We start from the raw sequence: 57,671 nt of genomic DNA, 5'->3' as shown, positions 1-57,671 counted from the left end.
TGGTCAGGGAGACCTGGTTCTCGTGGCTCGCGTTGTACGCGTCGACCAGCAGGGTGGCCTGCTTCTCCATCGGGGCGCGCGTCCACAGCGTGAGCTGCGTGCCGTCGTCGACCCCCTCGGGTGAGTCGCTCGCGGCGGTGTCGCCGCCCGACCCGCTGTCGGTGTCGTCGGCGGGCGAGCACGCCGCCAGGCTCGTGGCCAGCATGCCGACCGTGAGGAGGGCCGCCAACGGGCGGACTGCGCGGATCGACTTCCGTGTGGTGCTCATTCGAGCCTCCAAGCTCTCTTCGTTGAGGGTGGTGCGGGGGTGTTCGGGTGCTGCTCTGCACGTCCAGGGGTCCTGCGCACGGCGACGAAACCGTTTCGGAAGCACGTCACGGACATCTGGCGACCGCGACGGCCCTGCCTCCACGACGAGATCTATCCGCATGTTGAGGCCGATAGGAGCAGGTTAGCGCTCACATAGCCTCTTGCGAAAGTCGCCGAAAAGGTTTTCTGAGACTATTGCGGAGTGGGGGAGCCGTCAACCCGCTGAGGGGGTTACAGTTTCGTCACGACCTCCGGACCCACCAGGGGCCCGGAACATCTCGAGGGAGCAGGACGATGGTGCGCGAGGACGAAGGGGGATCCCCGCCGGTCGACCGGGCCAAGCGCTCGGTCACGCTGACCGACGTCGCCCGGCTCGCGGGCGTCTCGGTGGCCACGGCCTCCAAGGCGCTCAACGGGCGTGACCAGGTCAAGGCCGAGACCAGGACGCGGGTCATGGAGGCGGCCGAGCGCTTGTCGTTCCAGCCCAACGCGCTCGCCCGTGGGCTGCTCGCGGGGCGGACCGGCACGGTCGGCCTGCTCACGAGCGACCTCGAGGGACGCTTCGTCATCCCCATCCTCATGGGTGCCGAGGACGCGTTCGGGGCCGGCCGCGTCTCGGTCTTCCTGTGCGACGCACGAGGCGACTCGATCCGCGAGCAGTACCACCTCCAGGCGCTGCTCTCACGCCGCGTCGACGGTCTGATCGTCGTCGGGCGCCAGACGGACCCGCGTCAGTCGCTGGGCCAGCGGCTCCCCGTGCCCGTGGTCTACGCCTACGCGCCGTCCCAGGACGACGCGGACCTCTCGATCGTCCCCGACAACGTCGCGGGCGGGCGGGTCGCCGTCGAGCACCTCATCGCGTGCGGGCGTCGGCGCATCGCGCACGTCTCGGGAGACCCCACGTACGCGGCAGCCCAGGACCGCGCCGCCGGCACGGCCGCGGCACTCTCGGCAGCGGGGCTCGAGCTCGCGGGGGACGGCGTGCTGTTCGGGGAGTGGTCGGAGAGATGGGGCCGGAGCGCCACCGCCATGCTCCTGGCCAAGGACCCGTCGATCGACGCGATCTTCGCCGCGAGCGACCAGATCGCCCGGGGCGTGCTGGAGACTCTCCGTGAGCTCGGCCGGGACGTTCCGGGCGACGTCTCGGTCATCGGGTTCGACAACTGGGAGCAGTTCGCGCTCGGTGCGCGCCCCGAGCTCACGAGCGTCGACAACAACCTCGAGGTCCTGGGGCGCTACGCCGCGCAACGCCTGTTCGCCGCGATCGACGGCCAGCGGGCGTCCGGGGTCGAGAAGCTCCCGTGCCGCCTGGTCCCGCGTGGGTCGACCTCACCGCTCGGGGCCCTCGGGGCCCTCGGGGCCTAGGCGCGACCCGCCGTCACCCGACGGGGGTCACGACCAGGCTGTCGGTCACCGCGCGGGCCTGCGCGGCGCCGTCGGCGTCCTGCGTCGCGAACGACTCCGTGACGAACACGAACGCGGTCCCCGTCGAGGTCGCGACCTCGACGATCGTCTCGACCTGGGAGACCTCGACGCCGTCTACCGTGCGGGTGCCCCCGAACCGGTGGGCGGGGAGCCCGGCGAGCTCGATCGGGCCCGGCTGCGTCGGGTCGACGGTCCAGTCCGCGGTCTCTGCCAGGTAGTCGGCAGCCGCGGCGGTCTGCTCGGCGAGCGTCGACCCGCCGGGAGGCTCGGTCGTGACGACCACGTTGGCCGTGAAGCCCGGGTCGCCGAACGGCTTCTCCGTGCGGACGACGAGGGGCGCGTCCTGCCCCGCACGGTCCCAGCCCGCGGGGACGGTCAGCGTGACCGAGACGCCGTCGTCGGTGATCTCGGCGGACTGCGAGGTCGCTGCGGGCGGCGGCGCCTCCTGCGTGGCGCCGCCGCAGCCCGCGAGCAGGGGCACGAGCAGCGCGCAGGCGGCGACGAGGGAGAGCGGGCGGTGCGAGCGTGCCACAGGTGTCCTTTCGGGCCGGGACGGGCTCCGACGGGAGCCGACCCTCCCAGCCTGCCACGTCCAGGTCGTGGCTCGGCCTGCTCGCACGGCTCCCACATGCGAATATGCGACATTGAAGGCATGGTGGACAACAGCGGGCGACGTTCGTGCGCACCACCGAGGACGGTCACGAAGGAGTTCGACGATGAGCCGCATGTCCATCGAGGAGCGCCGCGCTCAGATCGTCGACGCGGCGATGTCGATCGCCATCCGTGAAGGGGTGGAGGCCGTCACGGTGCGCGGGGTCGCAGCCGAGGCCGGGATCTCGCTCGGGACGGTCCACTACTGCTTCGAGGACAAGGACGCGATGCTCCGGGCCATGGGCCACAGCGTCGCGCTCGTGGCCTCGGACCCGGTCCGCATGGCCCTGGACCCCACGCAGGACCTCTACACGATCGCGCACGCGGCCGCCGACGGGTTGTGGCAGGGCCTCACCCCGCGCCGCCACATGCGGCTGCTGACGTTCGAGTTCGCGACCGCGGGCTCGCGCAACCGTGCGCTGCGCCCGGTCGCGCGGGCGCACCTCGAGCAGACGTGGGCCATGACGCAGGGCATCCTGGACCAGCTCTCGGAGATCGCGGGCATCACGTACTCGATGGACACGCCGTTCCTCGCGCGCATCGTCGCGGGGTACATCGACGGGATCGAGATCGCGTGGCTCGTCCAGCAGGACGACGAGGCCACGATCCGCAGCTTCCACGCGCTCGCGGACTACGTCCTGTCGCTCGTGGTGCACCCGGACGGTGCGGTGCCGAGCACGGAGGAGCCCGCCGAGGCCTCGTAGCGGGGCTTGCAGCAGCCCTGGTGGCTGCGTCCGGCTCCGCACGACGGCCCGACGGCGCCGCTCGCCCCGGGCGGCCCACGTCCCGTGCGCGACGCGCGCCGTCAGCGCGGCCCGAACACCTGGTCCGTGTACGGGTTCGCGAACACGCCGCCCGGGTCGGCCTGGGCGCGGACCCGGCGGAAGTCCTCGAAGCGTGGGTAGCGCTCCGCGAGGTCCTCGGCGCCCAGCGTGTGGAGCTTGCCCCAGTGCGGTCGCCCTCCCACGCCCGCGACGATCTTCTCGACGCCCTCGAAGTAGCGCTCGTGCGGGAGGCGGAGGTACTGGTGGACCGCGACGTAGGCGCTCTCGCGGCCGTGGGCCGTGGACAGCCACACGTCGTCCGCGGCGGCGAACCGGACCTCGACCGGGAACGGGACGTTCTCGCCCGAGGCCCTGACCCAGGCGTCGATCTCCTCGAGCACGTTCACGAGCTCGGCGCGCGGCACCGCGTACTCCATCTCGCGGAAGCGCACGCGGCGCGGCGAGACGAACACCTCGTGCGAGGGCGCGACGTACGTGCGGGGGGCGAGAGCACGTGCCGAGAGCGCGTTGATGCGAGGCGTGGCGCGCGGCACGGCCGTCGCGAGCCGGTTGATGACCTCGAAAGCCCCGTTGGACAGCAGCTCCTCGTCGACCCAGGCGCGCGCCCGGGTCACGGCGCCCGGCCGCTCCCCGCGCGCCGTGCGCAAGGAGGCCGAGGCCTCGTCGTCGGGCCCCAGGCGGTCGTTGCGCTTGGTGAGCGCGCGGCGCGTGTGCGGGAACCAGTAGAACTCGAAGTGGTCGTGCGCGTTCTCGAGCCCTTCGGCGTCCGAGCCGCCCCCGCGACCGCCCGAGGCCGTGCTCAGCTCCTCGAGGACCCGGTCGAGCGGCCAGGGCTCCTCCTGGGCCCGCAGGTGGAACGCCGGGACGACGTCGAGCGTCACGGCCGCGAGCACGCCCGTCGAGCCGAGGCCCAGGCGGCTCGCCTCGAACAGGTCGGGGTCCTGCTCGGGCGTGGCCTCGCTGACCGAACCGTCGGCCCCGACCACGCGCACCCCGCGCACCTGGGTCGCGAGACCGCCGAGCGAGGCGCCCGTGCCGTGCGTGCCGGTCGAGATCGCGCCCGCGATCGACTGGCGGTCGATGTCGCCGAGGTTGCGCATCGCGAGCCCCGCCGACGCCAGGACCTCGTTGAGCCGATGCAGCCGGATGCCCGCCCCCACGGTCACGCGCGCGCCGGTCTCGGTGCGGGTCACGTCCTCGACCGTCTGCAGGTGGTCGAGGCTCAGCAGGAGCCCGTCGGTGACTGCGGCTCCCGTGAACGAGTGGCCGGCGCCGACGGCCCGGACGTGCAGGCCGTCGTCCGCGGCTCTGCGCACTGTCTGCGCGAGCTCGTCGGTGTCGCGCGGGGCAGCGCGGCGCAGGGGATCAGCGGTCTGGTTTCGCGCCCAGTTCGTCCATGAACCGGGAGCCTGCTGGCTCGTCACACCCGGCACTATCTCACGAGGGGTAGGTTTCCTACCATGACGTCGACGCCCGTGCAGAGCAGCACGCAGGACCCGCCCGCCCGGTCCCACGCCGAAGGTGCGACCGGTAGGTCCCGATCGTCCGGTTCGTCGGAGGAGGCGCGGACGCTGGGCGACCGGCTGTCCGCCGCGACCGAGCGCGTCCCGGGCCCGGTCGCGGTCGTCGACCTCGACGTGTTCGACGCCAACGCCCGCGAGCTCCTGGCCCGTGCCGGGGGAGTGCCCGTGCGCCTCGCGTCCAAGTCCGTGCGCGTGCGCTCGCTCGTCGAGCGAGCAGGCCGGCTCGGCTTCGCGGGGATCATGGCGTACTCGCTGGCCGAGGCGCTCTGGCTCGTCGAGCAGGGCGCTCGCGACGTGCTCGTCGCGTACCCGACGGTCGACCGCCGGGCGCTCGCGGAGCTCGCGGCGGACCCGGCCGCGCGCCGGGAGATCACGCTCATGGTCGACGACGTCGCGCAGGTCGCGCTCGTGGCGACCGCCCTCTCGGGGCACCGGGGAGCGGACGCTGCGGAGAGCAGGTCCGAGGGCGCAGCCGAGGCAGGCACCCCGCCCGTCCTGCTGTGCCTCGACATCGACGCCTCGCTGCGGCTGGGGGTCGGACCCTTCACGGTCCACCTCGGGACCCGCCGCTCACCCGTCCACACCCCCGCGGAGGCCGCTGCGCTCGCGCACGCGATCGGGACGGTGCCCGGGCTGCGCGTGCGCGGCCTGATGTTCTACGAGGCGCAGGTCGCGGGGCTGCCCGACACGAGCCCCGCGGTGCGGCTCGTCAAGAAGGCCTCGGTCGCCGACCTGTCCACGCGCCGGGGCGAGGTCATCGCGGCCGTGCGCGACGCCGTCGGGCACGAGCTCGAGCTCGTGAACTCCGGGGGGACCGGCTCGCTCGAGACGTCCGCCGCCGACCCCGTCGTGACCGAGGTGACGTCCGGCTCGGGCCTGTTCGTGCCCGGCCTGTTCGACGGGTACCGCTCGTTCGTGCCGCACCCCTCGGCGTACTTCGGGCTCGACGTCGTGCGCGTCCCTGCGCCCGGCTACGCGACCGCGTTCGCGGGCGGGTACGTGGCCTCGGGGCCGGCAGGGGCCGCGCGCGTGCCCCGGGTCGTCGAGCCCGGGTGGCGGCTCACGTCGTCCGAGGGCGTCGGCGAGGTCCAGACGCCCCTGCACGTCGCCCGAGGCCGCCGCGACGCGCGCGAGCTCGCGGTGGGCGACCGCGTCTGGTTCCGCCACGCCAAGGCGGGCGAGCTCATGGAGCGCTTCGACCGCGTGCAGCTCGTGCGCGGCGACCAGGTCGTCGAGGAGGTCCCCACCTACCGCGGCGAGGGCAAGAACTTCGGGTAGCGCCGCCGTCGGGCCGGTGGGCGTCCCACCTGCTGAGAAGGTGGGGACCTGCGGGAATACGCGCGGTCCCCGCGCGATTGAGCACGGCATGACGAGCCTTCCCGACGCCGCCAAGGCGCTCCTCGACGCCCCCGAGTTCGCCACCGTCGCCACGCTCGAGGCCGACGGCAGCCCGCAGACCTCGGTCGTGTGGGTCGCGCGCGACGGCGAGGACATCGTGTTCTCGACGATCCACGGCCGTCGCAAGACCGACAACCTGCGCCGCGACCCCCGTCTGAGCGTGCTCGTCTACCCGCGTGACGCCCCGTACCGGTACCTCGAGGTGCGCGGCGAGGCCGCGATCGAGGAGGACCCCTCGGCCTCGCTCATCCACGCTCTCGCGCAGAAGTACACGGGAGCCGAGCGCTACACGGGCGACGACGGCACCGACAACCGCCGCGTGGTCGTGCGCGTGACCCCGACCAAGGTCCACTGGCGCGACTGACGGAAGCCGCGCCGCCGTCGCGCGAGGGCCGGGCGCTGGGTCCTCGGCTCGGCGGACGGGCCTGCGCGACCCGCTCGCGCGGGTGAAGACGCGCACGGATGCGCCGCCCCCGCCGGGGCGGGTTCTGCCGGGAGGGGTGCACCCCGGTAACCTTGCGGGCGTGAGCCTTCGACTGTTCGACACCGCGACGCGGGACGTGCGCGACTTCATCCCCCAGAACCAGGGTGAGGTCGGCATCTACCTGTGTGGGGCGACGGTCCAGTCGGCGCCGCACATCGGCCACATGCGCTCGGCCGTCGCGTTCGACGTCCTGGTGCGCTGGCTGCGTCGCACGGGCTCGCGCGTGACCCTCATCCGCAACGTCACGGACATCGACGACAAGATCCTCGCCAAGTCCGTGGACGCGGGCGAGCCCTGGTGGGCGTGGGCCGCGATCAACGAGCGCGCCTTCACCGCGGCCTACGACGCGCTGGGTGTGACACCTCCGACCTACGAGCCCCGCGCCACGGGGCACGTGCCGGACATGGTCGAGCTCATGCAGCGCCTCGTCGACTCGGGGCACGCCTACACGACCGGACCCGGCGACGTGTGGTTCGACGTCCGCTCGTGGGCGGACTACGGCTCGCTCACGAACCAGCGCCTCGAGGACCTCGCCCCCGCCCCGGCGGACCCGGCCGAGGACTCCCTCAAGCGCGACCCGCGCGACTTCGCGCTCTGGAAGGCCCCCAAGCCCGGCGAACCCGCCACGGCCTCGTGGGACACCCCGTTCGGGCGCGGACGGCCCGGCTGGCACCTCGAGTGCTCGGCCATGGCCCACCGGTACCTGGGGAGCACGTTCGACATCCACGGCGGCGGCCTGGACCTGCGGTTCCCGCACCACGAGAACGAGCAGGCGCAGTCCCGCGCGGCCGGCGACGGGTTCGCCCAGTACTGGCTGCACTCGGCCTGGGTCACCCAGGGCGGCGCCAAGATGAGCAAGTCGCTCGGCAACGGGCTGCTCGTGCGCGAGGTGCTCGCCACGACCAGCCCGGCCGTGCTGCGCTACGCGCTCGCCGCGGTCCAGTACCGCTCGATGCTCGAGTGGACGCAGGACACCGTGACCGAGGCAGAGGCCACGTGGGAGCGGCTCAGCGGGTTCGTCCAGCGAGCGAGCGAGCGCGTGGGCGAGGTCGACGTCGCGGACGTGCGCGAGGCCGAGCTCCCGACCGCGTTCGTGACGGCCATGGACGACGACCTCAACGTGCCGGCCGCGCTCGCCGTGGTCCACGAGCACCTGCGGGCGGGCAACTCTGCGCTCGCCGACCGGTCGCCGGCCGCCGACACGGTCGCCCGTCACCACCTCGTCTCGCTCCGCGCGATGCTCGACGTGCTGGGGCTGGACCCCGCGGGCGAGCAGTGGGCCGACGCCGGGGACACCCGGTACCGCCACGCGCTCGACGCGGTCGTGACCGCCGAGCTCGACGCCCGCGCCCAGGCACGGGCGGCACGCGACTTCGCCACCTCCGACGCGATCCGGGACCGCCTCGCGGCCGCCGGGGTCGTCGTGGAGGACTCCAGCGACGGGGCCCGCTGGTCCCTCGCTGCACGCCAGGGCACCTGACCAGGAGCCCTGGCCCGACGGCCGGACGGCGCCCACCGGGGCGCGGGGTCCGCCACCGACAACTTCACTCATTCACATCGACCGACGGGGCAGACCCATGGCTGGAAACTCACAACGACGCGGCGCGACCCGCAGCAGCAACAAGAAGGGCGCCGTCGCCGGCACGGGCGGCAAGAACCGTCGCTCGCTCGAGGGCCGTGGCCCGACGCCCAAGGCCGAGGACCGCACCTACCACAAGGCGCACAAGGCCAAGGTCGCGGCCGAGCGCCGCGAGGCCACCTCGACGGGTCCCCGCTCGCACGACGCCAAGAGCGCAGCCCGTGGTGGCCGCCCGAGCGGTCGCACGCCGTCGCGCACGACCCGCTCGAGCAGCGCCAACGAGGTCGTCAACGGCCGCAACGCGGTGCTCGAGGCCCTCCGTGCGTACATCCCGGTCTCCGCGGTCTACATCGCGACGCGCCTCGAGGCCGACGACCGCACCAAGGAGATCCTGAACATCGCCTCCGGGCGCGGGTACAACCTCCTCGAGGTCACCAAGGCCGAGCTCGACCGCATGACCGACGGCTCGGTCCACCAGGGCGTCGCGATCCAGGTCCCGCCCTACGACTACGCCGACCCCGAGGACCTCCTCGACCGGGCGCACGAGGCAGGCGAGCCCCCGCTCATCGTCGCGCTCGACGGCGTGACCGACCCGCGCAACCTCGGCGCCGTCCTGCGTTCTGCGGGCGCGTTCGGCGCGCACGGCGTCCTGGTGCCCGAGCGGCGCGCGGCCGGCGTCACGGCCTCGGCCTGGAAGGTGTCCGCCGGGGCGGCGGCGCGCGTGCCCGTGGCCCGTGCGACCAACCTCGTGCGCACGCTCACCGAGTACAAGGCCGCGGGCTGCTTCATCGTCGGGCTCGACGGCGGCGGCCCCGTCGCCGTGGGCGAGCTCGCGTTCGGCAAGGACCCGCTCGTGCTCGTCGTCGGCTCCGAGGGCAAGGGCCTCTCGCGCCTCGTGCGCGAGACGTGCGACGTCGTCGCCTCGATCCCGATCCTCTCGGACGTCGAGTCGCTCAACGCAGGCGTCGCAGCCGGCATCTCGCTCTACGAGGTCGCGCGCCTGCGCGCCGCCGAGGACTGAGCCTCTCCGCACCGCCACGCGCCCCAGGGCGCCCCGCAGGCCGCCTCCAGGCCGTCCGTGGGGCGCCCTGTGCGCTCTCCTGTGCGCGCCTGGGCGGGAGCGCGACGGTGCGGGCGTGGTCGCTGCACCGAGGCTCCGCGACACGGTGGCTCCCGGGCCCCGCGGGTGCGCCCCGTGGTCTCCCGGGGCATGCTCGCGGCATGGACCCTCACCCCGTGCACCGGCACTACCGGGTGCTGCTCCTCGTCCTGACGTTCTCGACGGGCATCATCGACGGCATCTGCTACCTGGCCCTGGACCAGGTCTTCACGGCCAACATGACCGGCAACGTGCTCATCCTCGGGATGGGACTGGCCGGTGGGCAGGACGTCCCCACGGCCGGCCCGCTCGTCGCCCTCGTGGCGTATGTCGGGGGAGCGGGGATCGCCGGGTACGCGTTCCGCAACCACCCGGCCGGTTGGCACCGGACGACCACCGGTCTGTTCGCGGGGGTCGGTGTGGGCGTGCTCGCCGCGTCCGTCGCGGCCGCCCTGGTCGGGGAACCCAGGGGATGGCACCTGCTCGTGATCGTGGCGGTGCTCGGGCTGTCGATGGGCACCCAGGCAGCGACCGCACGGCACCTGTCGGTCAAGGACCTCACGACGACCGTGGTCACCTCGACGCTCACGGGACTGGCCGCCGACTACTTCCAGGGCAGCCAGGGCCGGGAGGCCTGGGTCCGTCGGGTGTCCGCGGTCCTCGCGCTCGGTGCGGGCGCGGCCACGGGGGCTCTCGTGCTGCGCGCGGGGCTCGAGGTGGCACTCGTGGTGCCCGGGGTCATCGCGCTCGGTACGGCCCTCGTGGGTGAGCGCTACCGACGCCAGGACGCCGTGCCGGCAGCCGCGACACGCCCCTGATCCCCGGAGCCCCGGCCGTCGAGACCTTCGCCCCGGTGAGCGTCACTCCTGCTGGTCGACCTCGCCCGGGGCCAGGCCCAGGATCGCCTTCTCGTCGGGCCGGTGCCGCAGCACGTTCTCCACGTAGGACGCCGTGGCCTCGGGCATGGGGATGTCGCGCCCGGCCTTCTCGGAGATGAACCAGCGGTGGTCGAGGATCTCGTGGAAGAGCTGTGCGGGCTGCAGCTTGCGCCGCAGGTCGCGCGGCACGGCCTGGATCGTGGGCTCGAACACGCCGCTGAGCCAGTCGTGCGCGACGAACTCCTCGTCGTCGTTCTGCCGCTCGGCCGCCGCGCGATAGGAGTCGAGGTCGTTGAGGAGCCGGCGCGCCTGGTTCTCCTGCACGTCCAGTCCCGTGAGCCGGATGAGGCGGCGCGAGTGGTGCCCGGCGTCGACGACCTTGGGCTGGATCTGGACCGTGGTCCCGTCGATGTCGGTCGTGATGTCGAGCTCGCCGACGTCGAACCCCAGGTTGTTGAGGCGTTCGATGCGGGCCGCGACGCGCCAGCGCTCGTCGGACGCGAACGACTCGGCGTTCGTCAGGGCGTCCCAGAGCTCGTTGTACCGTGCGACGAGCGCGTCGCCCACGAGGATCTCGTCGATGTCCTCGTCGAGGAGCTCGCCCGCCGAGAGGTCCATGAGCTCGCCGATGATGTTGGTGCGCGCGAGGTCCACGTCGTAGCTGCGCTGGCCCGGGCTCAGCTCGCGGTGCAGGTCGCCCGTCTCCGCGTCGACGAGGTAGGCCGCGAAGGTCTCGGCGTCGCGTCGGAAGAGCGTGTTGGACAGCGACACGTCGCCCCAGTAGAAGCCGATGAGGTGCAGCCGCACGAGCAGCACGGCGAGGGCGTCGATGAGCCGGGTCGCGGTGTCGGGCTGGAGGGCCTGGCTGAAGAGCGCGCGGTAGGGCAGCGAGAACTGCAGGTGCTCGGTGATGAGCACGGCCTCGAGGCGCTCGCCGTTCGCGTCGGAGCGGCCCGTGATGACCCCGACGGGCACGACGCTCGGCACGTCCATGCGGCTGAGCTGGCGCAGGAGCTCGTACTCGCGGTACGCGACGGACTCGCCGATCTCCTTGATCGCGATGACGCGCCCGGACATGCGCACGAAGCGCACGATGTGGCGGGAGATGCCGCGGGGGAGGGCTGCGAGCACCTCGTCGGGCCACTGCTCGAGCGGGATGTCCCAGGGGAGGTCGAGCAGGGCTGGGTCGGGGGCTGACGCGGTGATCTGCAGGTTCTGCACCATGACAGGTCCTTTCTCCGCGGTGGCCGGTCGCGCGGGGTGGCTCGGCGGACTGCGGTGCGCGCCGTGCGGCAGGTCGCCGCGGGTCCGCACCCGTCGTCGGTCACGGCTGCGGACGTTCCGCAGCCACGGGGAAGGATATGCGAAAGGGGCGGACCCGGCACACAGCCGAGCCCGCCCCCGTGTCGCTAGAGGTCAGCTGAGACGCAGGCCCGTCGCGGTCGAGAAGATGTGCGTGTTGCCCGGGCGGATCGCCACGTGGATGCGCTCGCCCTTGGCGGGCACGTTGCGCGGGTCGACGCGGACGATGATCTGGTTGTCACCAGCACCCGAGTGGACGTCGGCGCTGGCCAGGTCACCCTTGAGGGTGCCGTAGACGAACGCGTCGGAGCCGAGCTCCTCGACGATGTTGACCTCGACGGCGAACGCGTTCTCGTTCGCCTGCGTGGTGACCTCGAGGGACTCGGGGCGGAAGCCGACCGTGACCTTGCCCTTGTCGGCCTCGGTGATCTTGGCGACGACCTCGCGGTCGAGCGGGATGCGCGCCGCGCCGACCTCGGCTGCACCGTTGTTCACGGTGAAGGTCGCGAGGTTCATGGCGGGGGAGCCGATGAAGCCGGCGACGAACACGTTGGCCGGGGTGTCGTACATGTCGCGCGGCGTGCCGACCTGCTGCAGGAGGCCGTCCTTGAGGACCGCGATGCGGTCACCCATGGTGAGGGCCTCGGTCTGGTCGTGCGTGACGTAGACGGTCGTGACGCCGAGACGGCGCTGGAGCGACGCGATCTGCGTACGGGTCTGGACACGGAGCTTGGCGTCGAGGTTCGACAGCGGCTCGTCCATGAGGAAGACCTGCGGCTGGCGGACGATCGCGCGGCCCATGGCGACACGCTGGCGCTGACCACCCGAGAGGGCCTTCGGCTTGCGGTCCAGGTACTCGGACAGGTCGAGGATCTTCGCAGCCTCCTCGACGCGCTGGCGGATGTCCGCCTTGGGCGTGCCGGCGATCTTCAGCGCGAAGCCCATGTTGTCCGCGACGGACATGTGCGGGTACAGCGCGTAGTTCTGGAACACCATCGCGATGTCGCGGTCCTTGGGCTGCACGTCGGTGACGTCGCGGTCACCGATGAAGATGTGCCCGCCGTTGACGTCCTCGAGGCCCGCGAGCATGCGGAGCGAGGTCGACTTGCCACAACCCGAGGGGCCGACGAGGACGAGGAACTCGCCGTCCTCGATGTGCAGGTTGAGCTGGTCCACCGCAGGGCGCTCGGTCCCCGGGTAGAGCCGCGTTGCGTGGTCGAAAGTGACCGTAGCCATGATGGGTACATCCCTCCACCGGCAGGTACGTGCCGGACGATCCGTTGTGTAGTGACGTGCCGCGCTTTCACGTGGTGCGTGTCTGCTGTGACACAGAAGAAGTCGAACCTCCAGGGATTCCGGTCACCCGGGGACCTGGGGGTCCGACGTCATCGTTGCTCGGCATCCTACCCCCGCCCGCTGAGTTCTCCGTCACACCCCGGTCACGTCCGGGTAACGGTCCTCAGGCTCCCAGCAGGTCGGCGAGCGCCGTGAGTGCGCGGGCCGCCTCGGCGGGATCGGCGACGCGCCGGCGTGCGAGCGTCTCACCGGGGCCGACCTTGATCCCGAGGTCGGACGGGCCGAGCACGGCGAACGCCCTCTCGTCGGTCACGTCGTCGCCCAGGTAGAGCACCGCCGGCGACCCCAGGCTCGTGCGCAGCGCGTCGAGCGCGATGCCCTTCGAGGTGCTCGTGACCGCGATCTCGACGACGTTCTTCCCCGTCATGGCGTGCGCGCCCAGCTCGTCGCCGAGCCGCGCGGCGGCTGCCGAGGCCTCGTCGGCCGCGGGCTGGGGGGACAGGCGGGTGTGCAGCACCGCGGCGGAGGGCTTGTGCTCGACCCAGGCGCCCTCGACGGGGGCCGCGATCTCCTCGAGCCCCTGCGTGACGCGGTCCAGCAGGGTGGTCTGGGCGTCGTCGAGCGCGACGGGCACCAGGCGGACGCGGGCCGTGGTCCCGTCCGCGCGGACCTGGCTCTGCCCACCAGCGGCGGCGGCGGCGTCAGCCCCGCCGGCATCGCCGGCAAGGCCCGGACCGTCGGCCGGATCGCCCTCGGGGGTGGGAGCCAGCACCTCGCCCGTCTCGGCGCCGTGGCTCCCGACGAGCAGCGCCTCCACGGGCGGCGAGGCCAGGCGCGCGAGGTCCTCGATCCGGCGGCCCGACACGAGCGCGACGCGCACGCGGTCCGGGCCGAGCGTCGCGAGCCGCGCGAGCGCGGCCGCCGACGCCGGGGTGGGGCGCGACGCGAGCGGGTCGTCGCCCAGGGGGGCGAGCACCCCGTCGAAGTCGCTCGCCACGAGCAGGGGCCCGCCCGCCGGCGCGCCGCCGTCGGGCGTGCGGGGGGCGAGCGCCGCGAACGCGGCGAGGTCGCGCTCGAGCCCGCCGTCGAGCGAGGTCCCGGGGCCCGACGCCGTCACGCGCCCTCCCCCTCGACCGGTTCCTGGCGGCGGGGCGTGTCGCGCGACGGCATGGCCTGCAGCACGCCGAGGAAGGACTCGGACCACTTCGAGACGTCGTCCGCGAGGACGCGTCGACGCAGGCGGCGCATGCGCTTGCGCTGCTCGCGGGGGTCCATGTGGGCCGCGGCGACGATGATGTCCTTCATGCCGTCGATGTCGTGCGGGTTGACGAGCAGCGCGCCGCTCGCGAGCTCGTCGGCCGCGCCCGTGAACTCCGACAGCACGAGCACGCCCTGGTCGTCCGAGCGGGCCGCGATGTACTCCTTGGCCACGAGGTTCATGCCGTCGCGCAGCGAGGTGACGAGCATGACGTCGGCCGCGAGGTAGAGCGCGGCCATCTCCTCGGGCGGGTACGAGTGGTGGAGGTAGTGGATCGCGGCGTGGCCGATCTCCGCGTACTCGCCGTTGATGCGCCCCACGAGGCCCTCGACCTGCTCGCGCAGCTCCTGGTAGGCGCCCACGTTCTCGCGGCTGGGGCTCGCGACCTGGACGAGCGTGACGTGCTCGACGTCGATGCGCCCGTCCTGGAGGATCTCGCCGTAGGCCTTGATCCGGTGCCGGATCCCCTTGGTGTAGTCGAGCCGGTCGACCCCGAGCATCATGACCTCGGGGTCGCCCAGGTCGGCGCGGATCTCGCGCGAGCGGGCCTGGACCTCGGGGGTCCGGGCGAGCTCGTCGAACGTGTGCGAGTCGATCGAGATGGGGAAGGCCGCGGCGCGCACGTGGCGGGCGGGGCTGTCCTCGGTCGCGGGGGTCGTGACGATGGGCCCACGGGTCGTGTAGCCGGTCAGGCGGCGCACGGCCCGGATGAAGTTCGACGCGTCGCCCGCGCGCTGGAAACCGATGAGGTCCGCACCCAGGAGCCCGTCGATGACCTGGCGGCGCCACGGGAGCTGCTGGAACAGCTCGAGCGGGGGGAAGGGGATGTGGTTGAAGAAGCCGATCCGCAGGTCGGGTCGCTGCTCGCGCAGCATGCGGGGCACGAGCTGGAGCTGGTAGTCGTGCACCCAGACGGTCGCACCGTGGTCGGCCTGGGCCGCTGCGGCGTCGGCGAAGCGCTGGTTGACGCGCCGGTAGGCGTCCCACCACTGCCGGTGGAACGCCGGGGGAGCGATCACGTCGTGGTAGAGCGGCCACAGCGTGTCGTTCGAGAAGCCCTCGTAGTAGCGCTCGATCTCGGTCGCGGAGAGCGTCACGGGCACGAGCCGCATGTCGTCCGCGTCGAAGGGCTCGACCTCGAGGTCAGGCGCGCCGGACCAGCCCACCCAGGCACCGTCCGACTTCTGCATGACGGGCTCGAGAGCCGTGACGAGTCCTCCGGGGGAGCGCTTCCAGTCGACGCGTCCCTCGTGGTCGACCGTGAAGTCGACCGGGAGCCGGTTGGACACCACGACGAGGTCGTAGCCGTCTTTGCCAGTCAATGGAGATCTCCTTGATATTCGGTTGGACGTCCGTGAATCTCCACCCAGGTTATCGGTGCCGCGTCTCACCTGCTCACGGGAGCGCAGGGCACGGACGCGTTTTGTCGATACCTTGACACCATGGAGGAGGCCAGCAGCAGATCTGTCGACCCGGCGCGGAGCAACGGCACCGCGCGCCGTGGCGGGCTGCCGGCGGGCAGCGAGGTCGGGGGCTACCGCATCCTCGCGCGGCTCGGTGCCGGCGCCATGGGCGCGGTCTACGAGGCCGAGGACGGCGGCGGGAACCTCGTCGCGATGAAGTTCCTGCACGCCCATCTCGACGTCGACGCCCAGGGCCGGGACCGCCTGCGCCGCGAGGCCGTCGCGCTCCAACGGCTGCGGCACCCGGCGGTCGCGCAGATCCTCGACGTCGAGCTCGACGGCTCGGACGCCTTCATCGTCACCGAGCTCGTCGACGGCCCCAACCTCGAGGAGGAGATCGCGACGGGGGGACCGCTCGACGCGCGCGACCTGTTCGAGCTCGCGGACCAGCTCGCCGAGGCGCTCGAGGCCGTCCACAGCGCGGGCGTGGTGCACCGCGACCTCAAGCCGAGCAACGTCCTGGTGACCCAGAACGGGCCGGTGCTGATCGACTTCGGGATCGCGCACGGCCTCGACGAGGCCCGTGCGACGTCGACGGGCCTGGTCATGGGCACGCCCGGCTACCTGGCCCCCGAGCTCCTCGAAGGGGCCGCGCCGAGCGTCAACAGCGACTGGTGGGGATGGTCGGCCGTGCTGGCCTTCGCCGCCACGGGCCGCCCGCCGTTCGGCATGCGCCCGGTCGAGGCGGTCCTGGCACGTGCCCGCACGGGCGAGGCCGACCTGGCGGGGCTCGGCCCGCGGACCGCGGCTGTGCTCGCGGCGGCGCTCCGGGCCGACCCGGCGCGGCGCCTGGGGCCGTCGGAGGTCGCCGAGGTCCTCCGCCGCGTCGCGGACGAGGGGGACGGCCCGACGGCGTCGCCCGCCACGGGAGCGACCGCGATCGTCCCGCCCACCTTCAGCGGGCAGGGGGTCGGCGCAGCGGCGGCCGGGGCCCTCGCTGCGACGCTCGCGGCCGCGGGCAGCGCGGCGGCCAGCACCCCGACGGTCCCCGCCGCGACGCGGCTCGCGGGTGCAGGCGCAGGTGCAGGTGCGGGTGCTGCGGCCACCGTGGCGCTCCCCGCGTCGGCCGTCGACGTCATGCCGACGAGCGTGGTGTCCGCGACCCGTTCGGCGGTCCCGGTCCCCGGTGCTCCCTCGATCCCGCCGCTCGCGGCGACCCAGGTCCTCGCCAACGACGGGCGGACGGTCGCGATGCCCGCGGTCCCGCCGGGGGCACCGGTGCCGGCGCCGCAGCAGCCGCCGCCCTCGGTGGTCCCGCGCGTCTCCCCGGTCCAGCTCCAGGGCCCCGTCCCCGCGGCAGCGCCAGGGCGGGCCCCGGTCCCTCCGCCCGGGTACGCCGTGCCCCCGCCCGCGACGACTCCCTACCCGCCGCAGCCGGGCCGACCCGCCGGGGCCACCGCTCGTGCTGATCGCGGGCAGCCAGCCCCGGGGCAGGTCGCCACGCCGCCCGGGCGGGACCCGCTGTTCGACGCGTTCGGCCAGCCCGTCGTGGCAGCGCCCGCCGATGGGTACGCCCGCCCGTCCCACCGGCACCGGAGCGGGACCCTGCTCGCGCTCGGGCTCCCGCTCGTCCTGCTCGCGGGCAGTCACCCCGGGGTCGCGTTCGTGCTCCTGTGCCTGCTCGTGGTCGCCGCGCGCGTCGTGGGCGTGGCCGCCGACTCGTTCCACGCGCACCGCGAGCGCAAGGGCGTCCAGCGCAGCGACGGCGTCCGGGTCGCGGTCTCGGTGCCCTGGTACGCGCTGCGGGCCGCCGTCGGTGCGTTGCCGTCGCTGCTCGTCGCCGGGTGCGGAGGTCTGCTCGTCGCAGTCGGGGCGTGGTGGATGCTCGCACCCGGGATGGTCGTCCTCGCCCCCCAGCAGACGGTCGAGGCGCGGTCCGCGGGCGGGGCGAACGAGGACTGGGTCTTCACCGTGGTCCTGTGCCTCGCGATGGCGGTCGCGGTGCTTCTCGCGTGGTTCGGCCCGCTCTCCGCGCTGACGCGCTTCGGGGCGCGCACGACCCTCGTGCACGTCGCGCCGGGGAGGGTGGGGGCGATCGTCCTCGTCGTGGTGGGCCTCGCGCTCGCCGCGATCGTGCTCTTCTCGCTCGGCGACGGAGCGCCCATCGAGTGGGCGCCGTTCCCCGGACCACCCCCGAGCATCTGATCCTGCGGCTTCACCGGAAACTCCCAGACTGTCCGAGTACGCTGACCCCGTGACCAGGACGTCCGCACCGGGCGCACCACACGGTGCCTCGCCCGGAACGCCCCCGAACGAGACCGCGCCACGCGCTGCGGTCCGTGCGGTCGTGCGCGCGCGGTCCGTCCGAGGGACCTCCGCGGAGGCCTCGGTCCGCCGGTTCTCCGCCGTGACCTCGCTCGTCGTCGCCGGGTTCCTGCTCGTCGTCGGGACCCTGTCCCTCCTCGCGGACCGCGGCTTCAGCGTCGTCCACCAGTGCCTGCCGGCGCCCGGAGGCTGGGGCGTCGCCGGGGTCCACCTGGCCCTCCTGCGAGAGACCGCCGAGTGCCCGGCCGGGACCGCCGCCCTGGGGGGAGACCCCGCGCGGGTCGTCACGGTCGTCGGCGTGCTCGCCCTGCCCGTGCTGCTGGCGCACCTCGCGCTCCTGCTCGCGGGCTGCGGCCTCGCCGCCGTCGCCCTGCGCGTCCGTGACCGGCTCGTCGGCGTCCTGCGCCCCCGGAGCCTCGCCGCGCTGCTGCACCGCCCGCTCGCCCCTGTCGCCGACGCGTGCCGCCAGGTCGTCCGCTCGGCCACCAAGGTCCTGCACCATCTCGCGCTCGCCGCGGTGCGCTCATTGCGCGGGCCGCCGACCGCGCTCGCGGCCGCCTGACGACTCGTCACCCGACTCGTCACCGCCGCGCGCCCCGGTGCCACCCGCACCCCGGTGCGCGGCACGGACCGCCTTCCCGCGACCTGCGCGGCCCCTTCCGGGACGCCGCGCCCCGAACGACTTCCAAGGACTCTCATGTCGACGAACGAACCCCGTCAGACCAAGGCCGACCGCCGCGACGCGGCCCGTGCCGAGGCCCTCGCGCTGCGCGAGGCACAGGCCAAGCGCGACAAGCGCAACCGAGCGATCACGATCGGCGCCCTCGTGGGCGGCCTCGCGGTCCTCATCGGCGCCTTCCTCTGGGTGTTCATCCCCGCGATGAACCAGAAGGAGGCTCGCGTGACCGAGCCGCTCACCGGCGTCACCGCACCCGGCACGGCGACCGACACGGCCGGCATCTCCCTCGGCGCCGACGGCGTCGCCGGCACCAGCACCGACGGCGCGGTCGACGTCGGCGTGTACTTCGACTACATGTGCCCCATCTGCGGGCAGTTCGAGGAGATCAACGGCGCCTCGCTCGACCAGCTGCGCGAGGCCGGCGACGTGAACGTCGTGCTGCACCCCGTGGCGATCCTCGACCGCATGGCCAACGCCCAGCAGTTCTCGACGCGCTCGGCCGCTGCCGCCGCCTACATCGCCGAGCACGCTCCCGAGCAGCTCAACGCGTTCAACTCGGCGATGTTCGTCAATCAGCCCGAGGAGAACAAGGAGACGCTGACCGACCAGCAGATCGCCGAGATCGCCAAGACCGCGGGCGTCCCGGCCGACGTGGCCGACAAGATCGCCGCGGGGGACGCGGTCGACGAGTTCGGCGACTGGGTCGAGGGCGCGACCAACCTCGCGACGCAGAACCCGGACCTCGCCAACCCGCAGAGCGGTGGCTTCGGCACGCCGACCATCACGATCAACGGTGAGCGCTGGGACGGCAACTGGAGCGACCCGACGGCGCTCCAGGCCGCGGTCGAGGCAGCCAAGGGCTGACCCCGCCCCGCCGAGCGAGCGGCCGTCGTCGTGGCCCTGAGGGGACGGACGACGGCCGCGCGCCCGACACCCGGTAGGCTGTTCGCGCACCTCAGGGTGCCGCTGCCCGCGGGTGGCGTGCCGCCTTAGCTCAGCTGGTAGAGCACTCGCCTTGTAAGCGAAAGGTCGTCGGTTCGAACCCGACAGGCGGCTCCGTCAGGAACGACGAAGGCCGGCGCCTCGCAGCACGTGCTGCGAGGCGCCGGCCTTCGTCATGTCCGAGCAGGTGCTGTCCCGGGGTGCCTCTACTGCGACTGCACGGGCGTCAGCACGGGCACCTTGGGCTCGCGCAGGTCGCCCGAGGACTGACCCCGGAGCCGCCGCGTCGCCCACGGGTACACGTGCACCCGCACCCACTCGGCGTTCTGCCGGGCCCGGTCGAGGAGCGGGACCGGCGGGAGGGGAGACAACGGGTCGTCCCACGCGGCGTCGTCGGGCGCCTGGCCCAGGCCCACGAGCGCGGCCTGCGCGACGCGACGGTGCCCGTCCGGGGTCAGGTGGATGCGGTCCTCGGACCACATGCGCCAGTCGTGGAGCGACGCCATGCCCCACAGGTCCAGGACGTGCGCGCCGTGGCGGCGCGCGATCGACCAGATGTGGGTGTTGTAGACGCCCACCCGGCCGCGCGTGAGCCCCACGAGGGGTGACCCCGACGTGTCGAAGCCCGTGCCCAGGAGGACGTCGATGCCCTCGGCGCGCAGCCGGGCCACCGCGTGCTCGAGGTTGCGGGCCAGACGGTCGATGTCGGCCGCAGGGCGCAGGATGTCGTTGCCGCCACCGATGAGGCTCACCAGGTCGGGCTTGAGCGCGATCGCGGCCGGCACCTGCTCGGTCAGGATCGAGCGCAGGAGCCGACCGCGGATCGCGAGGTTGGCGTACTGGAGCGGGGCCTGGCCCGCGGCGCTGCGTCGCGTCGACAGGTGCCCTGCGAGGAGGTCGGCCCAGCCGCGCTGGCGGTCCGGGTCGTTCGGGTAGGGGTCCCAGAGTCCTTCCGTGAACGAGTCGCCGATCGCGACGTAGCTGGCCCATCGGGGCGTGTTCTCATCGTCCGGGTGCGAGGTGGTCACCGGTCCATTGTGTGACAACGGGCGCCGTGCGTCGCGTGACTTTCCTGCCCGACGGCGCCACCCGCCCGGTCAGGTGCCGCACCTCAGGCCGCAGGCAGCGTCCAGTCGACGGGCGCCGCGCCCTGGGCGACGAGCAGCTCGTTGACGCGCGAGAACGGCCGGGACCCGAAGAAGCCGCGGCGGGCCGAGAGCGGGCTGGGGTGCGCGCTCTCGACCACGGGCGTGCTGCCCAGGAGTGGCTTGAGCGTCGCGGCGTCGCGTCCCCAGAGGATCGCGACGAGCGGGCGGTCGCGCGCCACGAGCGCGCGGATCGCGGCCTCGGTGACTGGCTCCCAGCCCTTGCGACGGTGGGAGCCGGCGTCACCGTCGCCAACCGTCAGGACCCTGTTGAGCAGCATGACGCCCTGGTCGCTCCATGCGGACAGGTCGCCGTGCGCGGGCGTCGTGGAGCCCAGGTCGGTCGCCATCTCGGCGTAGATGTTCTGGAGCGAGCGCGGCACGGGACGCACGTGGGGCTGGACGGAGAACGACAGGCCCATGGCGTGGCCGGGCGTGGGGTAGGGGTCCTGACCGACGATCAGGACGCGCACGTCGGCGAGCGGTCGCTGGAAGGCCCGCAGGATGTCCGCCGGCGCAGGCTGGTACGGGCGCCCGGCCGCGGTCTCCGCGCGGAGGAAGTCGCCCACGGCGCGCAGCTGCGGCTCGACGGGGGCCAGGGCGGCCGCCCAGTCGGGGGCCATGATCTCGGCGAGCGGCCGTTGCGGGACGGCGGCCGAGGGGTTGTCGAGGGAGTCGGCAGGGGCGGGCGTCGCGGAGCTGTTCACGCGGCGAGAGTACGCGAGCCGTTGAATGACACCCCTGTCGTTCGCGCGTAGGCTGGAGGTGCCCAGGTCCCCGCCGCTCGCCGGTGCCGGACGCCCCGACGAGTGAGGAACTGCCCATGAGCGAAGCGTTCGCCGACACGGAGCACCTCGTCGCCGCATCCCTGGACGAGGCCGGGACGGAGACGGGGACCGGTTCCGGCCTCTCCGAGCGCGACCAGCAGATCCTCGCGTTCGAGCGTCAGTGGTGGAAGTACGCGGGCGCCAAGGAGCAGGCGGTCCGCGAGCTCTTCGACATGACGGCGACGCGTTATTACCAGGCGCTCAACGCCCTGATCGACTCCCCTGAGGCTCTCGCTCACGACCCCATGCTCGTCAAGCGTCTGCGCCGGATGCGCTCCACGCGTCAGCGCGCCCGCTCCGCCCGCCGACTCGGCGACGTTTAACCTGCCGGGCGAGACGGGCTACCCTGTCGGCGTGAGCAAGAGCGATTACCCCTACGCGCCCGACGAGTTCGACGTCCCCGCGCCCGAGGGCGCGCCCGTCGGGGTGTACCGCGCTCCGCGGAGCACGTGGAGCAAGACGTGGCCGTTCCTGCTCGTCGCCGGGATCTTCGCCGTGGTCGGGATCGGCGGCGTCTACGCGGTCTCCGGCGGGTTCGGCGGAGGGACGCCCGAGGCCGACGCGAAGCCACCGGCAGCGTCGGTCCCCGCCGAGGACCCTGCAGCCGGGGACCCGTCGACCGAGGAGACCCCGGTCGAGGAGGAACCGGTGACCGAGGAGACCCCGGTCGAGGAGGAGCCGCCCGCGGACCCCGCGACCGACATCGACGCCCTGCTGGCAGCAGCCGACAAGGGAGCGTTCGTCCGCGTCCTCAACGACAAGGGGCCCGAGGGCGAGTCCCGCGTCGGCAAGGGGGCCCTGGACGCCAAGGGGTTCACCAAGGTCGAGTTCGCGGCCTACCCCGGCGACTCGGGCGTCACGGCCAACTCGATCTGGTACGCCGCGGACCGCAAGGAGACGGCGATGGCGGTCGCCGCGGTCCTGGGCATCCCGGCGGAGCAGGTCACGCAGGTGGACGTCCGTGAGGGCGACGTCCTCGTGATCGTGAAGTCAGCGCTGACGGTCGCCCCCTGAGACGTCGCGGATCCGTCGCGCGCGGGTCCACGGCATCGTCCCGCCGGGTGACCGACCACCTCGCCACCGGCGGTCGCCGTCCCCCTTCCTGCGCGTCCTCGCAGGGGCCGCATCGCGCGCACCGGTGACGGAGCGCACCACGCGGGCTAGGCTCGGAGGCACCGAGGGCGGTGGTCGCCCGCGGGCGACCCGCGGCACGCATGCGCCGCACGCGAGGAGACGTTCCATGGCCCAGGGCACCGTCAAGTGGTTCAACGCCGAGAAGGGGTTCGGGTTCATCACCCCCGACTCGGGCGGTCAGGACCTCTTCGTCCACTTCAGCGCGATCCAGAACGACGGCTACCGCACCCTCGACGAGGGGCAGGCCGTCGAGTACGAGCCGGGGCAGGGCCAGAAGGGCCCGCAGGCCGAACAGGTGCGCCCGCTCTGAACGCCGTGACCCCGGCGCGGCACCTGACCGAGGTGGACGTCGTCGTCGTCGGATCCGGGCCGAACGGCCTCGCCGCGGCGGTGACGTGCGCCAGGGCGGGCCTGTCCGTCAGGGTCCTGGAGGCGCAGCCCACGGTCGGGGGCGGGTCCCGCACCCTGGACCTGGGTCTGGCCGACGGCATGGTCCACGACATCTGTTCCGCCGTGCACCCCATGGCGTGGGCATCGCCGTTCTTCCAGGCGTTCGACCTGCCCTCGCGCGGCGTCGAGCTGCTCGTCCCCGACGTCTCGTACGCCCAGCCGCTGCCGGGCGGTCGCGCGGGGATCGCCTACCGCGACCTCGACCGGACGGTCGACGGGCTGGGTGTCGACGGCGCCGCATGGCGTTCGCTCGTCGGCTCGCTGTCCCGGAACACGGGACATGCGGTCGCGACCGCTCTGGGCGACAAGCGGAGCATCCCCGCGGGGCTCCTCCCACGTGGGGTGCCGACCGCGGCCCGGTTCGGCCTCGGTGTGCTCGAGCAGGGCACCCGGGCCTGGGACCGGCGCTTCGTGGGGGACGTCGCGCCCGCACTCTTCACAGGGGTCGCGGCGCACGGGATCGCGCCCATGCCGTCGCTGGCCTCGGCAGGGGTCGCGATGCTGCTCGCGTCGCTCGCGCACACCGAGGGCGGCTGGCCGGTCCCTCGCGGCGGCTCGGGGGCGATCGTGACCGCACTGGTCGCGGACCTGGAGGCGCACGGCGGCGAGGTGGTCACCGATCATCCCGTGCGCTCGGAGTCGGACCTTCCCCCGGCCCGGGCCGTCATCTTCGACACGACGCCCCGCACCGTGGTCGAGGTGTTCGGTTCCCGTCTCACCGGACGCGCCGCCAGGGCGCTCACGGCGTTCCCCTACGGCAACGCGGCCGCCAAGGTCGACTTCGTGCTGCGTGGTCCTGTGCCGTGGCAGAACGTCCAGGTCGGGCTCGCCGGGACCGTTCACGTGGGCGGCACACGCGCCGAGATGGCCGCCGCGGAGGCCGCGGTCGAGGCCGGCCGCCACGCCGAGCGGCCCATGGTCCTCGTGAGCGACCCGAGCGTCGTCGATCCCTCACGGAGGGTCGGCGACCTGCGACCGCTGTGGACGTACGCACACGTCCCGGCCGGGTCCACGCTCGACGTCACCGAGGCGATCACCGCCCAGATCGAACGCTTCGCCCCCGGCTTCCGCGACGTCGTCGTGACCTCGCGGTGCGTGCCCGCGGCGCGCATGAGCGAGCACAACGCCAACTACGTGGGCGGGGACATCGCGGCGGGGGCCGTCAGCATGTGGCGCGTCCTCGCGCGCCCGACCGCGCGCCTCGACCCGTACGCGACGGGTCTCGACGGGGTCTACCTCTGCTCGGCCTCGACCCCGCCGGGACCCGGTGTCCACGGGCTCGGCGGTTGGTACGCGGCCCAGCGCGTCCTGCGCCGGGAGTTCGACGTCCCGCACCTGCCGGCCCTGGCGCCCTGACGGCAGGGGCCACCGGGGCGGGTGAGCGCGCACGCCTCGCGGCCGGACGTGGCCCGGTTCAGGGAGCCAGCGCTTCAGCCGCCTCGATGCGCCGGTCCTCGAGCTCGACCAGGGTCAGCACCACGAGCGACGAGCTCCACGTGAGCGGTGCGACCGCCGCGGGGGAGCCGTCGGCGAGGACCTTCTCGGGGATCGCGCCGGAGGCCGTCCGGTGCGCCGCGAGCCAGTCGAGCCAGCTCTCGGCGGCCTCGTCCTCGCCGATCGAGGCGCCCGCGAGGGCGAACAGCGCGGTCTGGGGCGTCCAGGAGACGCCGTCGGTGCGCCACCCTGCCCCCGGAGCCACGCCCCCGGCCGGCCGGAGCATCGACATGACCGAGGAGCGCCAGGCGTCCTCGGCCCCGCTGAGCGCCGTGGGCTGGAACGGGGGGAGCGTGAACGTGGTCGCGGCGTCCTGCGCCCCGCCCGACACGGCGCGCGGGTAGCCCTGGGAACCGAACCGGTCCTCGATCGCGGTCCGCAGGCGCACCGCCGCGCTCGCCGCGTCGGCCGCACGGTCCCACTGCTCGCCGTCGCGGTAGAACGCCATGGCCCCCTCGAGCCCGGCGAGCAGGGGCGCGGCGGTCCCGAGGGTCAGGTCGGTCGGGTGCACCTCCCAGTAGTCGCTCGACGGGGGAGGCAGGCCGGTGTCGTCGTCGACCAGGGCGAGCACGTGCGCGGTCGAGGCGTCGACGAGCGGGGCGAGGCGCTCGCGCGCGTCCGCCCGGTCCTCGGGGTCCTCGATCTCGTCGAGCACGGTCCAGGCCGACCACAGGGCCCACCCGTTCCCGTCCGACTGGATCCCGCGGTCGTCGGGGACCCCGGAGGCGTCGGGGAGGTAGCGGGCGTGGAACGAGCCGTCGGGCTCCTGGACCGAGCGCAGGAAGTCGAGCACGCGCAAGGCGTCGTCGACGTGGCCGGTCCGCGCGTACGCGGCCGCGGTGAACGACGAGTCGCGCGGCCACACGAAGCGCCAGCGCGGGGACGCGGCGGCGAGCGAGGCACCGTTCTCGAGCGTCAGGGCGTGCAGGTCGAGCAGGGCGTCCTCGCCGAGCCCCTCGAAGCGGGTGCCGGCGCCCGGGACCCGGCCGTCGGCGAGCCACGCCCTGGAGGAGGCCGCGGCGCGCCCGGCGCCCGCGGCGTCGAGCAGCGAGCCGGCGGTCACGGGGGAGCCCGCGACCTGGCTGAGCCGGTTCACCTCGCCGTCGGCGGGGTCGATGCCGTCGGTGAGCAAGGCGGGGTCGAGGGATGCGGGGTCGAGGACCCTGCTGCCCTCGAGGTAGGTGGCGTCCATGCCCGCGGGAAGCCGCAGGAGGGTGCCGGGACCTGCGGTCGCGACGCCGTCCTGGTACAGGTCGATCCGGACGTCGGTCGGCTGCGGGGACGGGGTGGCTCCGGCCGTCACGAGCACCACGACGGGGGCGATCGCCGCTCCCAGCACCGCCAGTCGCCACCTCTTTGTCGCGAAACTCACACTGGGCATCCTAGGACGAGCCGGACGTGCGTCGTTCCGCTGGGGGCGATAGCGACCGAACGGCCTTGCACTCGCACCGGCAGAGTGCCAATAATGGCGTTAGCACTCTCGTCATGAGAGTGACAGTTTTCTCTGGTCGTCAGGTGAGGCCCGCGAGTCGGCGTGACAGGAACGTCGTCGTGCGCGAGCCGTCCGTCGCGGGCGCCGACCGACCGTCACACGCCACCAGCGGAGGATCAATCCCCATGGCAAAGATCATCGCCTTCAACGAGGAGGCACGTCGCGGGATGGAGCGCGGGCTCAACGTCCTCGCCGACACCGTGAAGGTCACGCTCGGCCCCAAGGGCCGCAACGTCGTCCTCGACAAGAAGTGGGGCGCGCCCACCATCACCAACGATGGTGTGAGCATCGCCAAGGAGATCGAGCTCGACGACCCGTACGAGAAGATCGGTGCGGAGCTCGTCAAGGAGGTCGCCAAGAAGACCGACGACGTCGCGGGTGACGGCACCACCACCGCGACCGTGCTCGCCCAGGCGCTCGTGCGCGAGGGCCTGCGCAACGTCGCGGCCGGGTCCAACCCGATCGCCCTCAAGCGCGGCATCGAGAAGGCTGTCGAGGCCGTGACGGCCCAGCTGCTCGTCGCCGCCAAGGACATCGAGACCAAGGAAGAGATCGCCGCCACGGCCGCGATCTCGGCCGGTGACCCCGCGATCGGCGAGCTCATCGCCGAGGCCCTCGACAAGGTGGGCAAGGAAGGCGTCATCACCGTCGAGGAGTCGAACACGTTCGGCCTCGAGCTCGAGCTCACCGAGGGCATGCGCTTCGACAAGGGCTTCCTGGCCCGCTACTTCGAGACCGACCCCGAGCGTCAGGAAGCGGTCCTCGAGGACCCGTACGTCCTGATCGTCGAGTCGAAGATCTCGAACGTCAAGGACCTGCTGCCGCTGCTCGACCAGGTCATGAAGGCCGGCCGCAGCCTCCTCATCATCGCCGAGGACGTCGAGGGCGAGGCCCTGGCCACCCTCGTGCTGAACAAGATCCGTGGCACCTTCAAGTCCGTCGCCGTCAAGGCTCCGGGCTTCGGCGACCGCCGCAAGGCCATGCTGCAGGACATCGCGATCCTCACGGGTGGCCAGGTCATCTCCGAGACGGTCGGCCTCAAGCTGGAGACCGCGACCCTCGACCTGCTCGGCCAGGCTCGCAAGGTCGTCGTCACCAAGGACGAGACCACGATCGTCGAGGGTGCCGGCGACGCCGACCTCATCGCAGGTCGCGTGAACCAGATCCGTTCCGAGATCGAGAAGTCGGACTCCGACTACGACCGCGAGAAGCTCCAGGAGCGCCTCGCCAAGCTCGCCGGTGGTGTCGCTGTCATCAAGGCCGGCGCCGCGACCGAGGTGGAGCTCAAGGAGCGCAAGCACCGCATCGAGGACGCCGTCCGCAACGCGAAGGCTGCCGTCGAGGAGGGCATCGTCGCCGGTGGTGGCGTGGCTCTCATCCAGGCCGGCGCCGTCGCGTTCGAGACCGCTGCGATCACCGACCTGGTCGGCGACGAGGCGACCGGCGCGCAGATCGTGCGCGCCGCGATCGACGCCCCGCTCAAGCAGATCGCGATCAACGCCGGTCTCGAGGGTGGCGTCGTGGCCGAGAAGGTCCGCAACCTCCCCTCGGGCCACGGCCTGAACGCCGCGACCGGCGTCTACGAGGACCTGCTCGCCGCAGGCGTCAACGACCCGGTCAAGGTCACGCGCTCCGCGCTGCAGAACGCTGCGTCCATCGCAGCGCTCTTCCTGACGACCGAGGCCGTCGTCGCGGACAAGCCGGAGAAGAACCAGCCGATGCCGGGTGGCGACGGCGGCATGGGCGGCATGGACTTCTGATCCGTCCGCTCACGCGGCCGGGCTCCTAGGAGCCTGCGCAGCTGACACGAAGGGCCGTCCGGCCAGGGAGACCTGGCCGGGCGGCCCTTCGGCGTTCCCCGGGTGCGGGGCGGGGCGGAGAGCGGGGAGCTCGCCGAGGAGGCGCCTCCCTGTGGCCGAGCCTGTCGCCTCCGCGAACGAGATGGCAGATCGTCATGATCTGTCCGTTCCGTGGACACCCCTTTTCGGGCAGGTGGACAGTGTGCTTAGGTCTACCTCAGTGAGGAAAGGTTTACCTAACTCACTCGACAAACCGCTCGATACACCTGGCTCTGGGGGGACCATGGGACTGCCGACGATCGCCGCCTACGACGGCCCGGCACCGCACGAGTACCCGAGCAACCGCGTGACCTGGCAGGTCGACCCTGCCCGCGCGGTGCTCCTCGTCCACGACATGCAGCAGTACTTCGTGGACGCGTTCGACCCGGCGTCGCCCGCCCTGCGGGACGCCGTCGACAACATCTCCCGGCTCTCCGCGACGGCGCGCGAGCTCGGCATCCCGGTCGTCCTGACCGCTCAGCCGCCCGCGCAGCAGCCTGCCGACCGTGGCCTGCTCACGGACTTCTGGGGCCCGGGCATCCCGGACGACGGCACCGACGTCGTGATCGACGCGCTCGCACCGCAGCCGGGGGACACCCTGCTGACCAAGTGGCGCTACGACGCGTTCGTCCGCACGGGCCTGCGCGACCTCCTGCGCGAGCAGGGGCGAGACCAGCTCGTCGTGACGGGCGTCTACGCCCACATCGGCTGCCTCGTCACGGCGTGCGACGCGTTCATGCACGACGTCCAGCCGTTCCTCGTCGGTGACGCCGTCGCGGACTTCTCGCTCGCGCACCACCGCCAGGCCCTCGCCTGGGCCGCGGACCGGTGCGCGGTCGTGGCGACGACCGACGACGTGCTGACGCACCTCGGGGCACGCGTCCCCGCGGTGGCGGGGGCATGAGCACGCGCGTCGTCCTCGTGACCGGTGCCGCGGGCGGCATCGGGGCCGCGGTCGTGCACGCGTTCGCCGCCGAGGGCTACGTCGTCGTGGCGGCAGACCTCGACCGCCCGACCGTTCCTGCGCACCCGGCCGAGGCCCCGCACGGCGGCACCGCGCCCGTCCCGGCCGCCGAGCCGCGTACCCCGGGCACCGTCGTCCCGGTGCGCCTCGACGTGACCGACGAGCAGGACGTGGCTCGCCTGGTCCGCTGGGTCGAGGACGAGGTCGGACCCCTCGAGGTCCTCGTCAACGCCGCAGGCGTCCTGCGCCCGGGAGTCGTGACCGAGTCCTCGCTCGCAGACTGGCAGCGCATGCTCGCGGTCAACGCGACGGGCGTCTACCTGGTCTCGCGCGAGGTCGCCCGATGTCTGTCCTCCCGTCGGCGCGGCGCGATCGTCACGGTCGCCTCGAACGCCGCGGGTGTCCCGCGCGTGGGCATGGCCGCGTACGCGGCCTCGAAGGCCGCGGCGTCGAGCCTGACCCGGTCGCTCGGTCTCGAGCTCGCACCGTACGGGGTCCGCTGCAACGTGGTCTCGCCGGGCTCGACCCGCACGCCCATGCTCGCGGCGCTCGCCGGGTCCCCGGGGCCCGACGACGTCCCCGTCCTCGACGAGATGGCCGAGGCGCGCGTCGTGGCCGGCATGCCCCAGGACTTCCGGCTCGGCATCCCGCTGGGGCGTCTCGCCGAGGTGCAGGACGTGGCCGCCGCGGTCGTCTTCCTCGCCTCGGACGCGGCCCGGCACATCACGGTGCACGAGCTCGTCGTCGACGGCGGCGCCACGCTCCGCTGACCGCCGGCACCACCCACCCCCCCGCGTCACCGCACGACCTCTCGCACGTCACCCTGCGGACGACCGCGCAGGTCTTCATGCACCCATCGACACCGACGAGGACGCCTCATGACCGGCTTCACCGTGCTCGACGACCCGGCACCTCCCACGAAGATGCCCGCGGTCGCGCTCGACCCGGCGCACGCGCGCCGCCCGCACCGCGCCTCAGAAACCCCGGACACCCCGGACACCCCGGACACCTCGGCCTCCGGCGCGCCCACCGGTACGCCCGACGACGGAGCCTCGCCCGGTCACGCCGAGTTCCGTTTCGCGTCGCCCCGGACGGGCCTCGTCGCGCACGGCGTCCGTGCGCGGCTCGACGTGCCCTCGTGGGACGGTCCGGCCGTCGCGGGCGCGGCGCACGAGCTGCTGGCCCGCGCGGCCGGGGCCCGGTGGGCCGGCGAGCCCGCGCCGATCCTCGTGGGGGCCATCCCGTTCGACCCCTCGCGCCCCGCGCACCTCGTGGTGCCGGCGCACCAGTCGTGGCACCCCGTGGTCTCCAGCGGTGCACCGGCAGACACCACCGAAGAGGGCCCGCTACCCGTCGCCCGGTCCGAGCACGCGCTGCCCGGACGCGACGACGCGGTCTTCCGCGCCGCCGTCGGGCGGGCCGTGTCCCGGCTCGAGGACGGCGGGGCCGAGAAGGTCGTCCTGGCGCGCACGCTCGACGTGTCCGCACCCGAGCCGCTCGACCGCGGCGCGGTGCGCGCGGCCGTGCGCCGGGCCAACCCGGACGCGTACGTGTTCGACGTCGAGCTGCCCGGCGACCAGGGGCACCTGGTCGGGGCGAGCCCCGAGCTCCTGGTCTCGGTGCGCGACGGCGTGCTCCACAGCCACCCGCTCGCGGGCTCGGCCCCGCGCTCGGCCGATCCCGACGAGGACCGCGCGACCGCCCAGCGGCTCCTGGCCTCGGAGAAGGACCTGCGCGAGCACGCGTTCGTCACCGACGCGATCCGCGAGGTGCTGCGCGCGTACGTCGACCGCGAGGAGGACCTGGACGTGCCCGCGACCCCGGAGCTCGTCGCGACCTCGCACCTGTGGCACCTGGGCACGCCCGTCACGGCCCGCCTGACGCCCGGGACCTCGGTGCTCGACGTCGTGTACGCGCTGCACCCCACGCCCGCGGTCTGCGGCCACCCGCAGGACGCTGCGCGCGAGCTCATCGGTTCCCTCGAACCGTTCGACCGCGGCTTCTACACGGGACTCGTGGGCTGGGCCGACCAGGCCGGGAACGGCGAGTGGGCGATCGCGCTGCGCTGCGGCGTGGTGCGCGGCGCCGACGTGCGGCTTTTCGCGGGGGCGGGCGTCGTCGTCGGGTCCACGCCCGAGGGCGAGCACGCCGAGACCGCGGTGAAGTTCTCGACGCTGCTGTCCGCGCTGGGCGGGGTCTCGTGAGCGCAGTCCCCGCACGGCAGCCCACGCGCCCCGCACCGCTCCTCCTCGACGGCGTGGTCCCGGTGCCGGCCGAGGCGGCCGACCGCTACCGCGCGGCCGGGTACTGGACCGACCAGACGCTCGGCTCGCTCGTGCGCGACGCCGCTGCCGCCCGGCCCGACGCGACGGCGCTCGTCGACGGGTCCCGTGCCCTCACGTATGCCGACCTCGACCGCGCGGCGGACGAGCTCGCGCACGGGTTCGCCGCGCTGGGCCTGCGCCGGGGCGACCGCGTGGTGGTCCAGCTCCCGAGCGCGTGCGAGCTCGTCGAGGTGCTCGTCGCGCTGGGCCGGGCGGGGATCGTGCCCGTCCTCGCGCTGCCCGCCCACCGCCGTACCGAGGTCGAGTACTTCGCGGCCCACACGGGCGCCGTGGCGCTCGTGTCCGCGGGCGTCGAGCAGGGCTTCGACCACGCTGCCCTGGCCCGCGAGGTCGGCGCCGCCGTCGGGTCGGTGCGGCACGTCGTGGTGGCGGGCGGCTCTCCGGCAGCGCCGGACCTGTCGGGGCACGACGAGCGGGGCCCCTTCGCGGTGCACTCCCTCGACGACGTGCGCCGCGCGGACCTCACCGCGGCCCACGGCCCGTTCGAGGACGCCGCCCACCCGTCCGACGTCGTGCTCCTCCAGCTCTCGGGCGGGACCACGGGCACGCCCAAGCTCATCCCGCGCACGCACGCCGACTACCTGTACTCGGTGCGCGAGAGCGCGCGGATCTGCGGTCTCGGGCCGGACTCGGCCTATCTCGCGGCGCTCCCCGTCGCGCACAACTACGGCCTCACGTCACCCGGCGTCCTGGGCGTGCTGCACGCGGGCGGGACCGTCGTCCTGTCCCCGCACAGCGCGCCCGACGTCGCGTTCGCCCTGATCGAGCGGCACCGGGTCACGCACGTGGCGCTCGTGCCGCCGCTCGCGCACGTCTGGGCGGCCTCGCCGCTCGTCGCGGCGCACGACCTCTCCTCCCTCCAGGTCCTCCAGGTCGGCGGAGCCAAGCTCGGGACGAGCGCGGCCGAACGCCTGATCGAGGTGTTCGGGGACACGCTCCAGCAGGTCTTCGGCATGGCCGAGGGGCTCGTCTGCTACACCCGGGCGGGCGACCCGCGCGAGGTCGTCGTCGGGACGCAGGGGCGGCCCGTCTCCCCGGCCGACGAGGTCCTCGTCGTGGACGACGACGACCACCCGGTGCCGCCCGGTGAGCCCGGGCACCTGCTGACCCGCGGTCCGTACACGATCCGTGGCTACTACCGGGCCCCCGAGCACGACGCCCGATCGTTCACGGCCGACGGCTTCTACCGCACGGGGGACCTCGTGACGCGCGACGCCGACGGCTACCTCACCGTCGTGGGCCGGGCCAAGGAGCAGATCAACCGTGGGGGAGAGAAGATCGCGCCCGCCGAGGTCGAGAACCACCTGCGCGCCCACCCCGGCGTGCTCGACGCGAGCGTCGTCGGCGAGCCCGACGAGTACCTGGGCGAGCGCGCGGTCGCGCGCGTCGTGGCGCGCCCCGGGGCGGTCGCGCCGACCGGTCCCGTGCTGCGCCGCTTCCTGCGCGAGCGGGGTATCGCGGCCTACAAGGTCCCCGACCGCTTCGAGACCCTCGAGGCGCTCGCCACCACCGCGGTCGGCAAGGTCGACCGCGCCCACCCGGCCGCCGCGCCCGCGGCACCCGCCGACCCCGAAGCCCGCACCCAGCCGTGGAGCCCGCGATGAGCAACCCTTCCCGCACGCAGGACCCCCGCCGCCCCGGCCACGAGGTCGACGTCGACCTCCTGGGCCTCGGCTTCGGCCCCTCCAACATGGCGCTCGCGATCGCGGTCGAGGAGCACAACGCCGTGGCCGACGAGCCGCTGCGCGCGGTCTTCCACGAGCGCCAGGCGACCTCGCGCTGGCACCACGGGATGCTCTTCGAGGACGCCCACATGCAGGTCGCGTTCGCCAAGGACCTCGTGACCCTGCGCAACCCCACGAGCGACTACTCGTTCCTCGCGTTCCTGCACGAGCAGGAGCGGCTCGTCGACTTCCTCAACCGGGGCAGCCTCACGCCCCTGCGCGTCGAGTTCGCCGCGTACCTGCGGTGGGCCGCGGCCCGGCTCGCCGGGGTCACGCGCTACGGGTCCACGGTCGAGACGGTGGTCCCGGTGCGCGACGGCGGACGGGTCGTCGCGTTCGACGTCACGGTCGCGGACGCGCAGGGCCGCAGCACGACCAGGGCGCGCGACGTCGTGGTCGCCGCAGGACTCCAGGCGCGCCTCCCCTCCGGGGTCACCGAGTCGGACCGCGTGTGGCACAACCAGCGCTACCTCGACCGGGTCGCGCTCGTCGACCACGACGTGCGGCGTGCCGTGGTCGTGGGAGCGGGGCAGAGCGCGGCCGAGATCATGCTCGACCTCTACGACCGGTTCCCCGGGGCCGAGGTCCACTCGGTGTCGCGGCGCTACGGCTTCTCGCCCTCGGACTCGACGCCCTACGCCAACTCGGTGTTCGACCCGGGCGCGGTCGACGTCTTCTACGACGCCCCGCCCGCGGGCCGCGCCCAGCTCATGGCGCACCACCGCAACACCAACTACTCGGTCGTGGCCGAGGAGACCATCCGCGCGCTGCACGAGCACGAGTACCGCGACCGGTGGCTCGGCCGTGACCGCCTGCACTGGCACCGCTGCACCGAGGTGCTCGACGTGCGAGACCCGTCGGACGGTCCGGTCGCCCTCACGCTCGCCGAGAACCTCACGGGGACCACGGCAGTCCTGGACGCCGACCTCGTGGTGCTCGCGACGGGCTACCGCCCGCTGGATCCCACGACGCTGCTCGGCGGCTCGCGGGACGACGACGGGTCCCGCGCCGAGCCGTCGCCGGGTGCCGCGGGCTCCGGCCGGGAGGCCGCAGAACTCCTGGGCCGCGACGCCGACGGCGCCCTGGACCTGCACCGCGACCACCGCGTGCGCCTGACCGAGCCCGCCGACGCGGGCCTCTACCTCGTGGGACAGTCCGAGCACTCGCACGGGCTCTCCTCGACGCTGCTCTCGACGCTCGGCGTCCGCGCCGGCGAGGTGCTCTCCTCGGTCCTCTCCCGCCGAGGCACCGCACCGGGCGAGGAGAGCGACGCGGGCCGCGCGACGCCGTCGGGCGGGGAAGCCCCCGCCGCCCGCAGCGCCCGGACGCCCGACGTCGCGTTCCCCGTGGCCGCGCGATGAGCCTCACCACCGCCGGCCTGCGCGTCGGCTACGGCAGGCGCGACGTGCTCCAGGGCGTCGACCTCGAGATCCTCGAGGGCGAGCTGACCGTGATCGTCGGGCCCAACGGCTGCGGCAAGTCCACCCTCCTGCTCGCGCTCGCGCGCATCCTGCGGCCCAGCGCCGGGACGGTCGAGCTCGACGGGCGCGTGGTCACCTCGATGCCGCCGCGCGAGGTCGCGCGCCGGCTCGCGTTCCTGCCGCAGGCACCGCTCGGGCCCGACGGCATCCGCGTGCGCGACCTGGTCGCGCGCGGTCGGCACCCGCACCAGGGCTTCCTGCGGGCGCTCTCGGCCGAGGACCACCGCGTGATCGACGAGGTGCTGCTCGCGACCGACACGCTCGACCTGTCGACCCGCCGCGTGAGCGAGCTGTCGGGCGGGCAGCGCCAGCGCGTGTGGATCGCCATGGCGCTCGCGCAGGAGACGTCGCTGCTGCTGCTCGACGAGCCCACGACGTTCCTGGACGTCGCGCACCAGATCGACGTGCTCGACACGTGCGCGCGCCTGCACCACGAGGGCCGCACCGTCGTGGCCGTGCTGCACGACCTCAACCTCGCGGTCCGGTACGCCACGCACCTCGTCCTCATGAAGGACGGCGCGGTCGTTGCCCAGGGGCGACCCCAGGAGGTGCTGACCACCGACCTCGTCGAGCAGGTGTTCGGGATCCGCGCCCACCTCGTCGCGGACCCCGAGGGCTGGCCGCTCGTGGTCCCCGTTCGCTCGGACGTCCTGGCCCGGCGGGCCGGGGCGCGCCCGTCGGCCACGCGTGCCACGCCGGCCGTCCACGCCAAACAGGCCACCCCGACCACCCCGACCCCCTCGACCGAAGGACCCGCATGACCGCCACCATCCGCCCCCCGGTCCCCACGCGCGAGCAGGCGCTCGCGGACCTCGTCGACGTCCTGGGCGTGGGCGGCTCGGCCGCCCACGAGATCGGGCTCGACGACGACCTGACCGACCACGGCCTCGACTCGGTGCGGCTCATGGCGCTGCTCGAGCGCTGGCGCGCGGCGGGCTGGCCCGTCGAGTTCGCCCAGGTCGCGGTCGAGCCCACGCTGCGCGGCGCACTGCGCGCGCTGGGCGTGCCGACCCTCTGACCTGCGGGCCCGCGCCACGTGCGGGCCCGGCCCACCGCTTCACCAGCAACCCACCTCAAGGAGAACCCCGCATGTCCAGCTCCCGATCCCTCACCGCCGCACGAGGCACCCGGACCTCCCGCGCCACCGCCTGGCTGGTCGTCCCTGCCCTCGCCGCGGTCCTCGCCGTGGGCGGGTGCGCGGGCGGCACGTCGCAGGCCGGCGAGCCCGCCGGCTCCTCGGCCGAGGCCGGCACGCGCACGGTCGAGACCGCGTTCGGTCCCGTCACGATCCCGACCGACCCGCAGAGCGTCGTGGCGCTCGAGGGTGGCACGGGGCCGCTCCTGGAGGCCGGGATCGTGCCCGTCGCGACCGCGGACGGCGACTGGGCCGACTCGTTCCTGCCCGCCGAGCACGAGCAGGTCGCGGACCTGCCGATCGTCATGGGCGCGGACGGCTGGGACTACGAGAAGATCGCGTCGCTCGAGCCGGACCTGATTGTCGGGTTCGTGCGCGGCGGCAAGGAGGAGGAGCTCAGCGCCGAGAAGAAGGCCGACTTCGACAAGCTCTCGCAGATCGCTCCGACCGTCCTGATCCGCGCCACGGGCTCCGCCACGGTCAAGGACGCGTCGGTCGAGATCGCGACGGCCCTGGGCGCGGGCGAGGAGGCCGAGGCGACCAAGGCCGCGTACGAGGCGCGCGTCGCCGAGATCAAGGAGACGTACGGCGACGTCATCGCGGCCAACACGTTCGCGGGCCTCGACTCGTTCGAGGAGGTCACGGTCTACTCCCGGATCTCGTGGCTCGGGGGCATCCTCGCCGACATCGGCGCCCCGCTGCCCGCCGTCGTGGCCGAGGAGACCACCGAGAACGGCGTCTTCCTGTCCTACGAGCAGCTCGGCCAGGTCGCCGACGCGACGGTCGTGCTCCACGAGCAGACGGTCGACGGCGCTCCCGGTCCCGGCGCCGAGGAGCTCGCCGCGGCCGCGACCTACCAGTCGCTCCCGGCCGTGACCGCGGGGCACGCGTACGGCATCCGCTACTTCTTCGCGGACCGCTACAGCCTGGCGCTCGACGTCCTCGACCAGCTCGAGGTCGTGCTCGAGGACCTCCAGGCCTGATGACGACGCCCTCCGCCCCCGACCTCCTGGCCCCGCCGGCTCTCGTCCCCGGACCCTCGTCGGCGCGCTCGGGCGCGCCCGTGGTCCGTGCCCCCGACGTGTCCACCCGGACGCGTGAGCCCGCAGGCCTGCCGCTGACGACCGCGCAGCTCGGCGTCGTCGGCGCGCAGCTCGTGCGACCCGGCACCACGGCGTACGCGGTGGGCGAGGTCGTCGAGATCTCGGGCGACCTCGACACCGCGCTGCTCGCGCTCGCCGTGGAGATCGTGGTCGGGGAGACGGAGGCGCTGCGCACCTCGTTCGAGGTGTCCGACGGCGTCACGCAGGTCGTGCACCCGGCCGGCGGTCCCGGTCCCGGTCGGGCGAGCGCCCCCGCGGGCGTGCCGTCCGGCGGGGTGCGGGTCCTCGACCTGTCGGGGGAGCAGGACGCCCGCGCACGGGCCGAGGCGCTCGTCGAGGCCGACCGGGTGCGCCCGTTCGCCCTCGACGCGCCCGGCCTGGCGCGTCAGGCGATCGTCCGGATCGACGCCCGCACGGTGTGGTGGTCGGTCGTGGTGCACCACGCGATCCTCGACGCGTACGGGATCACGCTCGTCCTGCGCCGCGTCGCCGACGTCGTCAGCGCGCTGGCCACGGGGCGCGCGGTGGCCGCGAGCCCGTTCGGCGCGGTCGCGGACGTCGTGGCCGAGGAGGAGCGCTACGCGACCTCGCCCGAGCGTGCGCGCGACCGGGAGCACTGGTCGTCCCGTCTCGACGTCCTGGGCGCCGCGGGGCCGGGCAGCTTCAGCGACGGACCCGTGGCGAGCAGCCCCGAGGCGAGCGACGCGGTGGTGCGCGTCGTGCACGAGGCGGGCTGCGCCGTCGGGCCGCTCGAGGAGGTCGCCGCGCGCTCCGGCGCCGGGTGGCCCGACGTCGTCGCGGCCACGTTCGCCGCGCACCTCGCTCTGGTCTCCGGGCGGCGCCACGTGGGCGTGGGCATGCCCGCGATGAACCGCATGGGGTCGGTCGCCGCGATCGTCCCGACCATGCGCGTCAACGTGCTCCCGGTCGTGGTGGACGTCGCCCCCGGGCAGCGGATCGACGCGCTCGTGGCGCAGGTGCGCGAACGCATGGGTGAGCTGCGCCGGCACGGGCGCTACCCCGCCGAGCAGATCGCACGCGAGGCGGGCGCGGTCGTGACCGCGGCCGAGCTCAACGTCAAGCTCTTCGACCACGACCTGCGCTTCGGCGCCGCGACGGGCCGCCTGCGCACCGTGGCCGAGGGACCGGTCGACGACCTCGCGGTCTCGGTCGTGCGCATCCCCGGACCGGACGGCGACGAGCTGCGCCTCACGGGCACCGCGCCCGCACACCTCTTCACGCGGCCCGACGTCGCCGCTCGCCTGGGCGAGCTGGCGCACCTCCTCGAGAGCGTGGGTCGGGCCGCGCCCGGTGCGCGCGTGGGCGGCCTGGGGCTCGCGTCACCCGCGACCGAGCGTCAGATCGTCGCGGGCTCGACCGGGCCCGCGCTGCCCGGAGGCGCACTGCCGTTGCTCGCGGGCGAGCTGTTCGACCGGGCCGTGGCCCGGCGCGGCGAGGCCGTGGCGCTGGTCGCGCGCGAGACCTCGACCTTCCGTGCGCTCGACGAGGCCGTCGCGCACCTGGCCGGGCGGCTCGTCGCGGCCGGGGCCGGGCCCGAGACCCTCGTCGCGATCGACCTGCCGCGGGGCACCGACTACGTCGTGACCCTGCTCGCGCTGCACCGCTGCGGGGCTGCTGCCCTCCTGCTCGACGACCGGACCCCGCCCGCGCGGCGCCTCGCGCTCGTCGACCGGCACGAGGCGCGGATCGTGGTCGCTGCCGGGACCGCTCCGGCCGGGGCCCCTGCGGACCAGGGCCACCGCGCGGGGCGCGACGGCCTGTGGGCGGGGCGCGACGTCGTCGGGCCGCGCGGGGACGCCGCCTCCCACGGGGCCGCGCCGCTGCGGCGGGTGCTCGACGTGCCCCGCGACGCGCTCGCCTACGTCCTGCACACGTCCGGGTCCACGGGCGAGCCCAAGGCCGTCGGGATCAGCCACGGCGCGCTCGCGCAGTTCCTCGCGCACCACCAGGAGCACGTCGTGCCACGCGTCGAGGACGGGGTGCAGCGTGTCGCGCAGACCATGCCGCTGGTCTTCGACGGCTCGTGGGACACGCTGCTCGCGCTGCTGCTGGGGCACGAGCTGCACCTGCTCGACGTCGAGCAGTACCGCGACCCCGACACCCTCGTGGACCTCGTCGTGTCGCGCGGCATCCACCGGATCGACCTGACCCCGACCGTCATGGCGGCCGTGGTCGAGGCCGGGCTGTTCGCGCGCGACCACTCCCTCCGGACCGTGTCCGTGGGCGGCGAGGCGTGCCCGCCCGCGCTGTGGACCACGCTGCGTGCGCAGCCCGGACTCCGGGTCCTCAACCTCTACGGGCCCACCGAGCACACGGTCGACGCCGTGGGCGCGAGCGGCACCGACGCCGACCAGCCCGTGATCGGGCGGCCGCTCAGCGCGACCACGGCCCTGGTGCTCGACCAGCACCTGCGCCCCGTGACCGACGGCGTCGTCGGCGAGCTCTACCTCTCCGGACCCCAGCTCGCGCGCGGCTACCTGCGTCGCCCCGACCTCACGGCCGAACGCTTCGTCGCGTCGCCGTTCGGGGAGCCGGGGGAGCGCATGTACCGCACGGGAGACCTCGCGCGCCGCGACGCAGAGGGGCTGCTGCACTACGTCGGGCGCCGCGACCACCAGGTCAAGATCCGCGGGTTCCGCGTCGAGCCCGGCGAGACCGAGGCCGCGCTGCTCGCGCTGCCCGGCGTCGTGCAGGCGACGGTCCAGGCACGGCGGTCGGCCCTGGGGGCGCGGCTCGTGGCGTACGTGGTGGCTCCCGGACCGACGGGGGACGCGCTGCGCGCGGCGCTCGCCGACGTCCTGCCCGAGCACCTGGTGCCCGCGGCGGTCGTGGTGCTCGACGAGCTGCCGCTCACGACCAACGGGAAGCTCGACGTCGGTGCCCTCCCGGAACCCGCGGTGAGCGCACCCGCGCAGGGGGAGACACCCGCCCGGGGTGACGACCACGCCCGCCCGGGGCGACCGGACCTCCCGGCGACGGTGACCGACGTGACCCTCGCGTTCTCCTCGGCGCTCGACGGCGCTTCCGTCGCGCCCGACGCCGACTTCTTCGCCCTGGGCGGCGACAGCATCCGCGCGATCCACGTCGTGGCGCGGCTCCGCGAGAAGGGGTGGCGCTCGAGCGTGCAGGACGTGTTCGAGCAGCGCACCGTCGCGGGGGTCGCCGCGCGGCTGCGCCCGCTCGCGACCGATCCCGCCCGGCCCACCCGCTCCGCAGACCCGCAGGCCTCCGGACCGGCCGGGGCCGGGGCGCTCGGCACCACCCAGGACGCGGCGGCGCCGCTCCTCGACCTCGCGCCCGGCGACCTCGACCGCCTGGGCGCCCTCCTCGGCGACCGCCGACGCACACGGAAGGCACGACCATGAGCTCGACCGAGAGCATCGAGGCCGTCTGGCCGCTCACGCCCCTCCAGCGCGCGCTGACCGCGCACGCGGGGCTCGCGGCCGACGGGCAGGACCCGTACGTCGGCCAGACCCTGGTCGAGCTCCGTGGACCGCTCGACGGGCCCGCCCTGGAGCGGAGCCTCGACGCGCTGCTCGGGGCGCACCCGAACCTGCGCGCGGGGTTCGCGGTCGACGACGACCTGGACCCGGTCCAGTTCGTCCCCAGCCAGGCCACGGCCGAGGTGGTCTGGTACGACGCGGCGGGTCCGGACGCGGCGGACGGAGGCGTGGCGGACAGAGGCGTGGCGCGCGCGGAGCAGGGCGGTGGGGGCGACGCCGAGGAGGGCGCTCCCGGGGCGGACCGTGATCGCGCCCTGCGCGACGCGACGCGTTCCGCCGCCGCGGCCGAGCGCTCGCTCCCGTTCGACCCGGCCGACCCCCCGCTCGTGCGGTTCGGGGTCGTGGTGCTCGGCGCGGAGCACCACGTGCTGGTCGTCACGAGCCACCACCTGGTGCTCGACGGCTGGTCCATGCCGCTGCTCGTGCGCGAGGTCGCGCGGCTCTACGGGGCCGAGCTGGCCGCGGAGGGCGACGAGATCCCGCCCGCCCGTGGCCGGTTCGTCGACCACCTCGTGTGGCTCGGGAACCAGGACCCCGACGCGGCGCACGCCCACTGGCACGAGGCGCTCGCCGACGTCGACCTCTCGCGGTGGCCCGAGGCCGCGACGTGGTCGGCGGGCGACGTCCCCGAGGACGCCTTCACGATCCACCGGCCTCTCGGCGCTGCGGCGGTCGAGGCGGTCCGCGCCGGGGCCCGGGCGCAGGGCGTCACGTCGGCCACGCTCGTCCGCGCGGCCTGGGGCCTGACGGTCGCTGCCCACGCCGGGACGACCCACGCGACCTTCGCGGTCCCGGTCGCGCTGCGCAGCCCCGAGGTCGAGCACGCCGACGAGATCGTCGGGATGCTCACGGAGTCCGTCGTCGCGCGCGTCGACGCCCACGCCGCGAGCTCCCTCGGCGCCGTCGTGGCCGACCACGCCCGTCGCTGGAACGTGTCCTGGGACCACCAGCACGTCGGGCTGCGCGGCATCCAGGCCGCGGCGGGTACCGAGACGCCCGTCGCGACGACCCTCGTGTCGTTCGAGCAGGCGGCGAGCGCGGGGGTGGTGGCCCCGACCGTCGTCGGCCTCGACCCGCTGCACCTGCGCGTGCTCGCGACGCACGACGCCACGCACTTCCCGCTCGCTCTCGCGGTCGACGCGGGCCCCGACACCTGGGGCCTCGCGCTCGACGCCCACGCGTCGGCCGTCACGCGGACCGGTGCCACGGACCTCCTGGCGACGTTCGAGCGCATCCTCCTCGCCGTCGCCACGACCCCCGCGGCACGGGTCGCGAGCCTCGACCTCGTCGCAGGGAAGGGGCGTGCGGCGGAGGTGTCGCGGAGGGCGGCCGGGTCGCCCGCCGTCGCCGACGTCCCGGGAAGCGCCGCGAGCCCTGAGGCGTCCCGCGTCCCGAGCGCGGCCCCCGCGACCCGCCCTGCGCTCGTGACCGAGGTCCTGGCCGACTCGATCGCACGCCACCCGCACGCGGGCGCGCTCGTCGTCGGCGACCAGCGCTGGACGTTCGCCGAGCTCGACCTCGCGATCACGCGGGCCGAGCGTCGCCTCACGGCGTGCGGGGCGCGCCCGGGCGACGCGCTCGCGATCGACCTGCCGCGTGACGAACGCATCGTCCACGTGATCCTCGCGGCACTGCGCCGCGGCCTGGCCGTCACGCCGCTCCCGCACGGTGCGCCCGAGCGCCGCGCGCACGTCCTGCGGCTCAGCGGGGCACGCCTCCTGTGGGACGAGGCCGGGCCGCGCCCCCTCGCCACGGCGTCGGCCCACGCGCCCGCCCGCGAGGCGACCGACGCGCTCGGGGCGGGCTCCGCCGTCGGGCCCGACGACGCGCCTGCGGCGGGCCAGGCTGCCGAGGCGCGTGCCGCCGTCGGGCCTGAGCTGCCGCCCGCGCCCGAGGCCGCGACCCTGCGCGCGTGCGTCGGAAGCATCATCTTCACCTCGGGCTCGACGGGCGAGCCCAAGGGCGTGGCCGTGGGGCAGGACGCCCTCGCGCACCTGCTCGAACGGCACCGCACCGAGCTCTACCCGCCCGGCGAGCGCCTGCGCGTCGCGCACACCGCGGCCTTCTCGTTCGACGCGCACTACGACGCGTTCCTCGCGCTCGCCGCAGGGCACGAGCTGCACGTGCTCGACGAGGACGTGTTCCTCGACCCGGTCGCGCTGCGCGACTACGCGACCGGGCACGGGATCGACTACCTCGACTTCACGCCGACCGTCTGGGGCGCGCTGCTCGCGGGCGCCGAGTGGGCGCGCCTGCCGCGGATCTGCGTCGCGGGCGGCGAGGCTTTCCGGCCCGCGCTGTGGACGCAGATGCGGGCGCTCGCGGCGCCCACGGGCGCACGCGTCGTCAACCTGTACGGGCCGACCGAGGCGACCGTCGACGCCCTCGCCGCGGACGTCGCGGACACGGCCGAGCCGGTCGTCGGGCGACCCGTGGGACGCACGCAGGCCGTGGTGCTCGACGCCGCGCTGCGCGAGGTCCCGGCCGGCACCGTGGGCGAGCTGTACCTCGCGGGACCGCAGCTCGCCGAGGCGTACCTGGGGCGGGCGGGCCTGACCGCGAGCCGGTTCGTCGCCCGTCCCGGCGGGCTCCCGGGGGAGCGCATGTACCGCACGGGAGACCTCGCGCGCCGCGCCGAGGACGGCACCCTGAGCCTGCTCGGGCGCAACGACGACCAGATCTCGCTGCACGGGTTCCGCATCGAGCCGGGCGAGGTCGAGCAGGCGCTCGTCGCGCTCGACGGCGTGGCCGAGGCCGCGGTCGTGCTCGCCGAGCACCCGCGGTGGGGGAGCAGGCTCGTCGCGCACGTGACGGGTGCCGGGCCGCTGGACCCGGACGCCCTGCGCGCCGCGGCGGCCGAGCGCCTCGCGCGGCACCTCGTGCCGACCGCGTTCGTCGTGCTCGACGCCCTGCCGCTCACGCGACACGGCAAGCTCGACCGCCGCGCGCTGCCCGCGCCCGAATGGGACGGGGCACGGACGTCCGGGGGTGGTGCGGGCCGGGCCGGCGCGGTGTCCGTCGGCCGGTCCGCTGCCGAGCCGACCCCCGTCGAGGCGCAGGTCCACGCGGCCGCCGCCCGTGTCCTGGGCGGGGACGGCGTGGGCCTCGACGAGAGCTTCTTCGCGGCGGGGGGCGACAGCATCGACGCGCTCCAGCTCGTCGCGGCGCTGCGCCGCGAAGGGCTCGTCCTGACGCCCGCGGACCTGTTCGCGGCGCGCACGCCGCGCGAGATGGCGCGGCGGGTCCGGCCCGACGGCGTCGCGTCCCCGGGCACGTCGGTCGCCTCGGGCTCGGGGCGCGCCGGGGCGGGCGGTGCTGCCGACGCGCTCGTGCCGCTGACCGCCGCGCAGGCCGTCGCGTTCGACGAGCACGTGCGTGCGGCCGTGCCGGGGGCGACGCACGTCGACGACGTGCTGCCCCTGACCCCGACCCAGCTCGGCATGGTCGCCGAGGCGGCCCGCGACACGGCCGACGCCTACCGCACGACGACCCGCTTCACCGTGACCGGGCCGGGCGAGGACGGAGGCGCGCTGATCGCGGGCGCGGTGCAGACGCTCGTGCGCCGGCACGCGAACCTGCGCGGCGCCGTCCTCCAGCTCGACCTGCCCGCGCCGGTCTTCTTCGTGCCGGATGCCGCCCGGGTGCCCGTCACCGAGCACGACGGCCGGGGGCTCGACCCTGCCGGGCTCGCCGTGCTGCTCGACGACGTCGACCTCGCCGAGCGCTCGCGCCTGGGCGACCTGTCGCTCGCACCGCTCGTGTCGGCCGCGATCGTGCGGACGGGCGAGGACGAGCACGTGCTCGTCCTCGCGATGCACCACGTGCTGACCGACGGCTGGTCCGTGCCGCTGCTCGCGGCGGAGCTGCGGGCGGTGCTCGCCGGGGAGGCCGGTGGGGCCGATGGGGCCGGTGGGAAGAGCCTTGCGGAGACGGGCGAGCCGTCCTTCCGCGACTACCTGGTGTGGCTGCGCGACGCCGAGGCGGGGCGCGACGAGGTCGAGGACCTGTGGCGGGCCGAGCTCGACGGGGTCGACGAACCGTCGCTGCTGGGGGTGCACAGGGGGCTCGGGGGGCTCGTTCTGGAGCCGCCGAGGGGGACGGACGCGCCCGCCGAGGGGGACGCGCGCATCGTCACGCCCGTCGCGATCGACGCGCAGGGCCTGCGTGCTGCGGCCCGCCGTGCCGAGGTCACGCCCGCGACGGTCGTCCAGACCGCGTGGGGCCTCGTCGTCGCCGCGCTGACCGGGCGCCCCGAGGCCGTCGTCGGCTCGACCGTCGCGGGCCGGCCGACCGACCTGCACGGCGCCGACCGCATCATCGGGATGTTCGTGAGCTCGTCGCCCGTCCGGGTCCCGGCCGGTGCGCACCTGACCGCGGACCCGCTGCTCCAGGACGTCCAGGCGCGCCAGGCCCGCCTGCTCGACGCTCACCACGTGGGGCTCCCGTCGATCGCACGGATCGCGGGCCACCCGCTGTTCGACACCCTCGTGGTCGTCGAGAGCTACCCGCGCGGGGACCGGACGGTCGCCGTCGGCGAGGACCCGGTCGCCGTCGGCGAGCAGGGCGGTCGCCCTCGGGAGGTGGGCTCGTCGCCCTCGGCGGGCGAGTCCGTCGCCGTCGTCCCCACGGGCGGCCACGACGCGACGCACTACCCCGTGACCGTCACGGTCCTCCCCGCGCCTGACGGCGACGGGCTCACGCTCGAGATCGAGCAGCGCCCTGGCGCGCTGGCCCCCGCGGTCGCTGCCGTCCTCCCGGACGCGCTCGCGAGCGCCCTCGAGCGCCTGGCCCGCGGCGGCAGCCTCCCGACGTCGCACGACCTCGTCGGGACGGTGCGCGTGCCGCGCCCGACCCCGGCCGGAGCGACCGTCGACGCGCTTCCCCGCGCGACGACCCACCACGGCGCGCGTGCGCACGGCCGCACCCCCGACCAGGGCGACGCGAGCGCCCGGGGGATCGACGCCGTCGGGCCGGGCGAGCGTCCCGCGGAGGACCGCACCGAGCGCGTCCGCGCCGAGGTCTCCCGCGTGCTCGGGGCCGAGGTCACCCCCGCGACCGACTTCTTCGCCGCGGGCGGAGACAGCATCAGCGCGATGCAGCTCGTCGGGGCGCTGCGTGGGCAGGGGCTGGTCGTGACGGTCGGCGCGGTCTTCGCGGGCCGCACGCCCGCGGGGATCGCGGCGGCAGCGACCGAGACAGCGCCCGCACCGTCGCCGGCGACCGCCCGCGCGCGGGACGGGCTCACCGAGCACGGCGACCTGCCCCTCACGCCCGCGCTCGCCTGGCTCCTGGAGAGCAGCGGCGACCACCGCGGGTTCGTCCAGGTGCGCGTCCTGCGGACCCCCGCCGACCTCACCGAGGCCGCGCTCCGGGCTGCGCTCGCGGGCCTCGTGGCGGCGCACGGCGCCCTGCGTCTCGCGGTGCACGACGGCGGCGCGCGCGTCCTCGACGTGGCCTCGCCCGAGGCGTCGGGCGACGTCCTGCGCCTCGTCGGCGGCTCCGGGGAGCCCGTGCTCGGCGAGGCGCTGCGCGGTGCCGCGGCCGAGATCGACCCGGCGACGGGCCGGGTGCTGCGCGCGGTGTGGGACCGGGACGCGCGCGAGCTCGCGCTCGTCGCCCATCACGTCGCGGTCGACGCGGTCTCGTGGCGCATCCTCGTCGACGACCTGCGGACGCTCGCGGCGGGCGGCGCCCTGCCTCCCGCGTCGGCGAGCCTGCGGGCCGCCGCGGCGGCCATGCACGACGAGGCGGCCCAGCGGGTGCCTGAGCTGCCCGCATGGCTCGACGTGCACGCCGGGCCGGCCGTCACGCTGACGGCCCGCCCGCTCGACCCGGTGCTCGACACCGTGGCCACCGCGCGCGAGGTCGTCGTGCGCCTCGGGGCGGACGACACCCGGCTCCTGCTGGGGCTCGCACCCGAGCACCGCACCGACCACGTCCTGCTCGCGGCGCTGTCGCTCGCGGCGGGCGAGGCCGTCTCCGCGGGCGGGGGCGCCTCGGCGGGCGGGATCCTCCCGCCGGGCGAGACGCGCCGCGGCGGGGCGCGCACCGGTGGGACGACCGACGCCGAGCTCGTGGTCGAGACCGAGGGGCACGGGCGACGTCTCGACGGCGAGGGGCCCGACCTGTCGCGGACCGTCGGCTGGTTCACCACGACCTGGCCCGTCCGGCTGGCTGCGTCACCGGGGGCCGCGGCGTCGGCCCACCTGCGGGCCACGGCGCGCCAGGCCGCGGCGGTCCCGGGCGACGGGCGTGCGTACGGGCTGCTCCGGCACGTCGCCCCGGTGGCGTCCGCGGCTCTGCGCGAGGCCGCGGCGGCCCGCCCGCCGCAGGTCCTCGTCAACTACCTGGGACGCGAGACCGAGAGCACCGAGGACTGGGGGAGCGCGGCCGACGCCGCGCACGTCGAGTCCGCGCTCGACCTGCACGCCGACCTGCCGTCGTCGCACCCGGTCGAGCTCAACGCGTACGTGGTCGACGGCCCGGACGGCCCCGAGCTCGTGGCGCGCTGGCTGCTGGCCCCGGCGGTCGACGGCGAGCCGTCACCCTCGGCAGGCGCGTCGGTCGCCCTCGACGGACGGGGCGGTCACCTTCGGGGCACGGGGGCGTCGCCCTCGGCGGGAGGGGTCGGCGACCGGCTCGTCGAGGCGTGGGGCAGGCACCTGCGTGCTCTCGTCCGAGAGGCCTCGACCGAGGTGGCAGCGGCTCCGGCGCTCCCCACGGGCACCCCCTGGCCGCTCACGCCCGTGCAGCGCGGCATGATCCTGCACGCGCTCGAGGCACCCGTCGACCGGTACACGAGCGCGGTCGACGTGGGCCTCGACGGGCCCCTCGACGTCGCCGCGCTGCGCGCCGCCGCAGCCGACGTCCTCGCGGCCCACCCGCAGCTCCGCCTCGCGGTCGCGGCCCGCGGCCCCGAGGACCTGGGGCTCGTCGTCACGGACGTCACCGAGGTCCCGCTGCGCGAGATCACGCTGCCCGACGGCGTGGCTCACCTCTCGCGTGCTCCGCGAGATGCGGCGGACGGGGGTTCGAGCGGGATTCTGACCCCCGTTGGCCGCATCTCGCCGGACGGGGTCGGCCGTGGACCGGTGGCGGCGTACGCCGAGATGATCGCGCTGCCCGGCGCCGCGCACCACGACGCCGCACATCCAGTTGCCTCGCGCGCCGGCGCCGCGTCACCCGGCGCCGCCCACCACGACGTCGCACACCCTGACACCGTGCGCCGCGCGCTCGACGAGATCATGGCCGACGAGCTCGACCGCCCCTTCGACCTGGCACGACCACCCTTGCTGAGGCTCGTCGTCGTCCACCTCGGAGCCCACGAGGGGGCCGGCCACCGGCTCGTCGTGACGAACCATCACGTGCTGCTCGACGGCTGGTCGGTGCCGTTCCTGGTCGACCTCCTGCTCGGCGCGTACGCGCGGCGCGTCGGTGCACCCGCGGGAGCGGCGCCGTCGGGCCTCGACGGCCTGGTGCCGCCGACCCCCGGCGCGGCCTGGCAGCTCTCGCGACGCCTCGCGCGGCGCGACGTCGGCGCGGTCGACGTGTGGCGTGACGCCCTGGCCGGGGTGCGCCCCGTGCGGGTGGCCGAGCCCGAGGACACGGGCGAGCGGCCGACCGTGCTGCACGCGGCCCCCGACGGCCTGGGCGACCGGCTCGTCCGGTCGGCGCGTGCCGCGCAGGTCACGCCGGCCGACGTCGTGACCACGGCCTGGGGGCTCGTGCTCGCGGCCCTCACCGGGGAGCGCGACGTGCTGACCGGGACGACCGTCGCGGGCCGGCCCGCCGAGATCGAGGGCGCGCACTGCGTGCCCGGGATGTTCGTCAACACCGTGCCCGTGCGGGTCCCGGTCGGGGGACCGGGCGCCACCCCGGGCGGGGGCTCGTCAGACGACGGGAGCGACGACGGCGGACGCGCCTGGACCGTCGCCGACCTGGTCCGCGCGGTCCACGAGCGGCAGGCGCGCCTGCGCGACGTCGACCACGTCGCGCTCGCGGACGTGCAGCGGGCGCTCGGGGTCGGCGAGCTGTTCGACACCCTGCTCGTGGTCGAGAACTACCCGCGCGACGCCGACGCCCAGCCGGGCGCCGCGGCCGGCCTGCGGATCACCGACGTCCAGGGCGACGACCGCACGCAGTACCCGCTCGCGCTCACGGTCGACGCGTCCGAGGGGCTGAGCGTGCAGCTCGACCACCTGACCTCGGTACCCGCCGACCGGGCGGCTGCGGCGCTCGCGGCCGTCGTCGAGGTGATCGGCCTGCTGGCCGACGCACCGGGGACTCCCGTCGAGGACGTCCTCGCAGGGCTCGCGGAGCGGTATCCCGCTCTGCGCGAGGGCCTCGCCGCGGTGCCGCTCAGGGCGGGGACCCCACCGGAGAGGGCGCCCGGGGAACCGGACGGTACTCCGCCCGCGAGACTGCCCGCGAGCCCGCCCGTCCTCGTCGTCCGCGAGGTCTTCGCCCAGGCCCTGGGCGTGCACGACGTGGCCGACGACGACAACTTCTTCGCCCTGGGCGGCGACTCGATCGTGGCCATGAAGGTCACGACGACGCTGCGTGCGCGGGGCTGGACGGTCGACCCGCGGTCGGTCTTCGCGGCGCCGACCCCGGCGTCGCTCGCGCTGCGCGCCCGCCCCCTGGACCAGTTGTCAGAAGCACCCCGGGCCATACCCCGGTCACCTTCTGACAGCTCCCCGCTCGTCTCCCCGCTCCTCGCGATGTCCGCGAGCGAGCTCGGCGACCTCGACGACCTGATGAGGAACCTGACATGACCACGACCGACGAGCGCACCGGCCCGGCCCCCACAGCCCCCGCCCCCACGATCGCCGAGGTCCTGCCCCTCGCCCCGCTCCAGGAGGGCCTGCTCTTCCACGCGGTCTCGGAGGACACGGGCCTGGACGTCTACACCATGCAGTCGACGTACCGGTTCCCGGGCGGCGTCGACGAGCAGGCCATGCAGCGGGCGTGCGAGTCGCTCCTGCGGCGGCACGCGGTCCTGCGAGCGGGGTTCGCGCACGAGCGCTTCGCCCGCCCGGTGCAGTTCGTGCCGACCGCGGTCACGGTCCCGTGGCGCGTCCAGGACCTGGACCACCTGGCGCCCGACGAGCGCACCACCGCGCTCGACCGGCTCCAGTACGACGAGCGTCAGCGCCGCTTCACCATGGACCGCCCGCCGCTCATCCGCTTCGTGCTCGTGCGGCTCGGCGAGCAGGGGGCCGCGCTCGTCGTGACGAACCACCACATCCTGCTCGACGGCTGGTCCGACGCGCTGCTCGTGACCGAGCTCCTGCGGCACTACGCCGCGGGCGGCGAGGACCTGGGCCTCGCGCCGGCCCCGCAGTTCCGCGAGTACCTCGCGTGGGTCGCCGCGCAGGACGCGGACGCGGCGGCGAGCGCGTGGGACGTCTCGTTGTCGGGCCTCGCGGAGGGGACGCTCGTCGCGCCGCCCGACCCACGCCGTCGGGCCTCGATGCCCGACGTCGTCGAACGGGACCTCGACTCCACCCTCTCGCTCGCGGTCCTGGCCCTGGCGCGCACGTGCGCGGTCTCGGTCAGCACGGTCTACTCGGCCGCGTGGGCGCTCGCGCTGCGCTCGGTCACGGGGAGCGACGACGTGGTGTTCGGCAGCACCGTCTCGGGTCGCCCGCCCGCGCTCGCGGGGGTCGAGGACATGGTCGGGCTGTTCCTCAACACCGTGCCCGTGCGCCTGGCGACGCGGCCCGGCGAGCCGTTCCGCGACCTGCTGCGGCGCTTCCAGTCGGAGCAGGCCGAGCTCATGGACCACCACCACGTGAGCCTGGGCGAGCTCCAGCGCCGCGCGGGCGTCGGGACGCTGTTCGACACGCTCTACGTCATGCGTAACACGCCCGAGGACGACGCCGAGCTCGACCGCCTCAGCGCGTCCGTGGGCCTCGAGGACGTCGAGGGCGGCGACGCCACGCACTACCCGCTGACGTTCGTGGTCCACCCCGGGCAGCCGTACCGGCTGATCCTGTCGCACCGCTCCGACGTCGTCGACGCTGCCCGGGCAGGCGCCCTGCTCGACCAGGTCGAGGCGGTCCTGCGCCGCGCGGTGGGAGACCCGGGCGCGCCGGTCGCCCGGGTCGCCGCGGTGCCCGACGACGTCGCTCCCCTCCTCGTCGCCCGCGGGGTCCGCGCAGCGCAGGACGTGGGCGAGGACTCGTTGCTCGACCTGCTGGACCGGGCCGTCGAGGCCCACCCGCAGCGGACCGCGCTGGTCCACGGCACCGACGCGGTGACGTTCGCGGGGCTGGGCTCGCGCATCGACGCGCTCGCGCGCGCCCTGTCCGCGGCGGGGGCCGGGCCCGAGGTCGTCGTGGCGCTCGCGGTGCCGCGCGGGATCGACTTCGTCGCCGCGCTGTTCGCGACCCTGCGCGCCGGGGCGGCGTACGTGCCGCTCGACGCCGCGCACCCGGCCGACCGGCTGTGCGCGGTCGTCGAGGCGGCCGGTGCCGGTGTCGTGGTGCTCGACGAGTCGTTCCGGGGGCTCGTGGGGCCGGTGCTCGCGGGCCGGGAGGTGGTGCCGGTGGTGCCGGAGGACCAGGCGCCGCCGCTGCCCGCCGGGGGCCATCCGGACCCGGCCCGCTGCCACGACCGGCCCACCTCCGGCCACGACCGGCTCGCGTACGTCATGTACACGTCGGGCTCGACGGGTGCGCCCAAGGGGGTCGCGATCGAGCACCGCGGGCTCGTCAACATGCTGCGCAACCACCGCACGGAGATCTTCGACCCGCTCGTCGCGTCGCGGCCGGTCGGCCTCCGCGACCAGCCCGTGCGCGTCGCGCACACGGTCTCGTTCGCGTTCGACATGTCGTGGGAGGAGCTGCTGTGGCTCGTCGACGGCCACGAGGTGCACCTGCTCGACGAGGCCGTGCGCCGCGACCCGCACGCCATGGCGACGTACTGCGCGACCGAGCGGATCGACGTCGTCAACGTGACGCCCTCGGTGTGCTCGGCGCTCCTCGCGGAAGGGCTGCTCGACGAGGGGCGTCACCGCCCGGGGCTCGTGCTGCTGGGCGGCGAGGCCGTGGGGGCCGAGGTGTGGGACGCGATCGCCCGGACCCCCGGGACCCGCGGCTACAACCTGTACGGCCCCACCGAGTACACGATCAACACGCTCGGCGGGGGCACCGACGAGAGCAGGCGCCCCACGGTGGGCCGTCCCATCGCCAACACCTCGGTGTACGTCCTCGACTCGGGGCTCGTGCCCGTGCCCGACGGGACGCCGGGCGAGCTGTACGTGAGCGGGATCGGGCTGGCCCGCGGCTACCACGGGGCACCTGGGCTGAGCGCCGAGCGGTTCGTCGCCGACCCGTTCGGGGCGCCGGGCGCGCGCATGTACCGCACGGGCGACGTGGTGCGGCGCCGGCCCGACGGGCAGCTCGACTTCCTGGGCCGCAGCGACGGCCAGGTCAAGATCCGCGGCTACCGCGTCGAGCCGGGGGAGTCGCAGGCGGTGCTCGCGCGCGACCCGAGGGTCGCGCAGTGCGCGGTGGTCGCGCGCCCGGGCGCCGGGGGAGGGCACGTCCTCGTGGGGTACGTGGTGCTGGCCGGGCAGAGCCCGTCACGGGCCATGGCCGGCACCGAGGGTGGCGCCGACCTGCTCGCCGACCTCCTGCGGACCATGCGCCGCACGGTCCCCGACCACCTGGTGCCCTCGGCGCTCGTCGTGCTCGACGAGCTGCCCCTGACGCCGCACGCCAAGTTCGACGTCCGGCGCCTGCCTGCCCCCGACCTCGCGCGCGCGGGCGGACGTGAGCCACGGACCGATCTCGAGCGCGAGCTGTGCGCGATCTTCGCCGAGGTCCTGGGCGTGGCGAGCTTCGCGGCCGACGAGGACTTCTACGCCGCGGGCGGCCACTCGCTCCTCGCGATGCGCGCGGTCTCGATGGTCCGCACGCGCCTCGGGCGCCCGCTGAGCGTCGGCGCCCTCGTCACGGCCCCGACGGTCGAGGCGATCGTCGCGCACTGGGACGCCCCCGAGACCGACCCGTTCGCCGGCACGCTCACGCTGCGTGCGCCGACGCCCGGGAGCGACGCCCCACCACTGGTGTGCCTCGCTCCCGCGGGGGGCCTGGGCTGGTCGTTCGCGTCGCTCGTCCCGCACGTCCCGGCCGGGACCGCGGTGCACGCGCTCCAGTCGCCGCGTCTCGCAGGGCCCGACGGCGCCCCCTCCTCGCTCGTCGACCTCGCCGAGCAGACGGTCCGGTCGGTGCGCGAGGTGGCGCCGCGCGGGCCGTACCACCTGCTCGGCTACTCGTTCGGCGCTCACCTGGCGCACCTGGTCGCGACCCGCCTGCAGGAGGCGGGCGACGTCGTCGCGAGCCTGACGATGCTCGATGCCGAGGCCGTCGCGCCCGGGGCGCGCTCCGCCGTCGGGCCGGAGGACCCGTCGCCGTCGGCCGACACGCACGCCGAGGAGGTCGACGCCCTCCGGTCGCTCCTCGCGGCCGGCGGCGTCGACCCCGACCTCCTCGCCGAGCCCACGCGCGACGACGTCCTCGACGTCCTGGCCGACGCGCCCGGCGCCTGGGGCGACCTGGACGAGGACGGGCTCGCCGCGGTCGTCGACACCTACCTGTACTCGTGCGACCTCATGGGCCAGGCGCGCTACACGCCCTTCCGCGGCGACCTGCTGCTCTTCACGGCCCAGGACACGGACCGCCACGAACTCACGGCCCAGCGCGACGCCTGGGTCCCGCACGTCACGGGCACCGTGACCCAGCACGCGGTCCTCGCAGGGCACCACGACATGGTCTCCCCGGCGGCGATCGGGCAGCTCGGCCCGGTCCTCGCACGGCACCTTCATCAGGCCCTTGCGGCCACCCGACCCAGCACCGACGAGAGGCACTGACCCATGAACCCCTTCGACGACTCCGAGGGCACCTTCCTGGTGCTCGTCAACGACGAGCAGCAGCACTCCCTGTGGCCGGAGTTCGCGGCCGTCCCGCCCGGGTGGGACGTGGTCCTGGACGCCTCGCCGCGCGCGGTCGCGCTCGCGTACGTCGACGCGCACTGGACGGACCTGCGACCGGCGAGCCTGCGCCGCGTGCTCGACGGCGCCCCGTCCGCGGGTCTCCCGGCCTCGCCCACCACGACGACGGCGACGTGAGCGCCCCGGGGCTGCTCTCGGGGCTCGCGCTGGACCTGACGCCGCTGCGCGCGAGCCGCAGCTTCCGACTCCTCTTCGCGGGGCGGGTCGTGTCGCTGCTCGGGCTCGGGATGCTCGTCGTGGCCCTGCCCGTGCAGGTCTACGCCCTGACGGGCTCGTCGCTGCACGTCGCGGGCGTCAACACGACGCTGGGAGTGACCGCGTTCGCGGGCACCCTCGTCGCGGGGGTCGTGGCCGACCGCACGGACCGGCGCCGCGTGATCCTGTGGTCGCGCTCGGCCGCGGTCCTGGGGTTCGTCGCGCTCCTCGTGAACTCGCTCGCCGAGTCGCCCTCGGTGCCCGCGATCTACGCGATCGCGGCGTGGGACGGTCTCGCGGGCGGGTTCAGCGTGGTCGCGCTCGCGGCGGCCGTGCCCTCGCTCGTGCCGCGCACCCAGCTCCCCGCGGTCGCGGCGCTCCAGGCGATCTCGCTCGACCTGGGCGCCGTGGTCGCCCCGCTCGTGGCGGGCGTCGCGATCGCGCACGGCGGGTCGAGCCTGGTCTTCGGGGCCGTCGTCGTGGCGAGCGTCGTGAGCCTGGGCTTCCTGGTCCGCCTGCCCGCGCTGCCGCCGGGCGGGGAGGGCGGGGCCGGGGATGCCGGGATCGAGGATCCCGTGCCCGACGGCGCCGCGTCCGAGCCGCCGCTCGGGGCCGAGGTGGGGCTCGGTACCGCGCGCCGGCCCCACCCGTGGGACGACATGGTCGAGGGCCTGCGCTTCGTCGCGACCGACCGCGTGGTCGGCGGCATCATCCTGCTGGGCTTCGTCCAGATCCTGTTCGCCTCGCCCCACGTCCTGATCCCCGAGCTCGTCGACAAGCAGCTCCACGCGGGCCCCGAGGTCGTCGGGCTGCTGTTCAGCGCCCCGGCCGTCGGCGCGCTCGTCGCGACCCTCACGAGCGGGTGGACGGGGCGCGTCCGGCGCACCGGGCGCCTGCTCCTGATCGTGTTCGCGGCCTCGGGCGTGGGCGTCGCGATGCTGGGCCTGTCCCAGTCGGTCGTCCTCGCCGTCGCGGCCATGACCCTGGTCGGCGCAGGTGACGTCCTGGGCGAGATCCTGCGGTTCACGCTGCTCTACGAGCGCACGCCCGACCACCTGCGGGGCCGCGTGAGCGCGCTGTGGACCGCGCAGGGCACCGCGGGCGACGCGCTCGGCGGGCCGCTCCTGACCCTGATCGCCCGGGCCCTCGGGGCAGGCGGCGCCGTGGCGCTCGGCGGGGCGCTCGCGGCCGTCGCGACGGGCCTCGTCGCCCTGATGGTCCCGGGCCTGCGCCGCGCGGTCACCGAGCCCGAGCCGGCCGACCACGAACCTTCCCCCCAGCCCGTCGACGCGAGCGTCGGCACCACCCGAGGAGAGAACGCATGACCAGCACCACGAGCAACCTCGCTGTCGCGGACGACCAGCCCGCCGGGCCCGACGTCGTCGAGCAGGTCACGCTGCTGACGCACCCGCTGCGCCCGCGCCTGCTCACGGTCGCGGCCGTCGAGCGGATCGCCGCGCGCATGGTCCGGGTCCGTCTCACGGGGGAGGACCTCGCAGACTTCGTGACCGTCGCCCCCGAGGACCACGTCAAGCTCTTCCTGCCGACCGAGCCCGGCGGCACCCCGGAGATGCCCGAGGTGGTCGACGACCGCTGGGTCGGAGGCCGCCACCTCACGAGCCGCGACTACACGGTGCGGTTCTTCGACCGCGAGGCCCGCACGCTCGACATCGACCTCGTGCTCCACGAGCACGGCATCGCGGGCCGGTGGGCGGGACGGGCGCAGGTCGGGGACCTGGTCGGGGTGCTCGGGCCGCGCGGCTCGTTCCTCGTCAACGACGTGTTCGACTGGTACGTCTTCGCCGTCGACGAGACGGCCCTGCCCGCAGCGGCCCGCTGGCTCGAACGGCTGCGCGCGGACGTGCCCGTGACGGTCTTCGTCGAGGTCCAGGACGAGGGCGACGTGCTGCCGCTCGCGTCGGCCGCGAGCGTCGACGTGACCTGGCTCTTCCGGGAGGACCGCGCGCCGGGGACCACGGCGCTGCTCGCGGACGCGGTGCGCGGGACCGACCTGCCCGCGGGCAACGGGTTCGTGTGGGTCGCGGGCGAGTCGCTGTCGATCAAGCCGCTACGCCGCTACCTCAAGAACGAGGTGGGGCTGGGGCGCGACAACTTCGACGTCGACGGGTACTGGCGCAAGGGCGTCGCGGACCACGACCACCACGACGACGACACCGAGGCGCCGGAGGACTCGGCTGTACCGGACGTCGCCGTGCCCACCGGGAGCACCGCGGACGCCGGGTCGTCCGCTCCCGCGTCGGGACCGTCGGGTGACTGACGGTCCTCGGCCGCGCCACCCCGCGCTGCGTGTCCTGGCCTCACCGGCCGGGGCGACGTGGCGCGTCGTGGTGTGCCCGCACGCCGGCGGCGCGGCGAGCTACTACCGGCGGCTCGTGGGTGCCCCTGATGCCCTTGGTGATTCGGGCGCGCCCGACGCACCGGGCTCTGCAGCCGGTGCCGGTGCTGCCGTCCCGCCCCCGACCGGTCCCTTCGCGACCTCGCCCGAGGTCGTGGCCGTGCAGTACCCGGGTCGCGAGAGCCGCTTCGGCGAGCCGCTCGCCCGCACCATGACCGACCTGCTCGCGGACGTGTCCGGCCCGGTGCGCGGGCTCCTGGCCGACGGTGTGCCTACGGTCCTGCTCGGCCACAGCCTCGGCGCATCGGTCGCGGCCCGGATCGCCGCGGGCCTCGGCCCGGACACGGCCCCGGACCTGCTCGTGGTCTCGGGTCGTGCGGCGCGTGCCGACCGTCCCGGGACCGCAGGCGACGCGGAGGAGGGGAGCGACGTCGTCGGGCCCGGGCCGGCCGCGCGCGACGACGCCGCACTGCGCGCGTGGATCACCGCGCTGGGCGGGACCCCGCCCGAGCTGCTCGCCGACGACGAGTTCTTCGCGCTGCACGCGCGCGTCCTGCGCGCGGACCTCGCGGTCCACGACTCGCTCGCGGCCACGCCCGGGGAGCCGGCCGACGTCACGGTGCCGCTGCTCCTGCTCGCCGGGTCCGACGACGTCGCGTCGCCGCCCGCGTCCGTCGCGCCCTGGGCCGCACGCGCGCGGGCAGGAGTCCGACAGCGGGTCGTCGAGGGTGGTCACTTCTTCGTCGGGGAACGGCCCGACGAGGTGATCGAGGCCCTGCGCGTCGCGCTGACCGCGGCCGTCGCGGGCACCTGTGCCGCGGACGTCGCGCGTCCGAGCGCCGAGGACCGGTGGGTGTGGTCGCGCGAGGCCGTCGCGAGCACGGGAGCGGGCTCGTGAACGGCGGCACGGCACCGACGGGCGGCGGGGCGGCGCGCGGAGGTGCCGCTGCCGCACCTGCTGCGGCCCCCGCACCTGCTGTGCCTGCTGTGCCCCCGGCTGCCCTCCGGGGCTCGCGGCCCTCGTCGCGTGTCCTGCTCGTGGGGGCAGCGCTCGTGCTCGCGCTGCTGGCTGCGATCCTCGCGAGCGTGGCCCTCGGCTCGCAGCCCGTGCCGTGGCCCGACGTGCTCGCGGTGCTGCGCGAGCCCGGGACGACCGAGGCGTCCGCGATCGTGTGGGACATGCGCGTGCCGCGCACGGTCCTGGGGCTGCTCGTGGGGATCGCGCTCGGCGTGGCCGGCGCGCTCACGCAGGCGCACACCCGCAACCCGCTGGCCGACCCCGGGCTGCTGGGCGTGACGTCGGGCGCCGCGTGCGCCGTGGTGCTCGCGATCCACGTCCTGGGGGTCACGAGCCCGTCGGGGGCTGTGGGCTTCGCGCTCGTGGGGGCGCTGTGCGCCGGGGGGATCGTGGTGGTCCTCTCGCAACGCATCCGCGTGCTCGCGCCGGGCGTCACGCTCGTCCTCACGGGCTCGATCGTCACGGCGCTGCTCGCGTCGGTCACGTCCGGGGTGCTGCTGCTCGACCGCACGACCATGGACGTCTTCCGCTTCTGGAGCATCGGTTCGCTCGTGGGTCGGGGACCCGAGGTCATCTGGACCGTCGCCCCGTTCCTGCTGCTCGGGCTGCTCCTCGCGGTCGTCAACGCGCCGACGCTCGGGGCGCTCGAGCTCGGTGACGAGCTCGGGGTCTCGCTCGGGAGGCACGTCGTGCGCGACCGGCTGATCGGGCTGCTCGCGGTCACGCTGCTCGCCGGTGCGGCGACCGCGGCGTGCGGGTCGATCGCGTTCGTGGGGCTCGCCGCGACGCACGCCGCGACGCGGCTCGGCCTCGGCGGACCGGCGTGGCGCATCCCGGTCGCGGGACTGTGCGGGGCGGTCCTGGTCCTGGGGGCCGACGTCGTCGGTCGCCTGGCCCCTGCCACCTCGGAGATCCAGGTCGGCATCGTGATCGCGCTGGTCGGGGCGCCGCTGTTCGTCGTCCTCGCCCGCGGCTACCTGGGAGATCGCTCATGACCACGAGGCGTCAGCCGACGGCCGAGTTGTCAGAACTGCACCGGGGTACCCACCGGCCCAGTTCTGACAACTCAGCGGGGCGCTCACGGCTCGCGGG

41 protein-coding genes and 1 tRNA gene (1 of these 42 cut by a window edge) are annotated in these 57,671 nt (G+C 74.8%); 32 read left to right on the top strand and 10 right to left on the bottom strand.

Features of this window, described 5'->3' with window-relative positions; translation table 11 throughout:
* Positions 1-268 carry the 5' end (the start) of an ABC transporter substrate-binding protein gene (locus tag ASE15_RS00880; protein WP_056645256.1) on the bottom strand. The gene continues 1,055 nt to the left of window position 1, outside the view, so the window shows 268 of its 1,323 coding nt (coding positions 1-268); its start codon is at positions 266-268; its stop codon lies off the left edge, out of view.
* Positions 269-603: 335 nt separating this feature from the next.
* Between ASE15_RS00880 and ASE15_RS00875 the strand changes: the two genes are divergently transcribed.
* Positions 604-1,674, top strand: a complete 1,071-nt coding sequence (locus tag ASE15_RS00875) for a LacI family DNA-binding transcriptional regulator (RefSeq protein ID WP_056645257.1) — start codon at positions 604-606, stop codon at positions 1,672-1,674.
* Between the two features lie 13 nt (positions 1,675-1,687).
* Here ASE15_RS00875 and ASE15_RS00870 read toward each other — a convergent pair whose 3' ends face one another.
* On the bottom strand, positions 1,688-2,266 hold the full coding sequence (locus ASE15_RS00870; protein WP_056645260.1) for a hypothetical protein: 579 nt from the start codon (positions 2,264-2,266) through the stop codon (positions 1,688-1,690).
* A 184-nt stretch (positions 2,267-2,450) separates the two neighbouring features.
* On the opposite strand from ASE15_RS00870, the gene ASE15_RS00865 reads away from it, so the two are divergent.
* Entirely contained in the window at positions 2,451-3,089 is a 639-nt protein-coding gene (locus tag ASE15_RS00865) for a TetR/AcrR family transcriptional regulator (protein ID WP_056760579.1), read from the top strand.
* Between the two features lie 101 nt (positions 3,090-3,190).
* Here the strand turns inward: ASE15_RS00865 and ASE15_RS00860 are convergent, their stop codons facing one another.
* Positions 3,191-4,594, bottom strand: a complete 1,404-nt coding sequence (locus ASE15_RS00860; RefSeq protein ID WP_056646562.1) for a D-arabinono-1,4-lactone oxidase — start codon at positions 4,592-4,594, stop codon at positions 3,191-3,193.
* Positions 4,595-4,630: 36 nt separating this feature from the next.
* Here ASE15_RS00860 and ASE15_RS00855 point away from each other — a divergent pair, with 36 nt between their 5' ends.
* The 5 genes from ASE15_RS00855 to ASE15_RS00835 all read left to right on the top strand — a co-directional run bounded on the left by ASE15_RS00855 (position 4,631) and on the right by ASE15_RS00835 (position 10,071).
* The gene (locus tag ASE15_RS00855; RefSeq protein ID WP_082608408.1) at positions 4,631-5,971 is read left to right on the top strand and encodes an alanine racemase; all 1,341 of its coding nucleotides are present in this window, start codon (positions 4,631-4,633) and stop codon (positions 5,969-5,971) included.
* A gap of 88 nt (positions 5,972-6,059) precedes the next feature.
* A complete protein-coding gene (locus tag ASE15_RS00850) occupies positions 6,060-6,455 on the top strand; it encodes a PPOX class F420-dependent oxidoreductase (RefSeq protein ID WP_056645264.1) in 396 nt (131 codons plus the stop codon).
* 160 nt (positions 6,456-6,615) lie between these two features.
* A complete protein-coding gene (gene cysS / locus ASE15_RS00845; protein WP_056645266.1) occupies positions 6,616-8,055 on the top strand; it encodes a cysteine--tRNA ligase in 1,440 nt (479 codons plus the stop codon).
* 97 nt (positions 8,056-8,152) lie between these two features.
* Positions 8,153-9,175, top strand: coding sequence for a 23S rRNA (guanosine(2251)-2'-O)-methyltransferase RlmB (rlmB, locus tag ASE15_RS00840; RefSeq protein ID WP_056645268.1), 1,023 nt, complete (start codon positions 8,153-8,155; stop codon positions 9,173-9,175).
* A 200-nt stretch (positions 9,176-9,375) separates the two neighbouring features.
* Positions 9,376-10,071 (top strand): YoaK family protein, encoded by a 696-nt coding sequence (locus ASE15_RS00835; protein ID WP_056645270.1) that lies wholly within the window; start codon positions 9,376-9,378, stop codon positions 10,069-10,071.
* 42 nt (positions 10,072-10,113) lie between these two features.
* On the opposite strand, the gene ASE15_RS00830 is transcribed toward ASE15_RS00835, so the two are convergent.
* The 4 genes from ASE15_RS00830 to otsA all read right to left on the bottom strand — a co-directional run bounded on the left by ASE15_RS00830 (position 10,114) and on the right by otsA (position 15,309).
* Positions 10,114-11,355: a DUF4032 domain-containing protein gene (locus ASE15_RS00830; protein ID WP_056645273.1), complete on the bottom strand. Its 1,242-nt coding sequence runs from the start codon at positions 11,353-11,355 to the stop codon at positions 10,114-10,116.
* Between the two features lie 192 nt (positions 11,356-11,547).
* The gene (locus tag ASE15_RS00825) at positions 11,548-12,669 is read right to left on the bottom strand and encodes an ABC transporter ATP-binding protein (RefSeq protein ID WP_056645275.1); all 1,122 of its coding nucleotides are present in this window, start codon (positions 12,667-12,669) and stop codon (positions 11,548-11,550) included.
* Positions 12,670-12,892: 223 nt separating this feature from the next.
* Positions 12,893-13,846, bottom strand: coding sequence for a trehalose-phosphatase (locus tag ASE15_RS00820; RefSeq protein WP_056645277.1), 954 nt, complete (start codon positions 13,844-13,846; stop codon positions 12,893-12,895).
* Positions 13,843-15,309, bottom strand: a complete 1,467-nt coding sequence (gene otsA / locus ASE15_RS00815; protein WP_056645278.1) for an alpha,alpha-trehalose-phosphate synthase (UDP-forming) — start codon at positions 15,307-15,309, stop codon at positions 13,843-13,845. The genes ASE15_RS00820 and otsA overlap by 4 nt, the downstream gene beginning before the upstream one ends.
* Before the next feature lie 120 nt (positions 15,310-15,429).
* Between otsA and ASE15_RS21115 the strand changes: the two genes are divergently transcribed.
* The 4 genes from ASE15_RS21115 (at position 15,430) to ASE15_RS00795 (ending at position 19,450) form a co-directional block, all read left to right on the top strand.
* Positions 15,430-17,595, top strand: a complete 2,166-nt coding sequence (locus ASE15_RS21115) for a serine/threonine-protein kinase (RefSeq protein WP_056760574.1) — start codon at positions 15,430-15,432, stop codon at positions 17,593-17,595.
* 49 nt (positions 17,596-17,644) lie between these two features.
* Complete coding sequence (locus ASE15_RS00805; protein ID WP_157257341.1) at positions 17,645-18,277, top strand: hypothetical protein; 633 nt, start codon at positions 17,645-17,647, stop codon at positions 18,275-18,277.
* Positions 18,278-18,412: 135 nt separating this feature from the next.
* Positions 18,413-19,258, top strand: coding sequence for a DsbA family protein (locus ASE15_RS00800; protein ID WP_056645285.1), 846 nt, complete (start codon positions 18,413-18,415; stop codon positions 19,256-19,258).
* 119 nt (positions 19,259-19,377) lie between these two features.
* Positions 19,378-19,450, top strand: a tRNA-Thr gene (locus ASE15_RS00795).
* 92 nt (positions 19,451-19,542) lie between these two features.
* On the opposite strand, the gene ASE15_RS00790 is transcribed toward ASE15_RS00795, so the two are convergent.
* Complete coding sequence (locus ASE15_RS00790; RefSeq protein WP_056645288.1) at positions 19,543-20,364, bottom strand: SGNH/GDSL hydrolase family protein; 822 nt, start codon at positions 20,362-20,364, stop codon at positions 19,543-19,545.
* Positions 20,365-20,447: 83 nt separating this feature from the next.
* On the bottom strand, positions 20,448-21,188 hold the full coding sequence (locus ASE15_RS00785; protein ID WP_255354214.1) for a uracil-DNA glycosylase: 741 nt from the start codon (positions 21,186-21,188) through the stop codon (positions 20,448-20,450).
* 116 nt (positions 21,189-21,304) lie between these two features.
* On the opposite strand from ASE15_RS00785, the gene ASE15_RS00780 reads away from it, so the two are divergent.
* The 4 genes from ASE15_RS00780 to ASE15_RS00765 all read left to right on the top strand — a co-directional run bounded on the left by ASE15_RS00780 (position 21,305) and on the right by ASE15_RS00765 (position 24,248).
* Entirely contained in the window at positions 21,305-21,631 is a 327-nt protein-coding gene (locus tag ASE15_RS00780) for a DUF3263 domain-containing protein (protein ID WP_056645292.1), read from the top strand.
* A 31-nt stretch (positions 21,632-21,662) separates the two neighbouring features.
* Entirely contained in the window at positions 21,663-22,322 is a 660-nt protein-coding gene (locus tag ASE15_RS00775) for a LytR C-terminal domain-containing protein (protein ID WP_056645295.1), read from the top strand.
* A gap of 226 nt (positions 22,323-22,548) precedes the next feature.
* Positions 22,549-22,752 carry a cold-shock protein gene (locus ASE15_RS00770; protein WP_056645298.1) on the top strand — a complete coding sequence of 68 codons (204 nt, stop codon included), beginning with the start codon at positions 22,549-22,551 and terminating at the stop codon, positions 22,750-22,752.
* A 5-nt stretch (positions 22,753-22,757) separates the two neighbouring features.
* Entirely contained in the window at positions 22,758-24,248 is a 1,491-nt protein-coding gene (locus tag ASE15_RS00765) for an NAD(P)/FAD-dependent oxidoreductase (protein ID WP_235534061.1), read from the top strand.
* A 58-nt stretch (positions 24,249-24,306) separates the two neighbouring features.
* On the opposite strand, the gene ASE15_RS00760 is transcribed toward ASE15_RS00765, so the two are convergent.
* Positions 24,307-25,767, bottom strand: coding sequence for a glycoside hydrolase family 15 (locus ASE15_RS00760; RefSeq protein WP_369800526.1), 1,461 nt, complete (start codon positions 25,765-25,767; stop codon positions 24,307-24,309).
* 236 nt (positions 25,768-26,003) lie between these two features.
* On the opposite strand from ASE15_RS00760, the gene groL reads away from it, so the two are divergent.
* The 17 genes from groL to ASE15_RS00675 all read left to right on the top strand — a co-directional run bounded on the left by groL (position 26,004) and on the right by ASE15_RS00675 (position 57,574).
* A complete protein-coding gene (groL, locus tag ASE15_RS00755; protein WP_056645303.1) occupies positions 26,004-27,638 on the top strand; it encodes a chaperonin GroEL in 1,635 nt (544 codons plus the stop codon).
* A 322-nt stretch (positions 27,639-27,960) separates the two neighbouring features.
* Positions 27,961-28,620 (top strand): isochorismatase family protein, encoded by a 660-nt coding sequence (locus tag ASE15_RS00750; RefSeq protein WP_056760565.1) that lies wholly within the window; start codon positions 27,961-27,963, stop codon positions 28,618-28,620.
* The gene (locus tag ASE15_RS00745; RefSeq protein ID WP_056760563.1) at positions 28,617-29,450 is read left to right on the top strand and encodes a 2,3-dihydro-2,3-dihydroxybenzoate dehydrogenase; all 834 of its coding nucleotides are present in this window, start codon (positions 28,617-28,619) and stop codon (positions 29,448-29,450) included. The genes ASE15_RS00750 and ASE15_RS00745 overlap by 4 nt, the downstream gene beginning before the upstream one ends.
* A gap of 108 nt (positions 29,451-29,558) precedes the next feature.
* The gene (locus tag ASE15_RS00740) at positions 29,559-30,884 is read left to right on the top strand and encodes an isochorismate synthase MenF (RefSeq protein WP_056760561.1); all 1,326 of its coding nucleotides are present in this window, start codon (positions 29,559-29,561) and stop codon (positions 30,882-30,884) included.
* Positions 30,881-32,629: a (2,3-dihydroxybenzoyl)adenylate synthase gene (locus ASE15_RS00735; protein ID WP_200960488.1), complete on the top strand. Its 1,749-nt coding sequence runs from the start codon at positions 30,881-30,883 to the stop codon at positions 32,627-32,629. The genes ASE15_RS00740 and ASE15_RS00735 overlap by 4 nt, the downstream gene beginning before the upstream one ends.
* Complete coding sequence (locus ASE15_RS00730) at positions 32,626-34,110, top strand: lysine N(6)-hydroxylase/L-ornithine N(5)-oxygenase family protein (protein ID WP_082608410.1); 1,485 nt, start codon at positions 32,626-32,628, stop codon at positions 34,108-34,110. Before ASE15_RS00735 ends, ASE15_RS00730 begins: the two co-directional genes overlap by 4 nt.
* A complete protein-coding gene (locus tag ASE15_RS00725; protein WP_082608411.1) occupies positions 34,107-34,991 on the top strand; it encodes an ABC transporter ATP-binding protein in 885 nt (294 codons plus the stop codon). The genes ASE15_RS00730 and ASE15_RS00725 overlap by 4 nt, the downstream gene beginning before the upstream one ends.
* On the top strand, positions 34,988-35,248 hold the full coding sequence (locus ASE15_RS00720; RefSeq protein WP_056760558.1) for a phosphopantetheine-binding protein: 261 nt from the start codon (positions 34,988-34,990) through the stop codon (positions 35,246-35,248). The genes ASE15_RS00725 and ASE15_RS00720 overlap by 4 nt, the downstream gene beginning before the upstream one ends.
* Positions 35,249-35,319: 71 nt before the next feature.
* Positions 35,320-36,348 carry an ABC transporter substrate-binding protein gene (locus ASE15_RS00715; protein ID WP_056760555.1) on the top strand — a complete coding sequence of 343 codons (1,029 nt, stop codon included), beginning with the start codon at positions 35,320-35,322 and terminating at the stop codon, positions 36,346-36,348.
* A complete protein-coding gene (locus ASE15_RS00710) occupies positions 36,348-39,854 on the top strand; it encodes a non-ribosomal peptide synthetase (protein WP_056760554.1) in 3,507 nt (1,168 codons plus the stop codon). Before ASE15_RS00715 ends, ASE15_RS00710 begins: the two co-directional genes overlap by 1 nt.
* Positions 39,851-48,766 (top strand): condensation domain-containing protein, encoded by an 8,916-nt coding sequence (locus ASE15_RS20610; protein WP_056760552.1) that lies wholly within the window; start codon positions 39,851-39,853, stop codon positions 48,764-48,766. Before ASE15_RS00710 ends, ASE15_RS20610 begins: the two co-directional genes overlap by 4 nt.
* On the top strand, positions 48,763-52,869 hold the full coding sequence (locus tag ASE15_RS00700) for a non-ribosomal peptide synthetase (protein WP_056760550.1): 4,107 nt from the start codon (positions 48,763-48,765) through the stop codon (positions 52,867-52,869). Before ASE15_RS20610 ends, ASE15_RS00700 begins: the two co-directional genes overlap by 4 nt.
* Before the next feature lie 3 nt (positions 52,870-52,872).
* Positions 52,873-53,127, top strand: coding sequence for an MbtH family NRPS accessory protein (locus ASE15_RS00695; protein WP_056645334.1), 255 nt, complete (start codon positions 52,873-52,875; stop codon positions 53,125-53,127).
* Positions 53,124-54,530: an MFS transporter gene (locus ASE15_RS00690; protein WP_056760548.1), complete on the top strand. Its 1,407-nt coding sequence runs from the start codon at positions 53,124-53,126 to the stop codon at positions 54,528-54,530. Before ASE15_RS00695 ends, ASE15_RS00690 begins: the two co-directional genes overlap by 4 nt.
* Entirely contained in the window at positions 54,527-55,483 is a 957-nt protein-coding gene (locus ASE15_RS00685; RefSeq protein WP_082618071.1) for a siderophore-interacting protein, read from the top strand. The genes ASE15_RS00690 and ASE15_RS00685 overlap by 4 nt, the downstream gene beginning before the upstream one ends.
* A complete protein-coding gene (locus ASE15_RS00680) occupies positions 55,476-56,459 on the top strand; it encodes a thioesterase II family protein (protein ID WP_162259107.1) in 984 nt (327 codons plus the stop codon). Before ASE15_RS00685 ends, ASE15_RS00680 begins: the two co-directional genes overlap by 8 nt.
* Positions 56,417-57,574, top strand: coding sequence for an iron ABC transporter permease (locus tag ASE15_RS00675; protein WP_200960487.1), 1,158 nt, complete (start codon positions 56,417-56,419; stop codon positions 57,572-57,574). The genes ASE15_RS00680 and ASE15_RS00675 overlap by 43 nt, the downstream gene beginning before the upstream one ends.
* Positions 57,575-57,671: the final 97 nt, after the last annotated feature.

Source organism: Oerskovia sp. Root22, from assembly GCF_001429135.1.
In the GTDB taxonomy this organism is placed as follows: Bacteria; Actinomycetota; Actinomycetes; order Actinomycetales; family Cellulomonadaceae; genus Oerskovia; species Oerskovia enterophila.
This window is presented reverse-complemented; position numbering and strand designations above follow the sequence as displayed.

Bases quoted from the DNA above. Each gene is read 5' to 3' on its own strand.
- ASE15_RS00830 (WP_056645273.1), bottom strand. From the start codon at position 11,355: ATGGTGCAGAACCTGCAGATCACCGCGTCAGCCCCCGACCCAGCCCTG.
- ASE15_RS00740 (WP_056760561.1), top strand. From the start codon at position 29,559: ATGACCGGCTTCACCGTGCTCGACGACCCGGCACCTCCCACGAAGATG.
- ASE15_RS00850 (WP_056645264.1), top strand. From the start codon at position 6,060: ATGACGAGCCTTCCCGACGCCGCCAAGGCGCTCCTCGACGCCCCCGAG.
- ASE15_RS00865 (WP_056760579.1), top strand. From the start codon at position 2,451: ATGAGCCGCATGTCCATCGAGGAGCGCCGCGCTCAGATCGTCGACGCG.
- ASE15_RS00835 (WP_056645270.1), top strand. From the start codon at position 9,376: ATGGACCCTCACCCCGTGCACCGGCACTACCGGGTGCTGCTCCTCGTC.
- ASE15_RS00780 (WP_056645292.1), top strand. From the start codon at position 21,305: ATGAGCGAAGCGTTCGCCGACACGGAGCACCTCGTCGCCGCATCCCTG.
- ASE15_RS00700 (WP_056760550.1), top strand. From the start codon at position 48,763: ATGACCACGACCGACGAGCGCACCGGCCCGGCCCCCACAGCCCCCGCC.
- ASE15_RS00725 (WP_082608411.1), top strand. From the start codon at position 34,107: ATGAGCCTCACCACCGCCGGCCTGCGCGTCGGCTACGGCAGGCGCGAC.
- ASE15_RS00745 (WP_056760563.1), top strand. From the start codon at position 28,617: ATGAGCACGCGCGTCGTCCTCGTGACCGGTGCCGCGGGCGGCATCGGG.
- ASE15_RS00730 (WP_082608410.1), top strand. From the start codon at position 32,626: ATGAGCAACCCTTCCCGCACGCAGGACCCCCGCCGCCCCGGCCACGAG.
- rlmB (WP_056645268.1), top strand. From the start codon at position 8,153: ATGGCTGGAAACTCACAACGACGCGGCGCGACCCGCAGCAGCAACAAG.
- ASE15_RS00875 (WP_056645257.1), top strand. From the start codon at position 604: ATGGTGCGCGAGGACGAAGGGGGATCCCCGCCGGTCGACCGGGCCAAG.
- ASE15_RS00710 (WP_056760554.1), top strand. From the start codon at position 36,348: ATGACGACGCCCTCCGCCCCCGACCTCCTGGCCCCGCCGGCTCTCGTC.
- ASE15_RS00685 (WP_082618071.1), top strand. From the start codon at position 54,527: ATGACCAGCACCACGAGCAACCTCGCTGTCGCGGACGACCAGCCCGCC.
- ASE15_RS00800 (WP_056645285.1), top strand. From the start codon at position 18,413: ATGTCGACGAACGAACCCCGTCAGACCAAGGCCGACCGCCGCGACGCG.
- ASE15_RS21115 (WP_056760574.1), top strand. From the start codon at position 15,430: ATGGAGGAGGCCAGCAGCAGATCTGTCGACCCGGCGCGGAGCAACGGC.
- ASE15_RS00855 (WP_082608408.1), top strand. From the start codon at position 4,631: ATGACGTCGACGCCCGTGCAGAGCAGCACGCAGGACCCGCCCGCCCGG.
- ASE15_RS00715 (WP_056760555.1), top strand. From the start codon at position 35,320: ATGTCCAGCTCCCGATCCCTCACCGCCGCACGAGGCACCCGGACCTCC.
- ASE15_RS00695 (WP_056645334.1), top strand. From the start codon at position 52,873: ATGAACCCCTTCGACGACTCCGAGGGCACCTTCCTGGTGCTCGTCAAC.
- ASE15_RS00720 (WP_056760558.1), top strand. From the start codon at position 34,988: ATGACCGCCACCATCCGCCCCCCGGTCCCCACGCGCGAGCAGGCGCTC.
- ASE15_RS00770 (WP_056645298.1), top strand. From the start codon at position 22,549: ATGGCCCAGGGCACCGTCAAGTGGTTCAACGCCGAGAAGGGGTTCGGG.
- groL (WP_056645303.1), top strand. From the start codon at position 26,004: ATGGCAAAGATCATCGCCTTCAACGAGGAGGCACGTCGCGGGATGGAG.
- ASE15_RS00750 (WP_056760565.1), top strand. From the start codon at position 27,961: ATGGGACTGCCGACGATCGCCGCCTACGACGGCCCGGCACCGCACGAG.
- ASE15_RS00825 (WP_056645275.1), bottom strand. From the start codon at position 12,669: ATGGCTACGGTCACTTTCGACCACGCAACGCGGCTCTACCCGGGGACC.
- ASE15_RS20610 (WP_056760552.1), top strand. From the start codon at position 39,851: ATGAGCTCGACCGAGAGCATCGAGGCCGTCTGGCCGCTCACGCCCCTC.
- ASE15_RS00760 (WP_369800526.1), bottom strand. From the start codon at position 25,767: ATGCCCAGTGTGAGTTTCGCGACAAAGAGGTGGCGACTGGCGGTGCTG.